Genomic DNA, 57,417 nt, shown 5'->3' with positions numbered 1-57,417 from the left:
CAGGGCATCGAGATCCAGGTGCGCTTTGAAAGTGGCGAAGGTATCCAGGCCAACAAAACGGAAGTGGTCTACAAAGGTATGTCCGTGGGCAAGGTCAAGACCTTGGCCCTGGACGACGAGGGCAGTAACCGCGGGGTGATTGCCACCATCGAGATGAACAAGGACGTCGACCAATATCTCAAGACCAATACGCGCTTCTGGCTGGTCAAGCCGAGTGTCAGCCTCGCCGGTATTACCGGCCTGGAAACCTTGGTGTCGGGTAATTACATCGCTGCCAGCCCGGGTGATGGTGAGCCCACGCGCAAATTCAAGGCGCTCTCCGAAGAGCCGCCGTTGTCAGACGCCAAGCCCGGCCTGCACCTGACCATCAAGGCCGATCGCCTTGGCTCGCTGAACCGTGGCAGTCCAGTGTTCTATAAACAGATCCAGGTTGGCCAGGTCAAAAGCTACCTGCTTTCCGAGGACCAGAGCACCGTAGAGATCAAGGTCTACATCGAGCCGACCTACGCGAGCCTGGTGCGCAAACACACACGTTTCTGGAACGCCAGCGGCATCAGCATCGACGCCAACCTTTCCGGCGTGAAAGTACGCAGTGAATCGCTCTCCAGTATCGTCGCCGGCGGTATTGCCTTCGCCACGCCGGAGAACCGCAAGGACAGCCCGCCGACTGATCCGAGCCTGCCGTTCCGCTTGTATGAAGACTTCGACGCCGCCGCTGCTGGCATCAAGGTCAAGGTCAAGCTCACCGACTTCGAAGGCCTGCAGGCTGGACGTACGCCCGTCATGTACAAAGGCATCCAGGTCGGCAGCCTGAAAACCTTGAAGATCGACCCTGACCTGTCCAGCGCCAATGCCGAGTTGACGCTCGACCCATTGGCCGAAGACTACCTGGTGCAGGACACCCAGTTCTGGGTGGTCAAACCCTCCATCTCCCTGGCGGGCATCACCGGGCTGGAAGCCCTGGTCAAGGGGAACTACATCGCCATTCGCCCTGGTGACAAAGGCAGCGCGCCGCAACGCGAATTCGTTGCGCGGGCCAAGGCACCGCCGCTGGACCTGCGCTCCCCAGGCCTGCACATGGTGCTGTTCACTGACAACCTCGGCTCCCTAGATGTCGGTAGCCCGATTCTCTATAAACAGGTCAAGGTCGGTTCGGTGCAGAGCTATCAGTTCTCGCGCAAGAACAAGCAACTGGTGATCGGCGTTCATATCGAGAAGGAATACGAAAACCTGGTCAACGGCTCGACGCGTTTCTGGAATGCCAGCGGCGTCACCCTGACCGGCGGGCTCACTGGCGGCATCCAGGTGAAAAGTGAATCCCTGGCCAGCTTGATGGCGGGCGGTATCGCCTTCGAAACCCCGGAATCCAATGTGCCGCTGAAAAAGCGCATCCCGCGCTTCCGTCTCTTTGCCGATCGCGAGGCCGCCAATCAACGCGGCACCCTGGTGACCATCAAGGTCGACCGCGCCGACGGCATGCGTCCTGGCACGCCGGTGCGTTTCAAAGGCCTGGATGTCGGCAAGATCGAGAGCGTCGACCTGAGCGCCGATATGCAGTCGGTGCTGCTCAGCGCGCGCATCACCCAAGTGGCGGATCGCATCGCGCGTGTCGGCAGCCAGTTCTGGGTGGTAAAGCCTGAGCTGGGCCTGATGAAAACCTCCAACCTGGAAACCCTGGTTACCGGGCAGTACATTGAGGTGCAGCCGGCGGCGAAAAATGCCGGTCCACAGAAGAGCTTTGTCGCGCTGGATCAGCCGCCTGAAGCGGTCCACCAAGAGGCAGGCCTGAGCCTGACACTCAGTGCCGCACGGCGTGGTTCGTTGAAGGAAGGCGTACCGGTTACTTACCGCGAAGTCACCGTGGGCAAAGTCACCGGCTACGAGTTGGGCCAGACCGCCGACCGCGTGCTGATCCACATCCTGATCGAGCCGAAGTACGCGCCGCTGGTACGCGGTGGCAGCCGCTTCTGGAACACCAGCGGTTTCGGTCTCGATTTTGGCCTGTTCAAAGGCGCAACGGTACGCACCGAGTCGTTGGAGACCCTGGTCTCCGGCGGTATCGCTTTCGCCACGCCGGACGGCGAGCGCATGGGCAACGCTGCACGGCCGCAGCAAACCTTCCCGCTGTTCGACAAGTTCGAAGAGGAATGGCTGACTTGGGCGCCTAAAATTCCGCTCGGCAAATAAACCGAGGCGAGGCTATCGCGGGCAAGCCCGGCTCCCACATTCGACTGCATTCCTATAGGAAAACCCGGTCAACTGTGGGAGCCGGGCTTGCCCGCGATGAGGCCCTCAGCAACACCAAAAAAAAGGCCGCGATCCATAAGATCGCGGCCTTTTTGCATTTCACTGCTGCCGATCAGACTTCATCCAGCTCCGGCTCGTCCGCCTGCACATTCACCGTCGCCTTCACCACATCGTGACGACGGATGTACTTCCAGTCCGCCTCATCAATGTAGATCCCATTCGGCCCGCTGCCGCCTTCCAGGTCGATCGCCACTTGCGCAGACACTTGCGGTTTCACACTGGCAAGGATCGGCACAAAGCCCAATTGCAGACTGGTTTCGAGCAGCGCCGCCTGGTTCTTTTCATCGATATCCGCGGCCTCGTCGAGGTAGTACGGCAAGCGCACGCGCCCGGCCTGGTCACGGTCCATCAAGTGCAGCAACAAGTACATGTTGGTCAGCGCCTTGATGGTCATGGTGGTGCCGTTGGATGCCGCGCCGTCGATGTCGGTGTGGATCACCGGCTGGCCATGCACCTTGGTGATCTCGAACGCCAGCTCGAACAGGTCCTTGAGGCCCAGCTGGTTATGGTTGGCGGCTACCAGGCGGGCCAGGTATTCCTTGGCCTCTTCGTTCTTATTGTCCTGCTCGGCGCTCTGGCTGAGGTCGAACACCGACAGGGTCTCGCCTTCTTCATACTGACCGGCACTGTGGATGATCTGGTCGATATGCTTGAGGGCTTCCTTGTTCGGCGCCAGCACGATGCGGAAGCTCTGCAGGTTGGAAACCTGGCGCTTGTTGATCTCGCGGTTGAACAGCGCCAGCTGGTGTTCCAGGCTGTCGTAGTCACTGCGGATATTGCGCAAGGTCCGCGCAATGTCGGTCACCGCCGCACGGCGGGCCTTGCCCAGGGTCAGGGCTTCGTCGGTGCGGTGGGCATAAGCGTTGATCAGCAGTTGCAGGCGACGCTCGACGTCATCCTCGCTGTCGAACTTGGCCACGCCCTTGAGGCGCACCTGGGCGTACAGCGCTTCGATCTGGCCATCAGCGCGCAGCAGGCCTTGCCAGCTGTCCTGATAGTCATTGAGCAGCGGCAGCAGGTTGTCCATGGAGTCGTCGACCGGGTCCATGAACGGCGTGCCGAATGGCAGGTCTGCTGGCAACAGCTGGCGGCGGCGCAGTGCGTCGTCGAGGGTGCGTTGCTTGGCTTCCATATCACCGATCTGCCGGCCGACCAGTTGCAGCTTGGCCGACAGTTGCTGGACACGCTCGGTGAAGGCATCACTGGAGCGCTTGAGCTCATCCTGCGCGGCTTCCATCTGCGCCAGGCTTTCCAGTTTCTCGTCTTCTTCGGCGCTCAGGGTTTGCGCGCGGCGGAAGTCTTCCAGCGCCTTTTGCGCGTCCAGCACCTGCTGATACAGCGCCTCGGTCTGAGTCTTGCTCGCGGCGCGGTCAGAGGCTACGGCCTGCTGGGTCTTGAGTTGCTTGAGTTCTTTTTCCAGGCGCTCTTTCTGGTCGCGCAATGCCGCGCGATCCGCCAGGGCCTGCAAGGCCGGTGGCTCGATGTGCGAGATGTCGATGGACAGGCCCGGCACTTCGAAGCGCTCGCCCTTGAAGCCATCGAGGATCAGCTCCAGGGATTTGACCCACTGCCCGTCCTCGTCCAGCGTGATCCCATGCTCACCCAATGGCAGGCTGAACAACGAACTGTTGAACAGGCGCATCAGGCGCTCGACATCCTGCTGTGAGAATTCTTCGCGCAGTTTGGCGTAGCTGTTGTTGTCCGCATGATCGAGCTGCTGCTTGACCGACTTCAGGCGTTTTTCCAGGTCGCGCAAGCGCTCGTCGAGGTCTTCGGCGCTGAACTGCCGCGACTGCGCCAGGGCGCCCGCCAGTTCGTCGTGAGCATCCTTGGCCGCCAGCAGTTGCTGCTCGAGCACCTTGACGTCATCCACCAGGGCGAAGCGATGCTTGAGCACCGACAGCTCACCCAGCCAGCGCTGGATGCCGCTGATCTCGCGCTCCAGGCGCATCAGCTCCTGGGTGCCGCCACGCTGGTCGTTCTGCAGCGCATCCTGCTCGTTGCGGTAGTGTTCGGCCTGGATCGTCAGCTCTTCCTTGCGCGCACTGGCGTAGTCCGACCAGGTGCCCAGCAGCGAGTCCAGCAGCGGCGACAGCCGATGCAGCTTGCCACGCAGGATGTCGCGCTGTTTCACGCCATTGGCGAGCGCCTCGACCAGCGGGCCGGCGGCCACCAGCGAGTGGTAGTCCTGTTCCATGCGTCGCACGTCGCGGAAGGCTTCTTCGCACGCTGCGATGTAGTCCACGCTGCCCGAACGCAAGCTGTGTTCGAATGCATCGAGGAACAGCTGCTTGAGCTTGGCCGCGGTGATTTCACGCATGTGCAGCAGGTTGATAAACAGCGCGCGGAAGGTCTTCAGGCTCTGCTCGCTGGTGGAGCGCAGCGGGATCAAGGTCAGGTCCAGCGGGATCGACGTATGTCCGCCGACCAGCAAACGGCGCAGTTCATCCGGCTTGAGTTCGTAGGCTTTCAGGCCTTCGCGCTCAAGGTTGGTGAACAGCTCTTTCTGGCGCAGGCAGGTATCGTTCTTCTGGTAATGCGCCAGGTCGAGCTTGCCGGCATAGGCAAAGAACTGGTGACCGAAACCGCCGCCCGGACCGCGCCCGACCACGCCGATCACGTGAGGGCCGTGGGGCAGCGACACTTCCACGAGGATGTAGCTGGTGTCGGTGGCGAAGTAAAAGCGCCGCGATTGTTCCAGGGTGTACTTGCCGAAACTCATGTCCGACATGCGCGCCAGGATCGGGAACTGCAGGGCGTTGATCGAGGCGGATTTACCCAGGTTGTTCGCGCCATACACCGACAGCGGCTCTTCCAGCGGGAACAGGCCCAAGCTGTAGCCGGCGGTGTTCAATAGGGCAAAGCGGCGGATGCCGTAGCGTTCCTTGCTCATGCGTCGGTCTCCTGTTCTTCGGCAATGGCGCGGGCCAGGGCGTCTTCTTCGCTTTCGTCGGCAAAGTCGCTGAGGTCCAGCGGGTCATCGGTCTTCAGCAGTTTTTCATCGCTGTCTTCGTCGATGATCACCGGTGCCGGCAGCGGCAACACGCTGTGCACGCTGGCGGCGAGATCGCGGTCCTGTTGCACCGACAGGCACACATCGAGGAAGCGGTGCATCGGCGGCAGGAAGCGATAGATACCGTTGTCTTCGCTGGCAAAACCCAACTGGGTCATGCGGCGCATGATTTTTTCTTCGAGCTCTTCCTGGGTCTGCACTTCGGCCTGGATAAACAGGTCGCGGTACTTCTCCAGCAGCGATGGCAGCTCATCGCGGCCGAGGCTGCCACCGTCGAGCACGGCGATCGGGTCACGGCCCTGGTCGGCCAGGTGCTCGACGATGATGAAAGTGAACAACGCCAGGCGCTGGGCAGTCTTGTTGACCTGTGCGCTGGCAATCGCCGAATCCGGCACGAAGTAGTAGAAACCACGGGTGTCACACACCAGCTCAAAGCCCAGGGCCTTGAACAGCGTGCGGTACTGGTCCTGGAAGTTCGACAGTTGCGCGTACAGTTCCGGGTCGCGGCGGCTGACGTGGTAACCCTTGAACAGCTCGCGAAAGATCGGCGCCAGCTGGGACAGTTCGGATAGATCAAGATGCATGCGAAGTCCTTACATTAGCGGTGCTCGCAGAGTTCTCGGCGGCGTCAGGCGTGGCCGGGAGCAGGGCGAATGAGCGCAGGCTGACCTGGTGCTCGTGCGTGTGGTAATCGCGGCGTTCCAGGCGTTCGCGCTTGAAGCGTTTTTCGCGGGACAGGCGTGAGAACCAGTACAGCAATTCGTCGGTGGCGCCGTCCGGTTCCTGCTCCAGCAGCCAGGTCATCAGGTCCGGCATCGGCAGCGCGTCTTCGCAGCGCTCGAGCATTTCCTTGACCGTGCGCGGTGCACGCTGGGCGTCGCCCTTGTGGGATTTGTGCGCCTTGGGGAAACGCGCCGGTTTCGGCTCGAAATTCGCCAGGGCATACACATAGGCCTCGACCTGGCTGGCGCTGCCGAGGAAGGTGCTTTGCGGCCGGGTAAACATTGGCATCGCCGCCTGCGGCACGGCGTCCAGGCCCTTGCGACGGATGGCCGACAAGGCCAGCGCCGCGCCACGGGTCACGGCGTTGTGCCGGCGCGCTTCTTCGCGCAGCGGCAGCAGCAGCTCGCGGGCATGGCGCAAGGTCAGCTGGGCGCTGGTCTGCATTTCGAGGATGCGCGCGTGGGTGCGCAGCAGCATGTCGTCGTCCACCAGGTGGCCGAGGCGCTGCTGCTCGGTGAGCATGCGCAACAGCACGTTCTCGACCTTGCGCACGCCTTGTTCGAAGGCGCCGTCGGCGTTCACCAGTTGGATCATCGGTTCGACGTATTCATCCCAGGTCGCCAGTACTTCGGCGTAGCGCTGGCGCAACGGGATCTGCCGGTCGCTGGTCTTGGCGCGGTCGGCCACGGCGGCGAGGGCCTGTTCGTCGTTGGCGAGTTTTTTCAGTACGTCGCGCACGCGCATATCCAGCAGGCGCAGTTGGCGGGCCAGATCATGGCCATCACGGATGTCGAAGGCGTCCTGGATGTAACCGGCCAGGCGCTCGAGGTGGCGCAGGTAGGCTTCGATTTCCAGGCACAGGCCAAGCCGGTGCTCCTTGCGAAGATAGGCGAGGAAGTCATGGATCTGGGCGTTGAGCTCGAAACGGTTCGGGCTCTTGGCGACAGGCACCAGGATATCCAGGCGAATCCACACGTCCAGCAGGCTGGTGATGTCCTGGGGCGTGCTGTCCAGTTGTTGGGCGGCCAGTTGAGCGCGCAGCTCGCCGAGGCTCAGGGTGCCTTGGTCGAAGTGTTCGCACAGTGGCTCGAGTAAGGCCCAGTGTTCGGCGAGGGCGCGCAGGACGCGCTTGGGTTCGATCATGGGAATGGCCGGCTGGTTGGCGATTAAAAGTCGCGATTGTACTGCATCGGACGCGGGATTTATCCACAGCCGGTCAGTGCGCAGTGGGCGATTGTTACCGAACAGCGGTAGAATCCCCGCTCTTAACTTATCCACAAGTGGCCGAGCTGTGCTTATCGAGTCCCGACGTCGCGCTTACTTGACCGCCATGCAGGTGGTCAATTGGCTGCCCCGCACCGAACTGCCGTTTGCCGCGCCGTCGCGGCCCGAGCTGCTGGAGGCGTTCGAGCCCTATGAGGCCTTGCAAGCGTCCGGCGAGGAGGCTGCCGCGCCGGTCGCGGTGGTAAAGCCCGCTCCCGAGGCGCGTCCGGCGGTCGAGCGGGCCAAGATCGAAGTGCCACGCCCGTCACCGGTGGCCAAGCCGGTGGTGGCTGAAGAAGCCGCGCCGGTGGTCAAGGCTGCGGTGGTTCCGCCGCCGCGTTTTGCCCTGCAATTGCTGCGCGCCGGGCGTTGCCTGCTGCTGGTGGAATTGCCCACCGGCGAGCGTTTCCAGACGCGCGATCCTGCCTACATGCTGCTCAAGGACATGCTGCGCGCCGCCGGCCTGCCCGACAGTCCGCAGATCGTCGGCGATCCGGTGCGCTGGCCGCTGTTGGTACGCGGCACCATGGACCAGGGCCCGGAAGCCGCGCGGGATTTTGTCCAGGGTTTTGTCTCGGCGCGCCTGGAGGATGAACCCTGCGTGTGCCTGTGGCTGATCGGCCTGCCCGCCGTACGATTTGCCGGCGAAGCGAATGCCGAGTCCTGGTACCGCGAGCTGCAGGTCGAAGGCCTGGGCTCCGTGTGGGCCCTGCCGGGCCTGGAATTATTAATGGAAGAGCCACAGCGTAAGGCTGATGTCTGGCAAGCCATGCGCCGGCTGATGGCGCGCTGGAAAACAACCGATGAGTGAGGCTTTATCCTTCCGCCCGATGACCGAGGCTGACCTCGACGCCGTGCTGAAAATCGAATACGCGGCGTTCAGCCATCCCTGGACCCGCGGGATCTTTCTTGACGGGCTGGGCAAGTACCAGATCTGGCTGATGTTCGAAGGCGAGCAGCAGGTGGGCCACGGCGTGGTGCAGATCATCCTCGATGAGGCGCATTTGCTGAACATCACCGTCAAGCCGGAAAACCAGGGGCGTGGCCTCGGCCTGGCGCTGCTGGAACACCTGATGTCCCGCGCCTATGCCGCCAATGCCCGCGAATGTTTCCTGGAAGTGCGCGACAGCAATACCGGCGCGTTTCGCCTGTATGAACGCTATGGCTTCAATGAAATCGGCCGTCGTCGGGACTATTACCCCGCCGTAGGTGGCCGTGAGGATGCGGTCGTGATGGCCTGCACCCTGGTCGATTGATGCAGGAGCCCGGCTTGCCGGCGATGGCGATCTCAACGACGCACTCGCCCGCAAGCCGGGCTCCTACAGGTTGACGGGGTATCAGCGGTTGCCGTCTACCGGGTCGATATCCGCCAGCTCAGCCTCATCCAGGCCATTGCCGCCGCCAATCTCGTCTTCATCGACGATACTCAGGTCCCAATCCGCCTGCTCACCTTCGCCGGCTTCCTGGGCATCCCGCGCGCCGTCTTCATGGATCAGCGTTTCCGGGCTCATATCATCATCCGTCGACTCATGATCATCGGTTGAAGCCCCGGTCAACCCGGCCTCGCGCACCCGCTCGTCGGGCATCAAGTGCTCACGCTCACGGCGGGGGATTTCCTCGCCGATCTCCGCCGTCGGCTCTTCCTGGTCAAAGTCCAGCTCGCGCATCTCGCCCATGCGGTCTTCGTTGTCATCAATCGGTTCCGGCTGCGTAGCGCCGTAGGGACGTCGTGATTCAGTCATGGCCAATCCTCATGCTGTGGGGCTTATAGTGTGTGGACAGGCGTCGTTCGCTAAAGATTCAAGCTAATTGGCAATCGGTATTCTTTCGCGGCGGCGTGACCCGGACGAGCGGTCGTCTGTCAAAGCTGCGCATCATTCCTGAGGCTTTCCCTGATGAACGAACTACAAGACCTGCTTGATAACAATGAACGCTGGGCGGATGCGATCAAACAGGAAGATCCCGAATTCTTCGCCAAGCTCGCCCGCCAGCAGACCCCGGAATACCTGTGGATCGGCTGCTCCGACGCCCGCGTACCGGCCAACGAGATCGTCGGCATGCTGCCGGGCGATCTGTTCGTACACCGCAACGTGGCCAACGTGGTGCTGCACACAGACCTCAATTGCCTGTCGGTGATCCAGTACGCGGTTGACGTACTCAAGGTCAAACACATCCTCGTCACTGGCCACTATGGCTGCGGCGGCGTGCGCGCCTCGATGCAGGACCGCCAGTTCGGCCTGATCGATGGCTGGTTGCGCACCATTCGCGACCTCTACTACGAAAATCGTGACGTGCTGGCGCAGTTACCCACCGAAGAGGAGCGCGTCGACCGTCTGTGCGAGCTCAACGTGATCCAGCAAGTCGCCAACGTCGGCCACACCAGCATTGTGCAAAATGCCTGGCACCGTGGGCAGAGCCTGTCGATCCATGGCTGCATCTATGGCATCAAGGACGGCCGCTGGAAGAGCCTGAACACCACCATCAGTGGTTTCGAGCAACTGCCGCCGCAGTATCGCCTGCGCCCCTTGGGCGAAGCCTAAGGCCGTTTGCGCTCGCGCCACTGCACCATGAACTGCTGGCCCTCGGCATTCAGGGGTTCGTCGCGACCGGTGATCCAGCGCCGGCAGTTCAGTTCGCCGCAATGGCACTTGAACTGCCGGAACAACGCATCCTCGGTGCTGGCGTAATCCAGGGTCAACGGGGTGCCGGCGCCTATGGGCTGTACGGTCCAGAGTTCCAGGTAGGTGGTGTCGAAAAACACATTCGGATTGCACGAGTGCCTGAGCAGGCCGCAGAACCAGCAGTCGTATAAATGGATGCGCGGCGACAGTTGCAACGTGTGCGGGCGCCGCTCGCTCACGGCGTAGCCGGAGACCTGGGCAATTCGCATGCGTCCGTCAAACGCGATGCGTGCCTTGACCCCGCTGCCGGTACTGTCGCTACCCTGCATGACCTGGAAATGCCGATACGACGGATAGCCTTGCTCAACGAGCAGTGTCTTGAAGGGGTACAGGCAGTCATTTGCAGCCGTTTTAGCCTTATCCATGGCCTGAGTTTTCATGACTCTCCTTGGTGGGCTGCATGGACCTGCGGATGGTGGCTGACTACCAGTCTTGCAGCAGATGGGGGCGGCACAAGATTCGCCGAAGATCGATCCGCTGGCTACTGTCAAACCTGACAGTAGCCAGCGGATTTTTTTTGTGCGCTTTATAGGGCGGGGACGCTGATTTCCGGGGCGGGGGCGGCATTCTTCAGCTGCCTGAGCTGGGCTTTGATCGCGGGCGTGGCGCATTTGGCATTCGCCTTTTCCGGCGACAGGTTGCGCACCGAGGTATAGAACAGCTCGCAGGTCTGCTCCTTACGCGTGACCTGCCACGTGTTCATGCAGGCCTTGAGCAGCACATTGGGATCACTCGCCGGTTTCTGGCCCATCCCGGCCTGCCAGCAGGCTGCGCTCAGGTCCTGGCCCATCACCGTCAGGCCGGCTTCATCGGCTTTTTGTTCATTGCCGTCATAGCTGGCGGGGTCCGCCGCATACCAGATGTAGCTCGGGTGATTGGCGCCCAGTACCGAGACACTCTTGCCTGCGGCCGGGCTGATCTGCACAAGGCCCAGTACCGCCACGGACGGCCCGTATTGTTGCTTGATCCAGGCGCGCACCGGCGAACCGAACGCCACCATCGGTAACGAGCCGTTGGCCGGCAGGCTCAGCTCCCGGACCATGCGCGTCTGGTAGTCGGTGAAGTAGTCGTAGACGTTTTCCAGGTCCTTGCCCGCCGTGGACGGGGCTGCAATGGGCGCGATATCGATGATGGTCTGGTAGGCCGGGGTTTCGCCGGCCGGCACGCCATTGTCAGTGAGCAACGTGGCCCAGCGGTCGGAGGTGGCCGATTCCAGGTAGTCCTGGGCCTGGGTCAGCGAGTAATCCGGAGGGAAATGCAGCAACTCGATGCTCTTGCGTTTTTCCAGGGCCATGCCCAGCGGCAGGAACAGGTACCAGTTGTAGGCCCACTTGCCGTCGCTGTTGAGCTTGCTGGCGCCCTGGTAGGCGAGGTCGGCGGTGTCGAGCAGCGCGGTGAGTGGCTTGCCATAGTCGTCGGGCACACCGCTGAAGGTGGCCGAGAGCTGGTCGTCATGGGTCTTCACACTGACCTTGGCTCGACTGTAACCGTCACGCTGCAGGCTCTGGTTCAGGTAATGCTCCACGGTCTGCTCCAGCGTCCATGGCCGAAAGCAGATCACGTTGCAATTGTTGGGGAAGGCGAACAACTGGGTGACGCGTTGCGTGCTGCCCAGTGGTACCTCGATATCAGCCTGTACGACCGCACTCGCCAGCAGTGCGGCCAGGGTGCAGGACAGCCTGGTCGGTTTAAACATGCTTGATTCCTTGTCAGCGAAGGCCCGTCTGCGCGGGATGAAAGCGCCACCCTTCAAACAGTAGCGGCTGACCAGGAAAATGCGTGCTAAATCGCCAGGCGTGTCGCTATTGGATAAGAAGCCTACACGTTGAACTGCAACGCATTGCTCAAGTCACCCATGGGTTTCTGGCCGCGGGCGATCATCGCGTCATCGCGCTGCTTGAGACCGTCGAGCGTCTCCAACTGGAAAACCCGCGTAATCAGCCGCAGGATCGACGCGGTGTCGTAGACCGTATGGTCGACCGTGCCTTTGCGTGCAAAGGGTGAGACCACCAGTGCCGGAATCCGCGTGCCCGGGCCCCAGCGGTCGCCTTTGGGCGGCGCCACGTGGTCCCACCAGCCGCCGTTTTCATCGACTGTCACCACCACCACCATGTTTTTCCACTGTGGGCTTTCCTGCAGCACCTTCAACGCACGGGCGATATGCCGGTCGCCGGAGGCCACGTCGGCATAGCCGGCGTGCATATTCAGGTTGCCCTGGGGCTTGTAGAAACTCACGGCCGGCAGCTTGCCCGCCTGGGCGTCGGCGAAGAACTTGTTGGTGCTGGACTCATCGCCCAAGCCGCCGTCACGCAGACGCTTGTCACGCTCTGCGCGGTGCTCGGGACCTTGCTGCTTGAAGTAGTTGAACGGCTGGTGGTGGTACTGGAAGTTGGGGATTTTCGGAATGCCGCCCGAATCCTTGAACTGCTCCAGCGTGGCCTGCCAGGCGCCGGCGTACCAGGCCCAGTCGATGTTCTTTTTCGACAGCTTGTCGCCGATGTGCTCGTGGGTTTGCGGCACCAGCACGTTGGGCAGGTCGGGTTTGGAATAGTCCGGGTTTTCCGGGTCGCGGATCCAGGTTGGCCAGTAGGGCGGAGCCAGGGTGTTTACGCCGTAGCCGTCCGGCGTCAGCGCACTGGGGCCGAACTGCGGCGGGCCGGTCATGGCGCTGGCCGGGGACTTGTCCAGCGGCTTGAGGCGCGGGTCGGTGGGATCCTCGCTTTGCAGCGTGGCAATCTGCGCCTTGGCCACCGATTGCGCGGCATTCGGATAAAACGGCGCAGTGGCGCTGATCAGGTATTGGTGGTTGAGGAACGAGCCGCCGAACGCGCCCTGGAAGAAGTTATCGCAGAGCACGAACTCCTTGGCCACGTCCCACAGGCGCAGGGAATAGCGGCTCTGCGCGTAATGGCCCATCACCAGGCCGCCGGAGTCGCCCCAGGCGACGAAACCGTCATTCTTGCCGCCGTTGATCTGCATCTGGTTCTGGTAGAACACGTGCCACAAGTCGCGGGTGACCAGGCTCAGGGGCAGGTCCTCGGCGTTCGGACCCTTGAGGGCAAACGGCGCGTTGGGCAGGTTTTCCTGGAACTGCACCTCGTTGGGATAAGTCACCCCGTCCACGCTTTGCGGGCCGACTTGCAGCACGCCGCCCCAAGCTGGGGGCAGGGTGGTCAACAGGCTGCCATCGCGATCGCGCTGCTGGTATTGGCCGGCGGAAAGGGCCGACAGCGGCTTCTCCAGGCCGGGGAAATCCGCAAACAGGTTGTTGAAGCTGCGGTTCTCGGCGTAGATTACCACCACGGTTTTCACCTGGTCGCGCAACGCCTTATCCAACTCCTGCGGGGTCAGTGGCCGCGTCACCGGTTTACCCGGGGCTTCGCCGGTATTGCCACAAGCACTCAAGGTCGCGCCGACCCCCAATACCGCCGCGCCCCCTAGGAAGCGCCGGCGGCTGGTGTCTACCGGCGGTTGGGCTGCGGAATCTGGGGCAGGGCGGTCTTCGTGCTCGTCACTCATTGCGGGGAGTCCTTGCGGGAGATTGTTGCAAGATATTTCGCAGGACGGTAGCAACGCAATGTGACGGAATTAAGGCAGCTGCAAGCTACAAGCTACAAGCTACAAGCTACCAGCTTGAGGCTTGCGGCTTGAGGCTTGAGGCTTGAAGCTTGAAGCTGTGACCTACGGCATGACGGGGGGGAGATATTTCAGTGTCGTCCCGAGTGCCCACAGCAGGAACAACACCAGCGGCGTGTGTACCAGCAGTTGCACGAACGAAAAGCCGATCAAGTCTCGCGCTTTCAGCCCCAATACCCCGAGCAGCGGCAGCATGTAGAACGGGTTGATCAGGTTCGGCAGCGCCTCGGCCGCGTTGTAGATCTGCACCGACCAGCCGAGGTGGTATTGCAAGTCATTGGCCACTTGCATCACGTAGGGCGCTTCGATGATCCACTTGCCGCCGCCCGACGGGATGAAGAAGCCCAGCACCGCCGAGTACACGCCCATCAGCAGGGCGTAGGTGTCGTGGGAGGCGATGGAGGTGAAGAAGGTCGAGATATGGTGCGCCAGGGTCTGGCCGTCGCCGCCCTTGACCACCGTCATCAGGGCGGCGATCGAGCCGTACAGCGGGAATTGGATCAGCACTCCAGTGGTGGTTGGCACGGCGCGGGCCACTGCGTCGAGGAAGCTGCGCGGGCGCCAGTGCAGCAGGGCGCCGACCATGATGAACAGGAAGTTGTAGGTGTTCAGACCCGAAATCGCGCTGATTGCCGGTTTGGTCGAGAACTCATGGAACAGCCAACCGGCCGCCAGCAGCGCCAGCAGGACGGTCAGGAGTGGGCTGTGTTCGAGCCATTCGCCCGGGCGAGTGGGAGGCTGCGGCTTGGGCAGGTTGAAAGCCGGGTCGACGCCGCAGGCCTTGGCGTCACGCGCGCTGTTCGGGCCCGGGGCGGTGGCATAGGCGATGATCAGCGAGACCACGATCAGCGCCAGCAGCAACACGCCGGATTGCCACAGGAAGATGGTCTCGGTGAACGGGATCATCCCGGTGATCGACAGGATCGACGGCGGCAAGCTGGCCGGGTTGGCCTGCAGTTGCGCGGCCGACGACGACAGCCCCAGCGCCCACACCGCGCCCAGGCCCAGATAGGCCGCCGCACCGGCTGCGCGGTAGTCCATGCGCAAGTCCGTACGACGCGCCAGTGCGCGCACCAGCAAACCGCCGAACACCAGGGACAGGCCCCAGTTGAGCAGCGACGCCACCATCGAAATCAACGCCACCCAGGCCACGGCGGAGCGGCCGCTCTTCGGGATGCGCGCCAGGCGGTCGATCAGCTTGACCGCCGGCGGCGAGCTGGCAACCACGTAGCCGCCGATCACCACGAAGGCCATCTGCATGGTGAACGGAATCAGGCTCCAGAACCCATCACCAAAGGCCTTGGCGGCCTCGGTCGGCGCGGCGCCCATGCCCAGGGTCGCCACGGCGACGATGATCACGGCGAGGGCGGCGAACACCCAGGAGTCGGGGAACCAGCGTTCGGCGAAATTGGAACAACGCAGGGCAAATCGGGCATAGCGGCTTTCTTCGATAGCATCGGCCACGAGTCTTTCCTCTTGTATTTATTATGGTGTTGGCAGTTTTACGGCATGTTCCGCTACGGCCATTCATATGGGAATGCAGTTATCTTCATCGATCCATGAGGAAAACAAATATATCTGCCGCGATTGCCATCATCCGGCCCAGCTCATAACCTGCACGCCATTTTGTTTGTCTGCCGAGCCATCACATGACTGCCACCTTTTCTCCACAGGCGCAGCGTTTTTCCCGCTCCGACTACAAAACCCTGGGCCTGGCCGCCCTCGGTGGCGCGCTGGAAATCTACGACTTCATCATCTTCGTATTCTTCGCGCTGACCCTGAGCCAGCTGTTTTTCCCGCCGGAAATGCCCGAGTGGCTGCGCCTGCTGCAAAGCTTCGGGATCTTCGTCACCGGCTACCTGGCACGCCCGCTGGGCGGCATCCTGATGGCGCACTTTGCCGATCACCTGGGGCGCAAGCGCGTGTTCAGCCTGAGCATCCTGATGATGGCGTTGCCCTGCCTGCTGATGGGGATCATGCCCACCTACGCGCAAATCGGTTATTTCGCACCGCTGATCCTGCTGGTGCTGCGGGTGCTGCAAGGTGCCGCGGTCGGCGGTGAAGTCCCCAGCGCCTGGACGTTCGTCGCCGAGCACGCGCCGCCGCATCATCGCGGCTACGCCCTGGGCTTCCTGCAGGCCGGCCTGACCTTTGGCTACCTGCTCGGTGCGCTGACCGCTACGCTGCTGGCACAAGTCTTCACCCCGGTCGAAATCCTCGACTACGCCTGGCGTTTTCCCTTCCTGCTCGGCGGTGTGTTCGGCGTGATCGGCGTGTGGCTGCGCCGCTGGCTGAGTGAAACCCCGGTATTCCTCGAAATGCAGGCCCGCCGCCACGCGGCTGCCGAACTGCCGCTGCGCACGGTATTGCGCGACCATCGCGCCGTGCTGCTGCCGGCGATGGTCCTCACCTGCGTGCTCACCTCGGCCGTGGTCGTGCTGGTGGTCATCACCCCGACCATGATGCAGAAAACCTTTGGCATGAGCCCCAGCCACACCTTCGCCTTGAGCGCACTGGGCATCGTCTTCCTGAACATCGGCTGCATCCTCGCCGGCCTGCTGGTGGACCGCATCGGCGCCTGGCGCGCGGTGCGGGTCTACAGCGTGTTGCTGCCGTTGGGGGTCGCGCTGCTCTACGCCAGCCTGATCAACGGGGGCGTGTGGCTCGGCGCGGCCTACGCCGTGGCGGGCTTGAGTTGCGGGGTGGTGGGCGCGGTGCCCTCGGTGATGGTCGGGCTGTTTCCGGCGCCGGTGCGGGTGTCGGGAATTTCCTTCACCTACAACATCGCCTATGCACTGTGGGCGAGCACTACGCCTCTGCTGCTGATTGCGCTGATGCCGACCAGCCCGTGGATTTGCGTGGGGTATTGCGTGGTGATGGGCGCGGTGGGGGTGGGAAGTGTGGCGCTGTTTGGCAAGCGCCACACCCTGGTTGGCTGAAACTCAGGTCAAAAAGTGCCAGAGCAGCAGGGTACCGATCAGGCCGACGACCGACACAATCGTCTGCAACACCGACCACACCCAGATCGTCTGCTTCAACTGCAGGCCAAAGTACTCACGCACCATCCAGAACCCGGCGTCGTTGACGTGGCAGAAGAACACCGAGCCGGCGCCAATCGCCAGTGCCACCAATGAACTCTGGGTGGCGGCCAACCCGGCCATCATCGGCGCGAGGATACCGGCCGTGGTGGTCGTGGCGACCGTCGCCGAGCCGGTGGCCTGGCGCAACGCCACGGCAATCAACCAGGCCAGCAACAGATACGGCATGTGGGCGCCTTCGGCGACTTTGCTGATGGTCTGGCTGACGCCGGCGTCGAGCAGGGTTTGCTTGAGGCCGCCGCCGGCGCCGATGGTCAGCAGCAGCACGGCGATGGGCGCGAGGGCTTTGCGCAGGGTGTTGCCGACTTCGGCGCGCGGCATGCCGGCGGCCCAGCCCAGGCAGATCACGGCGGCTATCACCGCGAGGCCGAGGGCGATCAGCGGTTCACCGAGGAATTTCAGGGTCAGGCCCACGGTGCTTTCCGCCGGCAGGGCGACTTTGGCCAAGGTGCTGCCGAGCATCAGAATCACCGGCAACAGGATGATCAACAGCGACACGCCAAAACTCGGCTGGCGCGGCGCCTTGGGCGGTGCACTGAACAGTGCGCCGATGTCGGCCGGCTCATCCACGTGCAGGCGCTTGGACAGCCAGTTGCCGTAGAGCGGGCCGGCGAGGATCACCGCCGGCACCGCCAGGCAGAAGCCCAGCAGCATGGTCAGGCCGAGGTCGGCGTGCAACGCGCTCACTGCAATCAGCGGCCCGGGGTGCGGTGGCATCAAGGCGTGCAGGGTGGTCATGCCCGCCAGCGCCGGAATGGCGATTTTCAGCAGCGGCTGGTTCGAACGCTTGGCCATCACAAAGATGATCGGCACCATCATCACCAGGCCCACTTCGAAGAACAGCGGCAGGCCGATCACCATCGCCACCAGCGCCATCACCCATGGCAGCGACTTGCCCTTGCCCAACCCCAGCAGGGTGGTGGCGATGCGGTCGGCGGCGCCGGATTCCGCCATCAGTGCGCCGAGCATCGAGCCCAGGGCAATGATGATCCCGGCTTCACCGAGGATCGCCCCGGCGCCTTTGCTGAAGGCCTTGGCCACTTCTTCCGGCGGCAGTCCGGCACCGACCCCGGCGATAAAGGTGCCGATCAGGATCGACAGAAACGGTGGCAACTTGGTCGCGCTGATCAGCACGATGATGCTGGCGATGGCCAACAGGACGCAGAACATAAGGCGGGTGTCGTGAACCATCCACGCGGCAGTCGATAACTCCAAAACGGGACTCCTTATCGAACAGGTTGGGGAAATTGTTTCTTTTTGTTTCCTGCTCGAAAAGCATACCTGATACAACGGTTCCAGAGCGTACCTGTGCGATTTTGGTGCGCTCGACAATAACGTGCCAATGGCCCGCCGATGACAATTGTGCAACCTATGGCAATGAGTCAGGCCTATAGCTCTATGCTCACCCACACACCTGTGGGAGCCGGCACGCCAGCGCCTGCCGCCACCAACATCACGAGGGTTGCTCATGAGTGCAGGACACAGCCACGCCCAAGTCCGCGCGGGCCACGAGCGCAAGTTATGGTTCGCCCTGGGGCTGACCACCAGCTTCATGATTGCCGAAGTCATCGGCGCCTTTGTCACCGGTAGCCTGGCGCTGCTGTCCGACGCCGCCCACATGATGACCGACGCCCTGGCCCTGGCGATTTCCCTGGTGGCCATTCAGGTCGCCAAGCGCGCCGCCGACCGCAAGCGCACCTTTGGGTATGCGCGGTTTGAAATCCTGGCAGCCGCTTTCAATGCACTGCTGCTTTTCGCCGTGGCGTTTTACATTCTGTATGAGGCCTATCAACGCCTACAGGCGCCTGCGCAAATCCAGTCCACCGGCATGCTGGTGATTGCGGTGCTGGGGCTGATCGTCAACCTGATCGCCATGCGCCTGCTCAGCGCTGCCAGCGGCGAGAGCTTGAACGTCAAGGGTGCCTACCTGGAAGTCTGGAGCGACATGCTCGGCTCCATCGGCGTGATGATCGCGGCGGTGGTGATCATGTTGACGGGCTGGGGTTGGGTCGACTCGCTGGTGGCGGCAGCCATCGGCTTCTGGGTACTGCCGCGCACCTGGAGCTTGCTCAAGGAAAGCATGAACGTACTGCTGCAAGGCGTGCCGGACGGTATCGATATCGACCAGGTGGAGCAGGCCATTCGCGCCATTCCCGGGGTCAAGGATGTGCATGACCTGCACATCTGGGCACTGACCAGCGGCAAAAACGTGCTGAGCACACATCTGGTGACCGATTCGGCGCTGGACACTGAGCACAAGATCCTCAGCCAGGTGACGGAAATGCTGCATGAACAATTCGATATTTCCCACGCTACCGTCCAAGTCGAAGGCGACGGTTTTGTGCACGACGAACATGACGAGGTGCACGCCTGATCCTGGCTAACGGATTTGTAATGTTCTGCCCACCGCCCTGATAAGTACCGAAAGCTACATTGCCCCCCGCTGGGAAACCTCAGCGACTTCATGGGCGTGGAACTTTCGTTATGGCAATTTCTGTTAGAACACTGTTGGGAGCGGTGGCGTTGTGGGGCGTCGCTGCGGTGGCCCAGGCGCAGACCCTCACCCTCGATGCAGCCCTGCAAACCGCCTTCGCCAACAACCCCGACCTTGCCGCCGCGCAGTGGGATATCGACATCGCCGAAGGCGGTCGCCAGCAGGCGGGCTTGATCCCCAACCCGGTGGCGTCCTGGGATGCCGAAGACACGCGGCGCGATACGCGCACCACCACGATCAAACTGAGCCAGACCCTCGAGTTGGGCGGCAAGCGCGGTGCGCGCATTGACGTGGCCACGCGTGCCCAGGATGCCGCAGCGCTGACCCTGGAGCAGCGGCGCAACACGCTGCGCGCCGAGGTGATCGACAGCTATTACGGCGCCCTTCGCGCCCAGGAACGCCTCGACCTGGCGCAACGTTCCATGGCATTGGCCGAGCGTGGCCTGGTGGTCGCCAACGGGCGCGTCAGCGCTGGCAAGTCGTCGCCGGTGGAGGCCACGCGCGCCCAGGTGCAGCTGTCAGAGATTCGCCTCGAACTCAACCGCGCGCAGATGGGCCTCACCGACGCCTACCGCCGTCTGGCCGCGAGTACCGGCAGCGCGTCGACCGACTTCCAGGCCGTCGCCACACAGCCTCAGTCCACCCCTTCATTACCGCCGGCGAGTCAATTGCTCGCACGCCTGGAACAGACCGCCGAGTTGCGCCTGGCCGAACTGCAGATCCTGCAGAACGAAGCCAGCGTGGGCCTGGAAAAAGCCCAGCGTATTCCCGACCTGGATGTGTCCATCGGCAGCCAGTACGACGCCAGCGTGCGCGAGCGGGTCAACCTGGTGGGCGTGTCGATGCCGATCCCGCTGTTCAATCGCAACCAGGGCAATGTCCTCGCCGCCAGCCGCCGCGCCGACCAGGCCCGCGACCTGCGTAACGCCGCCGAACTGCGCTTGCGCACCGAAATCCGCCAGGCCCTGGACCTGTGGCACACCGCCAATACCGAAGTGCGCGCGTTCAACCAGCAGATCCTGCCGGCTGCGCAAAGCGCGGTGGACAGTGCCACGCGGGGCTTTGAAATGGGCAAGTTCAACTTCCTCGAGGTGCTGGACGCCCAGCGCACGCTGATTGCGGCCCGCACCCAATACCTCACGGCAACCGCCCAGGCCACCGAGGCCTGGGTGCGTATCGAACGGATTTACGGCGACCTCGCCCGGTTTTGATTTTTTCTGGAGTGGCTTATGAACAAACGACACGGCGTGGCGCTTGCCGTCGCCCTGGGCCTGATGCTGTCTGGCGTAGCCGGCGCCGAGGAAGAGGAAGGCAAACTTGAACTCACCGAGCAGCAGATCGAAGCAGCCGGCATTCAGCTCGCCCAGGCCCAGCCCCGGCAGATCAGCACGTTGCTGACGCTGCCGGGAGAGGTGCGTTTCGACGAGGACCGCACCTCGCATATCGTGCCGCGTGCGGCCGGGGTGGTGGAGTCGGTGCGGGTCAATCTCGGGCAATCGGTGAAGAAAGGCGAGCTGCTGGCGGTGATCGCCAGCCAGCAGATTTCCGATCAGCGCAGTGAGCTGGCCGCCAGTGAGCGGCGGGTCGAACTGGCGCGCACGACCTTCCAGCGCGAGCGGCAATTGTGGCAGGACAAGATTTCCGCCGAGCAGGACTACCTGCTGGCGCGCCAGACCCTGCAAGAGGCCGAAATTGCCCTGAACAATGCCCGCCAAAAGATGACGGCCCTCAGCGGCAGCGCCGTGCTGGTGGGCGGCAACCGCTATGAATTGCGGGCGCCTTTCGCCGGGGTGGTGGTGGAAAAACACCTGGGTGTCGGCGAGGTGGTCAGCGAAACCAGCAACGCGTTCACCCTCTCGGACCTGTCCCAGGTGTGGGTCACCTTCGGCGTGTTTCCCAAGGATCTGAACAAGGTCCGGCTCGGCAAGCCGGTGAAAGTCAGCTCCACCGAAATGGGCACCGAGGTACTCGGCAGCGTGGCTTATGTCGGCAATTTACTCGGCGAGCAGACGCGCACCGCCACCGTGCGTGTGACGGTGCCCAACCCCGACGACGCCTGGCGCCCAGGGCTGTTCGTGACGGTGCAACTGGCCACCGACACCTACCAGGCCAAGGTCGCCGTGCCGCAAACGGCGATCCAGACCGTCGAGGACAAACCGTCGGTATTCGTGCGTACCCCGGACGGTTTTATCACGCGCCATCTCGAACTCGGCCTGAGTGAAAACGGCTACGTCGAAGTGCGTCAAGGCCTCGATGCCGGGGCGCAAGTGGCCACGGTTGGCAGCTTCATCCTCAAGTCCGAACTGGGCAAGGGCTCGGCCGAGCACGCCCATTGATCCCGCGAGTGATTTCTCATGTTTGAGCGCCTTATCCAATTCGCCATCGAGCAGCGCATCATCGTGCTGCTGGCGGTGCTGTTGATGGCCGGTGTCGGCATCGCCAGCTATCAGAAACTGCCGATCGACGCGGTGCCCGACATCACCAACGTGCAGGTGCAGATCAACTCGGCGGCGGCGGGTTTTTCGCCGCTGGAAACCGAGCAGCGCATCACCTTTCCCATCGAGACCGCCATGGCCGGGTTGCCCGGCATGCAGCAGACCCGCTCGCTGTCGCGCTCGGGCCTGTCGCAGGTGACGGTGATTTTCAAGGACGGCACCGACCTGTTCTTCGCCCGCCAGTTGGTCAATGAGCGCCTGCAAACCGCTCGCGAACAATTGCCGGCCGGCATCGAGACCGCGATGGGGCCGATCTCCACCGGCCTCGGCGAAATTTTCCTGTGGACCGTCGAGGCCGAAGACGGCGCACTCAAGGAAGACGGCACGCCGTACACACCGACAGACCTGCGGGTGATCCAGGACTGGATCATCAAGCCGCAACTGCGCAACGTGCCCGGTGTGGCCGAAATCAACACCATCGGCGGCTTTGCCAAGGAATACCAGATCGCCCCCGACCCCAAGCGCCTGGCGGCCTACAACCTGACCTTGAGCGACCTGGTCACGGCGCTTGAACGCAACAATGCCAACGTCGGCGCCGGTTATATCGAGCGCAGCGGCGAGCAGTTGTTGATCCGGGCGCCGGGACAAGTGGCGTCCATCGACGACATCGCCAATATCGTCATCACGAGCGTGGAGGGCACGCCGATCCGGGTGCGCAATGTCGCCCAGGTCGAGATCGGCCGTGAATTGCGCACCGGCGCGGCCACCGAAAACGGCCGTGAAGTGGTGCTGGGCACGGTGTTCATGTTGATCGGCGAAAACAGTCGCAGCGTGTCCCAGGCGGTGGCGAAAAAACTCGAGAGCATCAATCGCTCGCTGCCCGCAGGGGTGGTAGCCGTCACCGTGTATGACCGCACCAACCTGGTCGAAAAAGCCATCGCCACCGTCAAGAAAAACCTCTTCGAAGGTGCGCTGCTGGTGGTGGCGGTGTTGTTCCTGTTTCTGGGCAATATCCGTGCGGCGCTGATCACCGCGATGGTGATTCCCCTGGCGATGCTGTTCACCTTTACCGGGATGTTCACCAACCGGGTCAGCGCCAACCTGATGAGTCTCGGTGCGCTGGATTTCGGCATTATTGTCGACGGCGCGGTGGTGATCGTCGAAAACGCCATCCGCCGCCTGGCCCATGCGCAGCAGCGTCACGGCCGCCTGCTGACCCGCAGCGAGCGCCTGCATGAAGTGTTTGCCGCTGCCAAGGAAGCCCGCCGCGCGTTGATCTTCGGGCAACTGATCATCATGGTCGTGTACCTGCCGATCTTCGCCCTCACCGGCGTGGCCGGGAAGATGTTCCACCCCATGGCCTTCACCGTGGTGATTGCCTTGCTGGGTGCGATGATTCTGTCGGTGACCTTTGTGCCGGCCGCGATTGCCCTGTTCGTCACCGGCAAGGTCAAGGAGGAAGAAAACCTGGTGATGCGCACCGCGCGCCGGGCGTATGCGCCGGTCCTGGATTGGGTGATGGGGCGTCGTCCGCTGGTGTTCGGCCTGGCCGTGTTGACCATCCTCGCCTCGAGCTGGGTAGCCAGCCGCATGGGCAGCGAATTTATCCCCAGCCTCAGCGAAGGCGACTTTGCCCAGCAGGCCTTGCGCGTGCCCGGCACCAGCCTGACGCAATCGGTGCAGATGCAGCAGCAACTGGAAAAAACCCTGATGGCCCAGGTGCCGGAAATCCTGCGGGTATTTGCGCGTACCGGCACCGCCGAAATTGCCTCGGACCCGATGCCGCCGAACATTTCCGACAGCTATGTGATGCTCAAGCCGAAGGACCAATGGCCGGACCCGAACAAGTCCCGCGAAACCCTGATCGCCGATATCCAGCGCGCCAGTGCGATTGTGCCGGGCAGTGCGTATGAACTGTCGCAACCGATCCAGCTGCGTTTCAATGAGCTGATATCCGGGGTGCGCAGCGACGTGGCGGTGAAGGTCTTCGGCGATGACATGGCGGTGTTGAACGCGACGGCCGGGGAAATCGCCGAGACCCTGCAAAAGCTCGAGGGCGCCTCGGAGGTGAAGGTGGAACAGACCTCCGGCCTGCCGGTGCTGACCATCAATATCGACCGTGACAAGGCCGCGCGCTTTGGCCTGAATGTCGGCGACGTGCAGGACACCATTGCGGTTGCCGTGGGAGGGCGCCAGGCCGGTACGTTGTACGAAGGTGACCGACGTTTTGACATGGTCGTGCGTTTGTCCGACGCACTGCGCACCGATATCGACGGCCTGTCGCGGCTGTTGATTCCGGTGCCGGCGCTGGCGGGTAACGCGGCCGGGCAGTTGGGGTTTATCGCCTTGTCCCAGGTTGCCAGCCTGGACCTGGTCCTCGGCCCGAACCAGATCAGCCGCGAAAATGGCAAGCGCCTGGTGATCGTCAGCGCCAACGTGCGTGGGCGTGATATTGGCTCGTTCGTGGCAGAGGCCGAAACGGCGATCAGCGCGCAGGTGAAAGTGCCGGCGGGTTACTGGACCACCTGGGGCGGCCAGTTCGAGCAGTTGAAGGAAGCCTCCGAGCGCTTGCGCATCGTGGTGCCGGTCGCCCTGCTGCTGGTGTTCGGGTTGCTGTTCATGATGTTCAACAACCTCAAGGACGGGCTGCTGGTGTTCACCGGGATTCCGTTCGCCTTGACCGGTGGGATCATGGCGCTGTGGCTGCGGGATATTCCGCTGTCGATCTCGGCGGGGGTGGGCTTTATTGCCTTGTCCGGCGTGGCGGTGCTCAACGGGTTGGTGATGATTGCCTTCATCCGCAACCTGCGCGAGGAGGGGCGTTCGTTGTCGGTGGCGATCCACGAAGGCGCGTTGACCCGTTTGCGCCCGGTGTTGATGACTGCGCTGGTGGCCTCTCTCGGGTTCATCCCCATGGCCCTGGCCACCGGCACCGGCGCCGAAGTGCAGCGCCCGTTGGCGACGGTGGTGATCGGCGGGATTATCTCTTCTACGCTACTGACCTTGCTGGTGCTGCCGGCGCTGTACCAGTGGGCGCATCGCAAGGAAGAGGAAACACCAGGTCGAAGCGCGTAAAGCGCCCGGGCTGGCTGCTGACGTCGGCGTGCCCCTGATGCAGGCGCATGATCGACTGCACGATGGCCAGCCCCAGCCCGGTGCCGCCCTCGGCGCGGGTACGGCTGCTGTCGGCGCGGTAAAAGCGTTCGAACAGGTGTGGCAGGTGGTGAGCTTCGATACCACGGCCGGGGTTGCCCACCGACAGCGAGACGCTGTGGTCGTAGCTTTCCACCAGCAGCAAGACCGTGGAGCCCTCGGGCGTATGGCGAATCGCGTTGGACAGCAGGTTGGAAATCGCCCGCTGGATCATCAGGCGATCGCCCTTGATCCAGGCGTCGCCGCGCAGGCTCAGGCTCACGCGTTTGTCTTCGGCGCTCAGGGCGAACAGCGCCATGACCCGCTGCGCTTCGGCACCCAGCGACACCGCGTCGAAACCCGCCCGTGCAGCGGGGTGGCTGACCTGGGCGAGAAACAGCATGTCGGAGACGATGCGCGACAGGCGTTCCATTTCCTCGGCGCAGGATTCCAGCCCGGCCTTGTAGGCCTCGCCGGGACGCTCGCGGGACAGGGTCACCTGGGCCTTGCCCATCAGGTTGGTCAGTGGCGCGCGCAGTTCGTGGGCGAGGTCATCGGAGAATTGCGACAGCTGCTGCACACCGGCGTCGAGGCGATGCAGCATGAAGTTGATGCCTTCGGCCAGCTCGCCCAATTCCTTGGGCAGGTTGTCCAGCGACAAACGGTGTGTCAGGTCCTGGGTACTGACCTTGGCTGCCACGCGGCTGAACTGCTGCAGCGGCGCGAGCCCACGTTGCACCAGCCACCAGGCGCCCATGCCGATCAGGAGCAGCAGCATCGGCAGCGCGATTACCGTGGAGCGCAGGTAGGCACTGAGCAGGGCCTCATCATCGGAGCGGTCCAGCGACAGCAGCACGCGCACATTTTCGCCGCTGCGCAACGGCATCAGCCGCGTGGCACTGAGGATGCGATTGCCGCGCCCATCCACCCAGTTGAGGTAAGCCAGGGTCTTGCCGGCGGGCACGTCGAGCAACAGCGGTTGCTGGGGCTTGGCACCGACGCTGAGCAGCACCGGTGCATCGGGGGCGCCGCCGATGATGGTCAGGTAGATGTTGTCGTGGCCCATCACCAGGTCGAGCAGCGAATGGGGGCGGGCGGCAATATCGTGCGGCTTGAGGTCCTGGCCGAGGCTGTGTTCCAGTTGCTCCAGTTTGTTTTCCAGGCCCTTGCGCGCGAGCTTGTCCAGCTCGTGGGTCAGCGCCAGGTAAGCCAGGGTCGCCAACAGCACGACCAGGCCCGCGCCCATCAGGCTGACCGTCAGCCCCAGGCGCATCGACAGGCTGCTGGTCCTCATGGGCGTGCCTCCAGCACGTAGCCGACGCCGCGAATGGTGTGGATCAGCTTGACCTCGCTCTGGTCATCGACCTTGCCGCGCAGGCGACTGATGGAGACTTCCACCACGTTGGTGTCGCAGTCGAAGTTCATGTCCCATACCAGGGAGATGATCTGCGTGCGGGTCATTACTTCGCCGGCCTGGCGCATCAACACGTGCAGCAAGGCGAACTCCTTGGTGGTCAGGTCGATCCGCCGGTTGCCGCGATAGGCGCGATGGCGGCGCGGGTCCAGCTCCAGGTCCGCGACACGCAGCACGTCCGGCAGCGGGATGTGCTCGCTGCGCCGCAGCAACGTGCGCACACGGGCCAGCAGTTCGGGAAACTCGAAGGGCTTGACCAGGTAATCATCGGCGCCCATGTCCAGGCCCTTGATCTTGTCGGCCAGCCGGCCGCGTGCCGTCAGCATCATCACGCGTTGATTGCCGTCGCGGCGCAGCTGTTCCAGCACCTCCCAACCGTCGGTGTTGGGCAGGTTCACGTCGAGAATCACCAGTTCATAAGTGTGCTGCCTGGCCAGGTGCAGGCCATCGATGCCGCTGGCAGCGCAATCGACGACATAGCCACTTTCGGTCAGGCCCTGTTGCAAGTAGTCAGCGGTTTTCTGCTCGTCCTCAACCACAAGGATACGCATGGGGGGTTTACCTTTTTTTACGAGAGGGGAGGTCCATGTCCTTATGGAATGACGTGTTCGGGGTAGGGGAAAATTCTCAACCGTGAAGTCGCTTCAGGGTCAACTGCGACCATCGGCCGCATAAGGGCGTGCGCAAAAAAAACGCCCCGACCGGGGCGTTAAAAATCCATCTCTTTCCAAAGGAGCTACACAAAAGCTTCAGAGATGAATGTGCTCGGTGTATGACGCGTTGAGTCCACTATAAGAAGTTCAACTTAACGGGAAGGTGGGCCCAATATTACAGTTCTGATACCTGGCTATTTGTGAACAGATGTTAGTTAACCGCGAACGACTGTAACGACTCACAGCGCCACCAGCGGGTATTCGGCAATCAGGCGAACTTCCTCCAGGTCGGATTCGAACGCACTGGAGCGCACCGTGGCCTGGCGCAGGCGCAGCGACAAGTCCTTCAGCGTGCCACTTTGCACCACGTACTTGGCCTCGACATCCCGCTCCCAGCGACGTTGGTCGGTGAGTGGATTGCCGGCCGCGTCGCGGCGCATATACACCGCGTTGGCGTCGCTGTAGTCGGCGCCGGTGCCCTTGCCGTAGCGGGTCATGAACGACAGGCCGGGAATGCCGAAGGGCTGCATGTCCAGGTCGTAGCGCAGCATCCACGAGCGCTCCTTGGGGGAGTTGAAGTCGCTGTACTGGATCGAGTTGTTGAGGAAGATCGAATCCGACTGGCGCAGGTAATCGAAGTCGTCATCACCGTTGTTGCGCTGGTGCGACACGGCCAGGCTGTGGGCGCCAACCTTGACGCCGAGCCTGGCGCTCCAGATGGTGTTGTCGAATTCGCCAAGCAGCTTTTTGCCTTCATCCACCGCCTTGTAAAGGTTGACGTCGCCGAACAGCGAGACGTCGTCGGTCAGTGGGTAGCTGGCGGCGCTGCCCGCGTAATACTGGTCCCAGGCGTCTTTCAGGCGGCTGCTGTAGAGGCTGAAGCTGAGGTGCTGGTTGAGGCTGTAGTCGCCGCCGAAATAGCTGATCCAGGGCGAGTCGACCTTGCCTGCATAAAACGTTGCAAAGCCTTTATCCATGCCGCTTTCGCTGGGCTGGCTCATGCCGCTCAAACGCCCGCCCTGCAGGCTCAGGCCTTCCAGGCTGGTGTTTTGCACGGTCACGCCACGAAAGCTTTCCGGCAGCAGGCGCGAATCGCCATAGGCCACCACCGGGTTCAGCGGGAATACGTCGCCGGCCTTGATTACCGTGTCCAGCACGCGCAATTTCGCCGCGCCGCCGACCTTGCTGTAGCTGTCTTCGGGATGGTTGTCGCTGTCCACCGGCAGCACGCCGAACGAGCCTTTGCCACCGCTGCGGCCGGTGCCCGAGTCGAGCTTCAGGCCGACCATGGCAAACGCATCCAGGCCAAACCCCACCGTGCCTTGGGTGAACCCGGATTCGAATTTACCGATGAACCCCTGGGCCCAGGCTTCGGAGTAGCTGTTGCCGGTGGGGCTGGACTGGCCCTTGCGGTCATCGCGATTGAAATAGAAATTGCGCGCCAGCACGTTCACGCTGCTGCCTTCGATAAACCCTTCGGGTTTTTCTTCGGCCGCCACGGCGGCCAGCGGCAACGTGGCGACCAGTGACAGGGGAAGGGTGTAATAACGGATCCGCATGTTTCGCTCCTCGGTATTGGCAGTGATCAGCTTCTTATGGAGGCGGGCGTTCTTATTGATCTGGCCCGGGCTGATAGTTGCAAACCGTGGATAACGACTGGGTGGCGGCAACATTACAATTCTGGAAACTGGTGGCCACCTAACAAATAAGTAATGTTCTGGTGAACATCGCGTCAGGGTTCGCTGGTTAGTCTCGGCACTGAACTTTCAGTCGAGGAACCTGTGATGAACTTTTATGCAATCGCCCTGGGTGTATTTACCGCAAGCCTGTCATTGGGCGCATTGGCCGAAGGCGGCGGTGATCGCACTTTTGCGTTGATGATGGAGCGCAATGAAAAAGCCATGGCCGACTACGCGGTGAAAAACGGCAAGCCGGCGCCCGAGGTGCAGGCGTATCGCTACGGCATGAAACTGGACATTGCCAAGGTGATCAACGTGACGCCGCCGATCCGCGCGTGCAATCCCGTGCCCTCGCGCATGACCTATGAAGACTCCCGCGGCAATCTCAATACCCTGGAATATCAAGTGATGGGTGTGTGCCGAAATAACGGCAGTTGATGGATCCAAAAAAACAGTGGGGCCCACGCAAAAAAGCGCTTCAGAAAACGCCGCCAGCGCCGATGCAGGTCAGATCACTCTCCCCAAATGACCATCGGTGCCCCATGTTCAACACCCGTTTGAAGCAGGAGCTGTCGGCTCTTCGCGAAGAATTGTCCAGCTTGCAACAGGTCAAGGAGAGCCTGGAAAGCGAAATGCTGTGCCTGACGCTGGACGCCGAAGGCCGGGTGGAGTGGGCCAACGCCAACTTCCTGCAGGAACTGGTGTACGCGTCGAGCAACATTCTCGGTCGTCCGATCGAAGACCTGGTGCCCGATCACGTGCGCAATGATGAATTCCATCGCCGCTTCAAGAACGCCCTGGTGCGCGGTGAGCATTTCGCCGGTACCGTGCGCCTGATGCGCGGCAATGGCCAGGAGGCGTGGCTGCGCTCGATCTTGCAGCCGGTGCGCAGTTCGGAAGGGCGCATCAAGCATTTTTCGATCTACTCCAGCGACCTCACCCGCACGATCGAGGCCTCTCGCGAGCATGAAAACCTGATCACCGCGTTGGTGCGGTCCACCGCCGTGATCGAGTTCGACCTGGGCGGGCACGTGCTCACTGCCAACGATCGTTTTCTCGGCGGCATGGGTTACAGCCTCGCGCAGATCCAGGGCAAACATCACCGTATGTTCTGCGCGCCGGAAGAGTACAACAGCGCCGAATACCAGCACTTCTGGAAGCGCTTGAACGCCGGCGAGTTCGTCGCGGCGCGCTTCAAGCGTGTGGACAGCCATGGCCGCACCGTTTGGCTGGAAGCCACCTACAACCCGGTGCTGGATGCCAACGACCGGCTGTACAAAGTGGTCAAGTTCGCCACGGTGATCACCGACCAGGTCAATCAGGAGCAGGCCGTCGCTGAAGCAGCGAACATTGCCTACAGCACGTCGTTGCACACCGACAGCAGTGCCCAGCGCGGTACCACGGTGGTGACCCAGGCGGTGGACGTGATGCGCGATCTGGCCAAGCACATGCAACAGGCCGGCGAGGGCATCGAGGCGCTCAACGCCCAGTCCCAAGTGATCGGCACCATCGTCAAGACCATCAGCGGCATCGCCGAGCAGACCAACTTGCTGGCGCTGAACGCCGCCATTGAAGCGGCACGCGCCGGTGAACAAGGGCGTGGTTTCGCGGTGGTGGCCGATGAGGTGCGCCAGCTGGCGTCACGTACCAGCAAAGCCACCGAGGAGATTGTCGGCGTGGTGCGCCAGAACCAGGACATGGCCCGCGATGCGGTGACCCTGATGACTGATGGCCGTCTGCAAGCCGAGCAGGGCCTGGCCCTCGCAGCGGAGGCGGGCACGGTCATCGTCGAAATCCAGGACGGTGCGCAAAAAGTGGTCAGTGCAGTGGGACAATTCGCAAACCAGTTGTCGAGCTGAGCCGTGGGGCTTGTGCTTGAGGTATCGTAGGTTTTTTCCGCTTGAAGAGCCGATCCTCCATGAGCCCTACTCACCGCCGCCCCGTTCCGCTGTCCAAGGCCTACCGCCTGCTCAACCATGGGCCTACCGTGCTGGTCAGCGCGGCCCACAACGGCCAGCGCAATATCATGGCCGCCGCCTGGGCGATGCCGCTGGATTTCGAACCGCCGAAAGTCGCGGTTGTATTGGACAAAGCCACCTGGACCCGCCAACTGCTGGAAGGCGCCGGCACTTTCGTGCTGCAGGTGCCTTGCGTGGCCCAGGTCGATCTGGTCCAGACCGTTGGCAACACCACCGGCTCTGAGACGGACAAATTTGCCGCCTACGGCCTGCACACCTTCAGTGGTGAACACACAGAAGCGCCGTTGCTGGAAGGCTGCGTGGCCTGGCTGGAATGCCGCCTGCTGCCCGAACCGCACAACCAGCAGGCCTACGACCTGTTCCTGGGTGAAGTGGTGGCGGCCTATGCCGACGAGCGCGTGTTCAGCGACGGCCGCTGGCATTTCGACGGGCATGATCCGCTGCGCACCTTGCACCATGTGGCGGGTGGGCATTTCCTCACCATCGGCGCGCCGATTGACGGTAAAACCTTGCCTTGAGACAGCCCCCGCAGGCGCCGGCGTGCCTGCGCCTGCAGGGTTACCATTGCGCCTGGCCGAGGGCTTCGGCAAACGCCATCAGTTTTGGCGAGTACTGTCGGGACGGCGGGTAAACCAGCGAGATCGCCCGGCGGCGGCCCGCGAAGTTTTCCAGCAGCGGCACCAGGCGCCCAGCGGCCAAGTCGTCGCGCACGGCAAAGTCCATGACCTGGGCGATGCCGAAGCCACCGACGGCGCCGTCGACCAGTGCATCACCGATATCAAAGATCAGCCGCCCTTCGACACTCACGTCCTGCACCTTGCCATCGAGCATGAACTGCCAATCGACCATGCGCCCGTTGCGCAGATTGCGCACGGTCAGGCAGTTGTGGTCCTTGAGTTCGTCGACGCTCTGCGGCGTACCGAAGCGCGCCAGGTAAGCCGGCGAGGCGACCGTGATCCAGCGCAGCGGCGCCAGCGGGCGGGCGATCAGGCGTTGGTCCTGGATCTCGCCGGTGCGCAGGAGCGCGTCGAAGCCTTCATCGACGATGTCCACCAGGCGGTCGGTCATCACTGCTTCGATGCGCAACGCGGGGTAACGCAAGGTCAGCTCGCCGATCACCGGCATGACCACCTTGCGCCCGAACAGCGAGGGCGTGCTGATCTTCAACAGGCCGGAAGGGGTGCTGCGGCGGTCGAGCATCAGCTTTTCGGCCTCGGCCAATTCTGCCAACAGCGGCGCGCTGCGCTCATAGAGCATCTGCCCGTCGGGCGTCAGGCTGACGCTGCGGGTGTTGCGTTGCAGCAGGCGTACGCCCAGTTCCTGTTCGAGGCGCGAAATGGCGCGAGACAGGCCCGACTGGGTCAGCCCCAGGTCTGCGGCCGCGCGCGTGAAACTGCGGGTTTCGGCCACGCGGACTAACAAGCGAACTGCGTTCAGATCCATGATTAAAGTCATTACTGAAAGAGTGATTGCGCTATTTATCATCTGTTTCGCATAAAAGACACTGGCGGCTTCTCATTTTCGGACAGGACGCTGTGATGTCTCCCTCTCGACCCTCAGGCTGGATGCTGATGCTGCTGGCCACGGCGCAACTGATTATTGCGCTGGATGCGACCATCGTGTTCGTGGCGCTGCCGCAGATTGGCGCGCATCTGAACTTCTCCGCCGCGCAATTGCAGTGGGTGGTGAGTGCCTACAGCGTGGCGTTTGGCGGTTTCCTGCTACTCGGCGGGCGCGCTACCGATCTGCTTGGCAAGCGCCGTCTGTATCGGGTCGGCCAGTCGTTATATGCGCTGGCCTCCCTGGCTGCGGTGCTCGGTGGCAGCGCCGTGTTGCTGGTGCTGGCGCGGGCCGTGCAGGGGGTGGGCGGGGCATTGTTGTTCCCGGCGACCTTGGCGCTGATCAACACCCACTACGCCGAAGGGCCGGCGCGCAACCGTGCGTTTGCCGTGTGGAGCGCGGCGTCGGCGGCAGGCCTGGCGCTCGGCGCGCTGCTGGGTGGCGTGCTGACCCAGGCCTGGGGGTGGGAGGCGGTATTTTTGGTCAACGTGCCGCTGGCGGGCGGTTGCGCCTGGGCGGCGCGCTACTGGATCCCCGCCGATGGCGAGCGTGCACGCGGGCGCAACTTTGATGTGAGTGGCGCGTTGACCGTGACCGTTGGCGGCACCTTGCTGGTGTTTTCGCTGGTGCAGGGGCCTGAATGGGGCTGGACGGCGCCGTCTACGCTGGGTTGCCTGGGCGTGGCGTTGGCGCTGCTCGGCCTGTTCGCCTGGATTGAACATCGCGGCCGCGACCCACTGATGCCACTGCGTTTGTTTGCCTATCGCGAGTTGCGCATGGCGATGGTGCTGACGGCGGTGTTCATGAGCAGCTTTGGCGTGCAGTACTACTTTCTCGCGCTGTATTACCAGCAGGTCTACGGCTACAGCGTGCTGCAGGCAGGGTTGGCGTTTTTACCCGCGACCCTGGTGTGCACGTTCGGGATCTGGCTGGCGGAGCGTTCGCTCGCCCGGTTGGGGTTACGCAACACGTTGGTCTGCGGGCAGCTGGCCGGTGCCGTGGGGATTGCGCTGGTGTGCTGGGCGTTGCCGACAGGGGTGGGGTTCTGGTCGCTGCTGCCGGGGATTTTCATCCTGAGCATCGGCCAGGGCATGACCTGGACCGCGATGTGGGTCGCTGCGGGGCTGGGCATCCGACCAGGAGAGCAAGGCGTGGCGGCGGGAATGGCGTCTACCAGCCAGCAGATCGGCGGGGCGCTGGGCCTGGCGGTGCTGGTGTCGGTGGCAAATGCCGGGTCGAGCCAGGCGGCGGGGATCGAAGCGGCGATGGGCTGGAGTGCAGCGATTGCCTTGACCGGGGCGCTGCTGGCACTGGGGCTCAGAGCGCGCGCACCGAAGCCGGACGCGTTGCTGGAAACCACGTAGATCAACGGTAGGCGTGGGTGTATTCCAGGCCAGGCCAGGCCCTCAGCGCCCGAGCATCTTCACCCAGCGCGAGGGCGGCATGCCGTAGGTGCTGCGAAATTGTCGGGTCATATGGCTCTGGTCGGTGAACCCGGCGGTCAACGCCGCGTCCACCAATGACTGGCCCTGGGCCAACAGGCTGCGCACCAGGTCCAGGCGGCGCATGGTCAGGTAGCGATACGGGCTGGTGGCGAACAACAGGCGAAAATCCCGCGATAACGCCCAGCGGTCGCGACCGGCGTGCTCGGCGATTTCATCCAGGGTGATGCTGCGGCCCAGCGCGCTGTGGATAAATTCCCGCGCGCGCTCGGCGGCCACGTAATCGAACGTCTTGCGACTGGCAATCGCGCCTGAGGCATTGCTCAGGGCCTGCGCCAGGTCGAACATCGCGTCCTGTTCCTGCAGCGGGTCGATCGGGCAATCCAGGCTTTGCAGCAGCACTTCACTGGCACGGTGCAGCCACGGGTCGCTGGACAATCCGCCAGGAATGAACGGCAACGGCTTGCCGCCGATGATCTGCTGGATCAGCGCCGGTTCCACATAGATCATCCGATACTTGAAGCCTTCCTCGCTGCCGGCGCGCCCGTCGTGGGTTTCATCGGGGTGAATCACCATGGTCGTGCCAGGCATGCTGTGGGTCATGCCGCCGCGGTAATGAAAGCTCTGTACACCGAACAGCGTGCGCCCGATGGCGTAGGTGTCATGGCGATGCGGGTCGAAGGCGAAGCCGGCAAAGTACGCCTCGATACGGTCCAGGCCGCTGGCGTGCGGCGCGCGGTGCAGCCAGTCGAGGATAGGAGTCGGTTTGCCCATGGTGGCTTGTCACAAAAAAGGGATGGAAACACGTTAACCCAGTCTGCATTCCTTGTCTGCCGGGGTCTTGTACGATTGTGCAGGTGCCGGGCGAGGCCTATGATCCTGGCTCGTGCCTTGCACTGATGGAGCTGCCCCGATGGATTTTTTCGACCCCGCCTACGTGGCGCCGCTGGTCTCGCTGGCCCTGCTGTGGACCGTGGCGGTGGTGACGCCCGGCCCCAACTTCTTCAACACCGCGCAGCTGGCCGCCAGCTGTTCGCGTCGTCATGGCGTGGTGGCATCGGCGGGCGTGGCCACCGGCACGATCATGTGGGGCCTGGCGGGTGGCCTGGGCATCAAGTCATTGTTCACCGCCGCGCCGATGCTGTACCTGGCGTTCAAGATCATCGGCGGCTGCTACCTGATCTACCTGGGGCTGAAGCTGTTCAAGCGCTCGGCACCGGCCATGGGTCACAACCTGCTGGCAGACGAACCCCGGCGCTCGCTGTTTTCCGCCTGGCGCCTGGGCCTGCTGGGCAACCTGTCCAACCCCAAGGCCGCGCTGTTCGTCGCCACCATCTTCGCGTCGACCATGCCGCCTTCGCCCTCGCCGATGCTGTTGACCCTGGCGGTGATCACCATGGCCACGTTGTCATTCAGCTGGTACAGCAGCGTGGCCCTGGTGTTTTCCAGCGAGCGCATGGCCAACCTCTACAGCCGTTCGCGCAAATGGCTGGATCGTTTTGCCGGCGGTTGCTACGTGTTGTTCGGTGCACATCTGGTAGCGAATCGCTGACCGCCCGTGGTAAGAAGCCTTACTTTCAACAGTGAGGCCGGTTCATGAGCAAGGTGCGCGTAGGTATTATTTTCGGGGGGCGTTCGGCCGAGCACGAGGTCTCGTTGCAGTCGGCGCGCAACATCGTCGATGCGCTCGACCGCACGCGTTTCGAGCCGGTCCTGATCGGCATCGACAAGGCCGGCCACTGGCACCTCAACGACACCTCGAACTTCCTGATCAACCAGGAAAACCCGGCCCTCATCGCGCTCAACCAGTCCAACCGCGAACTGGCGGTGGTGCCCGGCAAGGCCAGCCAGCAAGTGGTGGAAACCTCCGGCAGCAGCCTGCTCGAACACATTGATGTGATCTTCCCCATCGTCCACGGCACCCTCGGCGAAGACGGTTGCCTGCAAGGTTTGCTGCGCATGGCCGACCTGCCTTTTGTTGGGTCCGACGTGCTCGGCTCGGCGGTGTGCATGGACAAGGACATCAGCAAGCGCCTGCTGCGCGACGCCGGCATTGCCGTCACCCCGTTCATTACCCTGACCCGACGCAACGCCGCGCACACTGCATTTGATGCCGCCGTGCGCAAGCTCGGCCTGCCGATGTTCGTCAAGCCTGCCAACCAGGGTTCCTCGGTGGGCGTGAGCAAGGTCGGCAATGAAGCCGAGTACCACGCCGCCGTCGAGCTGGCGTTGGGGTTTGACGAGAAAGTCCTGGTGGAGTCGGCCGTCCAGGGGCGCGAGATCGAATGCGCCGTGCTCGGCAACGACAACCCCATCGCCAGCGGCTGCGGCGAGATTGTGGTGAGCAACGGTTTCTATTCCTACGACAGCAAATACATCGACGCCCAGGCCGCCCAAGTGGTGGTGCCGGCGGATATCAGCCACGACGCCAGCGAGCGTATCCGCCGCCTGGCCATCGACGCCTTCGAAGTGTTGGGATGCGCCGGGTTGGCCCGCGTCGACGTGTTCCTCACTGAGGACGGTGAGGTGCTGATCAACGAAATCAACTCGCTGCCGGGTTTCACCCGCATCAGCATGTACCCCAAGCTGTGGCAGGCGGCGGGGATGAGCTACAGCGAGTTGGTGAGCCGGTTGATCGAGCTGGCGCTGGAGCGGCATGCAGCGCGCAAGGGGCTGAAGATCAATCGTTGAGCGCCGCGGGCTATCAGGTGGTCAGGGGCGGCGCGCGATCCACGAATAGATCAAGGTCTTCGCCTCCTCCGGGTGATGTGTCCTTCTGCGGTAGCTGGCAAACGTCGGCGACGTGCAGTACGTGCACACCTCGCTGACCTCGATCTGCTCGCGCTCGACCCCCGCCGCCTGCAGCAACATCAGCGCATACCTGCTCAAGTCAAACCACGCGCTGTCGCTTTGCCTTGCTGCAGGCGGGGCAATTTCGGGTGTCTGCCGCGGTGCCGGTTGCACGCTGCTCCACGGTGCCTGGCGGTGCTGCCACAGGTGCCCTTGCTCCGCCTGGAACTGGGCGATAAACCCTTCGCTCACTTCATAACAACACGGCTTGATCGACGGCCCGATTGCCACCTGCAGTTGATCGGCCGCGATCCCCTCGGCGGCAAAGCGCTGCACCGCGTTGGCGATAATCCCGCGTTGCAGGCCCTTCCAGCCGCCATGCACTGCCGCTACCTGCTGAGCGTCTTTGGAGGCGAACAGAATGGGCAGGCAGTCGGCGGTGATCACCGCGATGGGCTGGTGCGTGTGGGTAAACACAGCGTCAGCCTCGATGGTATTGGCCACCTGGCCCGGCTGCCACTCAATCACCGAGGCGCTGTGCACCTGCTTGCAGATGAACACCTCGTCCGGGCGCGCCGGGTCATTGATCGCACAGAAACCGTGGTCGACGCCGGCAATGGCGCCGAGATTGTTTGCCTGTTGCAAGGGCTGTTCTCCGCTCAATAAATCAGTCGCCGACCGCTTCGCCTTCGCGCCGAGGGTCGGCGCCGCCGCTCAGCGACACCTTACCCTGGGCGTCGCGCGTGCGGACGATGGCCTGGATGCCGCTGGTCATGTCGATCTCGCTCAATGCATGGCCCTTGTCCTTCAGCGCTTGTTTCAACGCCGGGCTGAACAGTCCTTGTTCGAGTTCGGTGGCGCCATTGCGACTGCCGAAATTCGGCAGGCTGATGGCCGCCTGCGGGTCGAGTTTCCAGTCGAGCATCGCCACCAGGGATTTACTCACGTACTCAATGATCTGTGAGCCGCCGGGCGAGCCGACGGCGGCCAGCAACTCGCCGCTCCTGCGATCAAATACCAGCGTCGGGGCCATGGCCGAGCGTGGGCGTTTGCCCGGCTCGACACGGTTGGCCACCGGCTGGCCGTGTTCTTCGGGGATAAACGAGAAATCGGTCATCTGGTTGTTGAGCAAAAAGCCCTGGACCATCAGATGGGAACCGAACGCCGCCTCGACGGTGGTCGTCATCGACACGGCGCCACCCAGGTCATCCACCGCCACCACTTGCGACGTGGAGATGCGCAGCGGCGAGCGGTCCGGCGCGTAGGCGACCTGGATGCCGGCAGGCGTGCCGGGTTTGGCGATGCCCATGCTGCGTTCGCCGATCAATGCTGCGCGTTTGGCCAGGTAGTCCGGTGCGACCAGACCGGCCACCGGCACCGGTACAAAGTCGGCGTCGGCGACGTACAAACCACGGTCTGCGAAGGCCAGGCGACCCGCCTCGGCAATCAGGTGCACGGCTTCGGGCGTTGGCTCGAGGCCTGCGGGGGAGGTGCTTTTCACCGGCGTCATGGGTGCGATGGCCAGGCCCGGATCGCGGGCTTCGAGTGCCTGCAATGTACCGAGGATTTGCGCGATGGCGATCCCGCCCGATGACGGTGGTGGCATGCCACACACGGTCCACTGTTTGTAGTCGCTGCACAGGGGCGTGCGCTCCTTGGCGGTATAGCCCTCAAGGTCTGCCACCGACAGGCTGCCGGCATTGCGATTGCCCTGGACCTTGCGCGCGATCTCATCGGCAATCGGCCCGTGGTACAGCGCGTCCGGGCCCTCCTTGGCGATGCGCTTGAAGACGTTGGCCAGCGCCGGGTTTTTCAACAGCGTACCGGTGGCCTTGGGCGTGCCATCGGCATTCAGAAAGTACGCGGCCATTTCCGGCGACCGGGGAATATGGCGGTCGGCCGCGATCAACGCGTGCAAGCGCGGGGAAATCGCGAAGCCCTGTTCCGACAAGCGGATCGCCGGCTCGAACAGCGTGGCCCACGGCAGGTGCCCGGTCTTTTTGTGCGCCATCTCCAATGCCCGCAGTACCCCCGGCGTGCCCACCGAACGTCCGCCGATTTGCGCCGCGGTGAAGGTCATCGGCGTACCGTCCGCTTTCAGGAACAGCCGCTCGGTCGCCCCGGCCGGTGCCGTTTCACGACCGTCATACGCGTGCACCTTATCTCCGTCCCACACCATGATGAACGCCCCGCCGCCAATACCAGAGGACTGCGGCTCCACCAGCGTCAGCACTGCCTGCATCGCAATGGCCGCATCGATGGCCGAACCACCCTGGCGCAACATCTCCCGCCCGGCTTCGGCCGCCAGCGGGTTGGCGGCTGCCGCCATATGGCGTTCGGCGTGTTGGGGGGTGAGGTCGGTGCGGTAGCCCGAGCCCAACTCCGGTGCCGGCGGTTGCTCGCTGACGGGGGTGTGACAGGCCGCCAGGACGAGAGCGGCGGCAATCACTGACAGTTGACGGCGGGAAATCAAAAACACGCGCTGAACTCCGTTCATTTTGAGAATGATCTGGTTTTCCTGTGGGGGGACTTTACCGCAGCGGTGAATTGGAGGCGTGCTGGATTGACTGAAAATTCTGAAGAGCCCGCTCGTTGCCGGTGTGTCACCGGATGTCTTTATCTCGGCCTGCACGAAAGTTGAATCTGTTCCTCATGAGGGTGCTGCTGTCGTTGGAACCAATGGTTGAAGGTGTCCACTAGGTAGTTGTCACTCATCCGCTTGAGGCACTCGTTATGCATCGTGGGTTAGACGGTCTGCTCAGGCTGCACCAGAGCATTGTCGAGCGCTCAGTAAGGTCGATTGGAGAAGCGCCGCCAGGCCCGAGCCCGACCTCACTGCCGGAAATGCAGGGGGCTCATTATCAAACGCTGAACCCGGCCTCGATGGTGTTCGACGTCAGCATCAAAGGCGGGCAACTCCAGGCTGACAGTACAGCCACAGGCCGCGATGTCGCCCGTCATCTCAACGCGCCAGGCAAACGCTATACCGCCGATGGCTACTCTGCTGAGCGCGGCAATACGGTGCGTTTCAAAGATGAGCGACAGTACCTGTTTCATATTCAGTCCACGCCGGCTGTCGCAGCGGTATTCAAGAGCAGTCTTGCCAATCCGGCCGGCGGTGCAGGCTCGGTAGCGTCCTTGAGTAACCCCGGCCGAGCGCATCTGGCAAGCGTCAGCGGGATCCACACGACTGTCGAGGGCAAGCAGTTTCGCCTGGATAACGAGCGTCTTTATCGCTTTGAACCGATCACGCTGTCCTGGCTGCCCGACGCCGATGCACGTGCATACAGCCGCATTGGTTTGACCCGGGAAGGGCAGTTGCTGAAAACACCTCAGGGCTCTCTGGACAGCAGTGCGCAGCGCCAGGGTTCGGTGGTATTGAGCCAGGTCCAGGGCGTCTCTGCCCTGCACATTCAGGGCACCGGCGCGCCGGCTGTGCGTCCGTTGGATGAGGCCGGCGTGCCTGTGCCGCTCGCGCGGATCGGGCTGGCCGGTAGTACCCTGTATGGCGCGACGACTGACGGCGAACTGCTGCGCGCAGATGTGCGTCAGGCCAGGGGCGGCGTGCTGCCGATGGCGCGTCAATCGGTCGAAGCACTGGAGCAGGCGCTGAAGGGCAGTGTCAGAGTCGAAGGTTTCTTTCATGATGATGCAGGGCAACTCAATGCCCAGGTTCGCGATGCCCGCGAGCAACTGCATAGTTCGCCCTTGAATGAATCAAGCGTATTGCGCCCGCACTGGAACCTCAGTGACGTGTTGGTCAAGGGCATCGAGAAAGGTCTGCCCTTGCCCAGCCGGCAGGCACTTGCGGCCTCGATCGATCTCGGGCTGCGGGGCAAGGTCGCACTTGATTCAGGCCGGCTGTTGAGCTGGAACGCGGGTGCACAGCAATGGGATAACGCCCGGCAGCCGGGCGTCGAGCGTCTGGAGCGTGGCCTGGATGGACGTGCCTATGTGCTGCAAGAGGGGCAACTGAAAGCGGTGGCGATCCAGAAAGTGCGTGATCCGGTTTTCGAGGGCGCCAGCCATGACTTGGCCGCTCTGCCCAAGCCCCGTCCTCACGTGTCGCTGGTTGAGGTACTCGCTGGAAAAAGTCAGAGCCCCATCGCCCACTTTGCAGTCGCCGATGGCCGTCATTTCGTAACGGCCAATCAAGACAACGAACTCCAGGTTCATCAGGAGGGTGTCGTCACCCCATTACGGCTGTCACCGCCGCTTGCGATAAAGGCACTGGCGCTGGATCACGAAGGGCATCTCTACGCACACAGCCAGGGTGACGAGTTGTTCAGGGTTGATCGCGAGGTTTGGCAAGGCAGCGCCAGGGGGCCGCATCGCTGGGCCAGGGTTGAACTGCCCGAGGGCCGCCCCTTGGAATCCTTGCGGATGGGGGCTGACAAACACTTGGTTGCCGGCTGGGATAAGCAGTTCCATCGATTGGATCGCTCGGGCCCAGAGTCAATGAAGGCGGGGCCCTTGCAACCGGTGGCGGCGGTACCGTTGCTGTGCGATACATTGGCGAGTGCTCAAATGCGCGCGCAGTTTCCAGGCGGGGCATTGACGGCCAGCAGTCATGTGATGGGGCAAACCCGTGAGGGGATTTCGCACAAGCGCAGTTTTTTTCAAGGGATCAAGGCGCACTTTCACCCTTTGGAGTCCCTCAGCCAGACAGGCAAGGATATTCAGCACCGTGTCAGCGGCCGTCGCGGGCTGGAGGCCGTCTACGCTGACGATAAGCAACTGCACGAGCGGCTCAAGCCCCTGTCGAAGAGCAAGCCGGTTGCGGCTGACCTGAGTGCGCGCCTCGTCGCGCTCAGCGTACCCGGCCCGCGCCAGGCGTTGGCCAACCAGATCAGCCAGGCGTTGGCCCGTGTGGACGCGAGCAGCCAGGCCCGCGCACGCCTTTTAGGCGATGTGCATGGGCTGGCGTTTGACTCGCGGCCCACACTGAGCCGGACAGTGGTCAACCCGGAATCGACGCTGCATCAACTGCATCAGGCGTTCATACGGGTCTCACCCTCATCGGAAAAAACCACCGCTGCGCTACTGGCCAATCTCGAGGGGCAAGACTTGACGTTGCCCCAATGGAAACCGGAGCGTAAGCGAGACCTCACTCACCCTGGCGCCCTCGTCGAAGGCGACCTGATTCATCACGCCAACACGCTGAGGAAACTGACTGATCTGGCGGAGAAACTCGACAGCGTTTCCGGATACAGCCCAAGCGCCCTGAAGCGCATAGAAGGCTCCGTGAGCGCGGTCATCAAGGATTTTGACCAGAGCCCGTTGCATCAATTGTCACGTCAGAACGTCGTCAGTTACGCGCAGGCAGAGACCCTCTACGACAACTTCAAATTATTGGCCAAGGACCTGGGTACACCGGGATCCGCTTTGCATTGGCACCTCTCGACGCTGCTCGGATTGCCCGTCGATGCTTCCCTCAAGGACGCACTGACGCAGCAAGTGCAACGACTGGAGAGTGGTCAAACCCTTGGCTCCAGCCGCACCCAGGGCAAAAGCCTGGGCTTGATGGTGACGGGGATAAAACCCGTCGCCCCCGTGGAATTTTTCCTGGGCGCCTCCAAGTCCCATACCAACGGCGTCAGCATCAGTCGCACGGATAAAGGCGCGAGGGTCGAGATCTCGATGGACGACACACGGCGGTTGGCCGCTTCGGTGGCTTCAGGGGTGACGGTGGGGCGGGGCACCCAAGCGTACGGGCCGGGTTTGAGAGTCGCGGGGGAATTGACGGCAGCGGTTGCGAAAAACACCGGTTCGAGCATCAGTTTTGACGTGAAGGAGGCGGACTTCGGCAAGTTGATGTCGATCCTCACCCACCCATCGGGTGGTCTCCACGATTTGCTGGCGCTGGGAGAGCAGCACGCTGCCGGGCACAGCTCCAAGCTGAGTGGTGACGTTAACCTGGATGGACTTGCGCAGTTGCGTGTGCTCTACAACCCCCAGGAGAATATTGCCGAGCTGGACTCAGTGATACGCGCAGGTATCGGCGGGCTGGCGAACCTCAATCTTGCGCATGCGGACAAGAGTCAGTCCACTACGCGCACGGCGGCGGGCACCAGTCACGCCGAGGGACGCAGCGCACAATGGCTGAGGCAGGGTGGCGTGGGTTTCAACGTTGCGCCTTTGAACGCGCTGGCGTTGGGCAGGGTTGAAACTGGCGGGCCAGCTGCTGCCGTTTTTGCGTTGCCGGAAATATCGGTCATGGTGAAATTTGATCGGAGCCAATCACAGGCATTCAGTTTCTCTTTCAAGCCGCCACACGCGGTGACTCAATCGCAGATCAATGACCTGCGACGCAGCCTTTCGCTGTATTCGCCGCAATTCAGACAGGACTTGGCCGCTACGGAACGGCCGGGGGCCACGACGGATGAACAGTTGGCCAGCTTGCAGGGGTTTCTGGCGACTCATCCGCCCCTGGCGACCAAGGCGGACGCCTACCACGCGATTGGCCAGTCGTTGGATAAATTAATGACCCAACGGGACCTGATGAAAAGCGGGCTTCGCCAGCTGGCATCGGTGGAGTCTTCCGTCACACGTGTGGGCTTGCGGGACAACGGGCAGCATGCCTGGTTGGATGATGTCGCGCCTGCCAACAAAGTGGCCATCGAACAATGGGCCAGGGACGACCCGCACTTTGCCCAAGTGCTCGATCAGCTGCAGCATGGGGAGGGCACTTCAGTGCGACTCGGCATGGAGCTGAAGCCGCAGGTGCTGCGCGCGATCGAGCACAGCCACCTTGCGGGTAAAGGCACCGAGGCGTTGATCAAGCACGCACTCAATGACCGCAACAACCTACGCGTAAAAAGTATGAGCATGAGCTACACCGCCACCCAGTCCCATAGCATGTTGCTACCGGCGATGACGAACCTCAGCTTTTCCAGCAGCGCTGCGCTCAGCCACACGCAAAAACACGTCAACGTCGATCTGGAGTACGGCGTGAATGCGGATAAACCCTTGAAGATGAACCTCAACGATACGTTGAGCCGTTTGCCCCGGCACGATCTGACCCTTGATTTGGCCAGCCAGCGCATCAGGACGCCGCAGGCCGTTAGGTAAACGAGGCGCAAGCCGTCAAGCAATGCCGGCTTGCGCCATGCCCCGTGCTTTTCTACAGGTAAAGAGTGCCCTGCATATACAGCGCGGCCTTGCCGGAAATAATCACTCGGTCGCCCTTGAGTTCGCAACGCAATTGGCCGCGACGCTTGCCCCCCTGTTCGGCGGTGAGTTGCTGTTTGCCCAGGCGCTCGGCCCAGAGTGGCGCCAGCGAGGTGTGCGCGGAGCCGGTGACCGGGTCTTCATTGATGCCCACGTTCGGGCCGAACCAGCGCGAGACAAAGTCAAACCGGGTGCTTCGGGCCGTCACCGCGATGCCGCGTTTGGGCAGGCCCTTGAGGCGTGCGAAGTCTGGTGTGAGCGCGGCGACCTGGGCCTCATCGTCGACCACGACGAGGTAGTCATCGGTGCCGAATACGTGCGCGTTCTCGATCCCCAATGCACTCAACATCCCGCTGGGCGGTTCGCAGCGCTGCGGCTGCTTGGCCGGGAAGTCCATCGCCAGTTCGTCGCCATCGCGCGTTACCCGAAGCTCGCCGCTGCGGGTGGCAAAGCGCAGCACGTCAGGCGCATTCCCCACTTGATGGATCAGCACCCACGCCGCCGCCAGCGTGGCATGACCGCAGAGGTCGACTTCGACTTCCGGGGTCAGCCAGCGCAACTCGTAGAACTCGCCACGGGGCACGAAGAACGCCGTCTCGGACAGGTTGTTTTCGGCAGCGATGTTGTGCAGTTGCTCATCGGGCAGCCATTCGGTGAGCGGGCAGACGGCCGCCGGGTTGCCGCCGAAGACGTGCTGGCTGAAGGCGTCGACTTGGTAGATATCCAGTTTCATCCGGGGCACTCCGTGTATGGGGAGGCTGGACACTAACAGTGGCTGAGGGGAGCGTCAAAATACAGATGCGCAGTTTTTTTGCGCGCATGCCCCCGTTCAGCCCAGGCGCAAGACCATTGCGCCGGCGGCAATGATGCACGCGGCGACGATGCGCACTCGCGTGAGATGTTCCTTGAGCACCCACGCCGAGATCACCACGCCAAACAGGATCGAGGTTTCCCGCAGCGCCGATACAGTGGCGATGGGGGCTTGCGTCATCGCCCACAGGGCCAGCCCGTAGGACGCCAGCGTGCCGGCTCCGCCGACGAGGCCGAGTCGCCCATTGCGCAGGACGTAGCGGCAAAACTCCACCCGCCGGGTGACTAACGCCCAGGCGGCAAGCGGGAGGCCGGTGAGCAGGAAAATCCACAGTGTGTAGGCCGCTGGCGCACCGGACTGACGCACACCCCAGCCATCGATGAGCGTGTAGCCGGCGATCACGCCGGCGTTGACCAGTGCCAGGATCAGCCCTTTTCTCTGCCCGGCCGAAGGGCCGGCAGCCATGCTCAAAATGCCGAGGGAAATCACCGCAATCCCGAGCCAGGCAGACGCCGATAATGGCTCGGCCAACACCAACACGCTGACCACCGCCACCAGCAACGGCGCGGTGCCACGCATGATCGGGTAGGTCTGGCTCATGTCGGCGATGCGATAAGTCGAGGCGACCAGTACGAAATACACCACCTGCAAAACCACCGAGGCACCAATGAACGGCCAACTCTCCTTCGCCGGCAGCGCCAGGAAGGGGACGACAGCCAACGCAATCAACGACGCGACGGACGCGATCATGCAGGTGGTCATCAGTTTGTCTGTGCCGCCTTTGACCACCGCATTCCAGGTAGCGTGGAGCGCCGCGCCGAGCATGATGATCGCGAAGACGTCGAGGCTCATGAGTTGCGGCTTGTGTTATCAAGCATTGCCATCGCCATGTGGGCTCTCCCATTTGCTTGTCAGTAGGCTTTTTTCTAGCGTTCGGCGCCTGGTGGGTGACCAAAGTAGGCCTTGTATGCATGGTTGAAGTTTGCGGGATTGGCGTAGCCCAGACGGTAGGCAATTTGCGCCACCTGCCACCTGCGCTGGCGAAGCAAGTCGCGAGCAAGTTCCATGCGTTGCTGACGCACATAATCCAGCATCGACTGGCCGTAGATTTGACTGAACGCCCGACGCAACGTGGTTTCTCCCACCCCCAGGCTTCGGGCCAGCGCTTGAGTACCGGGAGGGTCAATGAGGTTTGCATCAAGTTGAAAACGCGCTTCATGGGCCAAGTCTGACTGACCGCGCACGGCAGGCAGCGGCTTGGCCGAATGGGGAGCAAGGTGCGTGGCCAACTCTATCAGTGCTGCCAGACTCAGGCTTTCCTGATTGAGGCGCTCCAGAGCCCCGCGGTACGGAGAGTAGTAAATGCGCTCCAGCAAACGCCCCAACGCAGGACAGCCGCGAAGCGTCGAAAACTGAATGCCGTCGTTAAGTAGACTGAGTAAGGGCTGGAGTGATGAGTCTTCCTCGGACAGCTCGCGCAAATAATCGCCGGCGATCCGCAGTCCGGCCATACGCGCATGACTGCCGGCGGGCAGTTGATCGACGGTCTCCATACTTTCACTCAGCCCCAGCGCATGGACTGCACCGGTGGTGTATTCATTGAGCACACCGTCGACCCGATGCTGCCACTGTCCGCCGAGCACATGCACGATGCACACACTGTCGGGCAATATCTTGTGGATAGTCAGCGGCTCGGGGAACTGCAAATCACAGTCGAAATACTGCAGATCTGCCCGCACTGTTCGTGCCCGGTAGTGGCCGACGGCAGAGCCAACAATCTGACGAGCGCTGTCGTCGAATACGCCGGCTTGATCTAGAGCGCCCGGGTGATCGAAAGAAAAGTGCGTATCAAGATAAGGATTCTGGCGTTTCATCGAGAAGGGCTTGATCACTTCCTTGCATGTCCGCCGCATTGTACCCCGTCAGGTGTCGTTGTGAACCGCAGCCTTATAGTTGTGCGCAACGGCCTGCACGGTTGGCAGATCGCTGAGGGTGAATTTCAATGGTTGGCCATGAAATTCAAGGAATCTGAGTATGCTGATTTTTCGCAAATGGGCTGCCGTGCTAAGCATGGTGTTGGCCGTCATGACGGGCAATACCTTCGCTCAAGATCGCCCAGACGTAGCAGATAAGGTCGCTGCGTATTCGGGTGAGGCCGGTGTGAAAGTCTGGACGCTGCGTATCGGGGCGCGTGAAGAAAATCAGGCACTGGTGCAAGTGGAAGGGGCTGACCACGACTGGAATCTGAAAATTCAAAAGATGTCTGTCGAGAAGACCAGCAAGGACACGCGCTATTACACCACGGTAGACGGTCAGAAGTTCGTCGTACTGATTCTGCAAAATGGCTGGGGAGAACTGTACTTGCCAGGCGAAGCAAAAGCGCTGGCCGTCGCCTATAACGAAGCCCTGGCGAGTCAGGGCAATGCGCAAGCGTTTCTCACTGACTATCTCCAGGCGAACTGAGCCATGAGTCTGTTGAGACGATGGTCATGGGGCCTGGCGATGTTGTTGCTGCCGCTGGTACTGATGGGTTGGAGCAGCATTCAAAGCTGGCGGGCCGGCAGCACGCTGGAAGAAGCGCAAGTGATGCGCCAATGGCTCGCCAGCCCGAGCGATGAATTGAGGCAGAAACTGCCGCAACAATGGCGCACAACGCCGGCGCTCTCGGACGACAGTCTGCGCGGCTACCTGCAGCGTGAGGTCGCTCGGGCCGATGCTGACCAGGGTTCGGTGCACATGCGTCAGGTCTTGGCGTTTCTTGGCTACTGGCTGGCAGTCGCGGCCGTGCTGGCAGGCTCCGCTACCTGGGTAAAACTGCGCCTGGATGCCTGGCGCGCACTGCGCTCGCGGGACTTTCTTTATGATCGCCTGGTCTTGAGTTGGCGTGCGCTGGGACGGTGGCTGGTGGTCTACACCGGGTTGATTGTGGGGTCGTTGGCAATGGCCCTGCTGTATGAAGTCAGCTGGGGCTGGAGCAACCGCCAGAACAGCGGCATGGTGATACTGCTGGTCGTTGTGCCCTTGCTGGTGATGCTGTACCTGGGCGTGCTATTGATCGGGCGCCTGCGTCGGCAATGGCAGGATATGGAAACGCCGCAATCCGGGTTTCTGGGGCGTTCAATCAGCCGGGCCAGCGCCCCGGCCTTATGGGCATGGATCGAAAAACTGGCAGCCGTCACCCGCGCGCCTGTGCCAGACCACATCGTGATTGGGGTCGACCAATCGTTTTTCGTCACCAGCGTCCAGGTGGCCCTGCAACCGTCGGGACAACTGTTGACGGGCCGTACGATGTACCTGCCACTGACTTTCCTGTCGACCTTGAGCCAGGAAGAAGCAGCCTCGATTATCGGCCATGAGCTTGGCCACTTCAGCAGCCGCGACACTGAGCGTGGCAGTGAAGCTGGGGCGCGGTTCAGCCTGATGTACATGCATTTCCTGAACATCAGTGCGGTGGATGACATGCCGTCCTGGATCGAACGTCCGGCGATCTGGATGACGTGGCGCTTTTTGCATCACTTCCAGATTGCCGTGCACCACTGGAGCCGTGCGCAAGAACTGGTGGCGGATAAGGTCGGCGCGCAAATTGCCGGTGAGCGACTCTTTTGCCAGGCGCTGCTGCGCGTCATCGCCCTTGATGCCGAAGTCAACAAACTGCTTGGCCAGCGTACCCACACAAACTTAATCCAGGCGTTAGCAGAACACCTTCGCCAGGCTCCGGTGATCTTGAACGAGGCGGTGATGGATCACGCGATCGCTCATCCGTTCGATACCCATCCACCCACTGCCGTGCGCCTGCAGCAACTGGGTGTGGTTCTCGACGACCAGTTGCTGGCCCAGGCAACACGGACGCCCACCGCGCACGACCGGCAGTGGTTCAGTCAACTCACTCATGATCCGCAGTCGGCTGAAGATGCCAACAAGAATGGAGTACCGGTATGAACCACCCTGATGATCCACTGGCCAGCCTGGCCCAATCCCTCACTGAGGATTTTAATCAGCACACTGGCGATCAGTTGCAGGCAGCCATCCAGGAACGCGAGGAGTGGTTGGCCGAGGTTCCCGCAGTCACCGAACTGGCCTACCCACGCAAGGTGCGCCGCACCCTGTTGCTCTTTTCAGTGTTCGCTTTCGTGATGGCTGGCGGGAGTGCATGGGATGGTAAAAACGCGTTCATGGGAGGCATTTTTGCAATCGTGGCGTTGGTCTTGCTCAGTGGGGTGTGGCTGCACCGTCGGGCCGGCGAAGAAATCCTGATGCGCCTGACCCATAGCCACTTGTGGTTTCGCAACCTTGATGCAGACATCGATCTGCTGGATATCGGCGATATCCACATCAAAGAGGGCCGAGTAAAGCTATGGATCACGCTGACATTGCGCGAGGGCGCCCCGCTGCCCGCCTGCAAAAACGCCGCGGGCCCACTGATGCCTCACGTCAAGATCAAGCGCTCCCGGGAGCCACAGATATGCCTGACGCTGTTCGGCCTGCAACTGAACGGTAAAGTCCTCACTGGCGAACAAGTGCTGGAGATGCTGGACACCTACTGCAACGCGGCGCGTGTAGAAGGTGAGTTGCGGGCGTTGAAGGCTTCCTGAAGGGGGAAGGGGCTACACCTGTGTGTGACGAGGGAGCTCGCTTCCTCGCCACACACATTGATGTATTCGACAGTTTCAGCGGCTTGCCTCGGTACGCCACAGCACAGGCCAATAAATCTGCTCCAGCCCCATGCAGGTGTTCATTTCAGCCGCATGCGTCAGCGTGAAACCGTTACCGTCGTAGCGCCAGCGCAGCGAAGTACCACAACCGCCCATGCCCATCGCCATTGCCTGGCTGCTCAGTTCACCCGTGGCCGGATCAAAATCGACGAGGCCGTTGGGCTCTCTTTCCGACAGATTTGGCACTTCGGCGACCCGTGCTGGGCGCGCCTGCTCAGGGTGGTCCAGGGGCGCCTGGTAGATATTGTAGAAACAGTTGTATGCCCCACAGCCGGTCTCGATGATCACCAGCGCTTGATCTGCACTCAAGGCATAGGCGTTTGCTTTTGGCGCAACGCCTTCATTCAGATCCTCCTGCCACTCCTTGCGCGTGGCAGCCACCACTGCATCCGCGACCTCTTTTGCCCTGTCCGGGGTAAGCGCAACGGGTGCCTGCCAACTCGGCACCGGCGGTGCAGCAGGTGCTTGCGGCACGCTGCTGGCGGGCGCCTGTCCCTTGGAAATCAGTGCGTCCTGTGTGCCAACCCGCCCCTGAACCGAGTCGATCAGCAAAAGCGCCGCGCTCATCCCGTTTAGCGAGGCGACGGAGGTACCGCCCTCAATGGGCAAAATCAACTCCCGCCCGTTGCGCAACTCTGCAATCAAGGCGTCGGCATTTGATCCGGTCAGAGCAAACACCTCAGATACCTCACCTTCTTTGCGTTCGCCAGGCTCGAATCGATTTTTCAGCGGTTTGCCATCGAGTGTGGGTTGACCACGGGTGGCGTTGTAGCTGAACACGCCTACCCGCAAGTTTCCCTGCGGGCCGGCTTCACGCGTTACACGCAGGCTGAACGTCGAGATGCCGATATCGTCGCGCTCCGGGACGGCACCGATAGCCGTGCAGGTACGCGTGTTATCACAGCCGATAACCCAGTCCTTGATAGAACGCTCCAAAGGGACATCATCGGCGGCGTTCGCACTGGTAACTGCAGCAGCCATCAGGAATATGAGAGGGAGTCGGGTCATCAAACAGGTGCCTGTAGACTGGAAAAACTCTATTAGGGCAGGGTTCTTCGCGAATACCTATTGCATGGCCGTTACACACAACAGAAATATCGCCTGGAACAATCGGCACGGTCTTCCAGCCAGCGGATAGGCACGCTGCGACGCTCTGTCCCGACGGTTCCGGTTGCAGAAGCTGTGCTCGCATCGCGACCGGGATCTCTTAGAGGGTGAGCGATGGCTTTTGGCTGCCGTTCGACAATGAGCGCTGCCGGCCAAAAGCAGTTCCTTGAGAGGTTGGCCACCCGATAACCCTGTTAACAATTATCAAGATTGGCGGGCGCCGGGCGACTCGGTGACGGAGATCACTGTGATAGATGGCAACCAGGTGGGTATCAAGTCACGAGTTAAGCGGTAATACGCCGTTTACACCCCAGTCATCAAACTATGCGGGCAACAATATCGCTGCGGATGAGGCCTCCTGCGGCCAAGCCCTGAAGCTTTTTCACCAGCAATCCTCGCTCAATTTTCGGCGTTACCGGGTCGACAATCTGATATTGACGATCGCACCATTGCTCAACTTGACGAAGCCAGAAAACGTTCACAACGGGCTCTGTGTCGAGCCGTTCCAACAGATATGCCACCTGTTGCCATCCCGGCTTTAATTGAAGTATCGCTTGGCGGCGGGCTGTCGACAGTTCATGCCAGTCTTGATCTAACTTTGCGCCCACTCCTGCACTCACGGAACTCCATGGTTGTTTGTCTAGTGCCGTCACCGCAGCGCGAAACACTTTGTCCGACGGATCATCAAGCGCCTCAAACAGTTCGGGCAATTGGTCATCCCCGAGCAGGCGCACAGCCGCATGCCGTACGGTGGAATAACTGGAACGTAGCGCTTGTGTCAGCCATCGTTCGTCGAGGTCGGCGTTAAGCTCTGCTGCCAGGCCAAGAACACCGAGCCAATCACGTTTCCCTGTGGGCAGATCCTGGTTCATCCGTTCTGATAGTACCGCCAGTGTGTCGACGTTATTACGGGGTGCCTCAAAGCGTGCCAGGCTACGGATCGAGGGCGATGCATCCAGCAAGGCCTGGCGTAAAAGCTGCCTTGGATTGTCGAGCAATGGGAGCAGCGCGCGTAGTACGCAGACCCGTACTTTGGCTCCTGGCTGCGACAAGGCTTCAAGCAGCAATGGCGAAGCTTGCGCAACTGGCAGCTCCTGGCATGCAGGCACGGCTGCTAGCCTTACGGTCAGCTCACGATGAGCCAGGGCGCTACGGAGAAGGGCTTCTGGAGCGGTATTTTTTTCCAGCAAAAGCGCAAACAGATAGCGCGCAGCTTTTCCTTGCCGGGTAAGGAAATTTACGTAGACCTCATCTTGGATTTCGGGCGACTGTAGTACATCGCGTACGGATTTTAACGTGGGGCCATGATCGGCTCTCTGCCGCGCTGCCAGCGCCATAAGAGGCTCCAGCGCAAATAACAACGCTTGAGTCTGCGAGGTCGACAGATAGTGATTCATGCTGACTAACGCCAAATCGCGAATCTGCGGAACCCAATCATTCAGCCGATTTATCAAAGCCACTAACGCTTCCGGAGACGGGTGGCTGCACAATTCCCTGACTGCGACTTCTCGAATGAAACCGTTGTAGTGGGTGCTGAGTTCTACCCAGGTCTCTTTGCTCTTGGCATTTTTGAGTAGTTCCAAGGCTTCGTTGCGTCGATGTTCAGACCATGAGGAAGCAGGTACTGGTTTGTTCCTCAGTCTATCTAGCCACTTCTCTATGGAGGTCATGCTTCAACCTTTTCTATACGCTTACGCGGGCGTTTTGACAGATGGTAACCGTACGAGGTGGTGGACTTGTCCCCTCGGTTTAATTATTTGTGGGGGATACACCGGGGGATGGTATAGGGGGGATGCAAGGAGAGATAGCCAGACACAAGAAAGCCCGCACGAGGCGGGCTTCTTGAGGTGGTTTAGAGACTCATGTAGACATCTGTAAACCGGTACTTGGTGGCTACACAGGGACTTGAACCCCGGACCCCAGCATTATGAATGCTATGCTCTAACCAACTGAGCTATGTAGCCAAGTGGCGCGCATTATTCGCGTAGAACGACAATGCGTCAAGCGTTTATTTTGAATTTTTATCTACGCTTTCAACTGTTTAACCTGAATGGGCGGATCTGGCGACGAGTGGTGCGCCAATTCGCGGTGGCGTGCAGTGCATCCGTCGCGCTGACGACTGTCAGGGGGCGCGCAGTCGTTAGCGTGCTAACGGGATAGCCTTCCCACCGGCAAAAGTGGCACATTGTCGCACCTGCACCTGTGCACTTCCCCCTGCGGTACGGAAACCTTCCCATGGCTTTGAACACTCCCACGACCACCGGACAGACCAGCCCGCTGGTGATGCGCATCATCGGCGCGGTGGCGCTGGCCCATTTGATCAACGACCTGATCCAGTCGGTGCTGCCGTCTATTTATCCGATGCTCAAGGCCAGCTACGGCCTGACATTCACTCAGGTCGGGCTGATTACCCTGACCTTCCAGCTCACCGCGTCGTTGTTGCAACCGTGGGTGGGGTATTACACCGACCGGCATCCGCAGCCGTTTCTATTGCCATGCGGGATGATCTGCACCCTGGTGGGCATTCTGATGATGTCCCAGGTGGGCAGTTTCCCGCTGATATTGCTGGCGGCCGGCCTGATCGGTATCGGCTCCTCGACCTTTCACCCGGAAGCCTCCCGTGTGGCGCGGTTGGCTTCGGGCGGGCGCTATGGCCTGGCGCAGTCGACGTTCCAGGTTGGCGGGAATGCCGGTTCTGCATTCGGCCCGTTGCTGGCGGCAGCGATCATTATTCCTTTCGGGCAAGGCAATGTGGCGTGGTTCGGCCTGTTCGCAATTTTTGCGCTGGTGGTGCTGTATGCCATCAGCCGTTGGTACCGCAACCACCTCAATCTGTTCAAGCTCAAGGCCGGCCAGGCGGCCACTCATGGCCTGTCGAAAAAGCGCGTCATGAGCGCGTTGGTGGTGCTGGGCCTGCTGGTGTTTTCCAAGTATTTCTACATGGCCAGCATCACCAGTTACTTCACCTTTTACCTGATCGAAAAGTTCGACCTGTCGGTCGCCAGCTCGCAGTTGCATCTGTTCCTGTTTCTCGGTGCAGTGGCGGCGGGGACGTTCTTTGGCGGGCCGATTGGCGACAAGATCGGCCGTAAGGCGGTGATCTGGTTTTCGATCCTTGGCGCGGCGCCCTTTACCTTGTTGATGCCTCACGTGGACTTGTTCTGGACCAGCGTGCTCAGCGTGATCATCGGCTTCGTGCTGGCCTCGGCATTCTCGGCCATCGTGGTCTATGCGCAGGAGTTGGTGCCGGGCAATGTGGGGATGATTGCGGGGGTGTTCTTCGGGCTGATGTTCGGCTTCGGTGGGATCGGCGCGGCGCTGCTCGGGCACTTGGCAGACATTCATGGTATCGAGTACGTGTACACGCTGTGCTCGTTCTTGCCGTTGTTCGGGCTGCTGGCGATCTTCCTGCCGCGTACCCGCAAGTCCTGAGGGCGTTGGGCAGATATCCCTGCCGCCCAACACCAGGCTTGTGCTACGGGTAGGTCGAATTGCGGGTGACGCGTTTGAGTTGTTCGCGTGCCCGCGACAGGCGTGAGCGAACGGTACCGATCGGAATGTCCAGCACGTCGGCAGTGTCCTGGTAGCTGCCGTCGGTTTCCAGCGAGGCGTACAGCGTTTTACGCATTTCGGGCGGCAGGTGGTCAATCGCGCTCAGGGTATTTTCCAGGCGGCGGTTGACCTCGAACTCCCAATCCAGACTGTTGTTTTCTTCCTGGCCATGCCACAGCGACTCATCGAATTCGCAATGCACAGGCTTGGCATACATGCGCCGAAAGTGATTGCGGATCAGGTTCTGCGCGATGCCGCACATCCAGGTGCTGAGGGTTGCCGTGCCGCTGAACCGTTCGCGATTGCGCCAGGCCTCAAGGTAGGTCAATTGCAGAAGGTCGTCCGCATCTTCCGGATTGAGCACACGCTTGTGAATGAAACGCCGAAGTTTTTTTTGCTGGTCGTCGGTCAGGTGGAGCATGAATTGAGGCGAGCTGCCAACGAGATGAGCTAAAGCATCAATAGGGATATTCATGATGTTTTCCTTTGGGTAGACGCAGTCGAAAGGATGTCGACAGGAACCCATTAGCACTGCCTGTGCCAATCATGAAAAACCTAATAAAGCATTGATTTATATATAGAAATATCTTGAATTGAGTCAATTTTGAGCAAGTTCTTGCACTTCTCGACGAGGCTTTGTGCAAGTCTTTTCAAGTGCGCGTTGATGTGGAATGCAATGGAACCGTATGCATCTGTTTCGCCACACAGGGAAACACTCTTCCTGTGCCGGTCTGAACACTATGTCCATAGACGTCAATTCAAAAAGCGATGTGCACGCCATCCCGCGCCTTGACTCACCCGTCATCAGTAAGACCTCCGTGCCGGTGCCCGACAAAGGGGTGGATGAGCTCGCGTATCTGTTCAGTCAGGAAGTGGAAGTCAATCAGCGCTTGTTGGGCGAGCGGAAGATAGGCACGCGTGTGCCCCCGATCCAACAGATCATTCAGCTTTACGAACAACTGGGGCACCCGGCGCAGGCGACCCTGGCATCTATTTCGCTTCGCCTCAGGCTGCAATTGCAACAACAGCCTGCGGTGACCAAGCTGCTCGCGCTCACGGGCGGAGACCCTGCACGCGCGTTCGTGGTCCTCAAGCATGTGGCGGCCCAGGCGGACGCTGAAGCGCGCCCGACCGAGGCGGCCCTGGCGCGCGAGGCCATTGCCAGGCTGGAGGTCGGGTTCAAAGGCGAAATCCAGGCGGGCCTGAACACCGCCTTGTCATTGCAGGCGGCCGGTCTCGATCCGCAGGCGCGTCAGGAGCTGCGCATGCTCTACTACGCCAGCGTGGTCGTGCGTCAATCCCCGACCCTGATGATGAAGGAACTGCTCAGGCTCTACGGTGGCGAGCGGTTTCATGTTGGCCTCCAGGCGATGCGCAGGGCCTTGGCGGATGATATTGCGGCATTGGTGTCGTCGAGGCCGCTGCCGTTGTTGCGCACCTTGTTGCTGAGTCTCAACAGCTGCGGGCAGTTGAATGGCGTGTGGGCCGGTTGTCGGGCATTGATCGAGCGCCTGGCCATCGCGCATGACCCGGTGGAGCTGTTGCAGCGCATGCTGACTTACGCCGGCAGCGGCATCGACTCCACTGAACTCCTGACCTTCGGCCATGACCTGGGCGGTGGTCCGGCCTTGCGTCAACTGGTCGCCCTTCACGCGCTTCATCCGCTGTTCAAGCAGTTGCCCTTGGCCTTGTGGCCTGACAGGCAAGTACGCCAGGACACCCTGCAACGGTTCGTGGCCGTGATGGACGAGTTGGACCTGCACCTGCGCGGGCGCACACGGTTTACCGTGGTGCCGAGGTCCCTGGCGTGACCGTGCTACTGGCCATCAACCGTGTATTGCTTAAAGTTGCCCAGCGCGCCGAAGTGCTGGGCGCTGTCGTGGTCCTGGCCATCGTCTTCATCTTTATCGTGCCGCTGCCTACCTGGCTGGTGGACATTCTGATCGCGCTGAATATCTGCATTTCCTGCCTGTTGATCGTATTGGCGCTGTACCTGCCGGGGCCCCTGGCGTTCTCCTCGTTTCCGTCGATCCTGCTGTTGACCACCATGTTTCGCCTGGCGCTGTCGATTGCGACCACGCGCCTGATCCTGCTGGAACAGGACGCTGGAGACATCGTCGAGGCCTTCGGCAATTTCGTGGTGGGGGGCAACCTGGCCGTGGGGATGGTGATCTTCCTGATCCTGACCCTGGTCAACTTCCTCGTGATCACCAAGGGCTCGGAGCGGGTCGCCGAGGTCGCCGCGCGGTTCAGCCTGGATGCAATGCCCGGCAAGCAGATGTCGATCGACAGTGACTTGCGCGCGGGCCTGATCGACGGAGCACAGGCACGCGACAAGCGTGAGCAGCTATCCCGCGAGAGCCAACTGTTCGGGGCCATGGATGGCGCCATGAAGTTCGTCAAGGGTGACGCCGTCGCCGGTTTGATCATCGTGGTCGTCAACCTGTTGGGCGGCTTCTCCACGGGTATGTTCCAGCACGGCTTGAGTGCTGCTGATTCGATGGCGTTGTACTCGGTGTTGACCATCGGCGATGGCCTGATTGCACAGATCCCGGCACTGCTGATCTCCCTGACCGCCGGCATGATCATTACCCGCGTGGCACCGGATGCACGCAGGGGGGTGAGTAACATGGGCGCCGAAATCGCCCGGCAAATGACCAGTGAGCCCAAGAGTTGGATGATTGCGTCGGTGGGCATGCTCGCGTTTGCAATTGTCCCCGGTATGCCGACCGGGGTATTTATCTTCATTGCGCTGATCACCGGCGGCCTGGGTTATTACCTGATGCGCAAGCGTCAGCAAGAGGCTAAGCCCGCCGCTGAGGCGGCTCCCGCGGTTCGTCCCGAAGAAAATGGCCAGGAGGATCTTCGCGGGTTCGATCCTTCGCGACCCTACCTGCTGCAATTTCCCGCGGCGCTGCGCGGGACGCCCGAAGTCACCGAGCTTATCCATGGCATCCGCCAGTCTCGAAATTCATTGGTCGCCAACATCGGCCTGACGTTGCCGCCGTTTGAAGTCGAACTCGATGACACCCTGGCCAACGATGAAATGCGGTTTTGTGTGCATGAAGTGCCGATGGTCAAGGCTTCGGTCGTCAGTCGCCTGGCGGTCGACAGCCAGGCGCTGACGGTTGAGCCGGCTGATGGGATACCGGGGCTGGTCGATCGCGATGAACAGGGCTGGGTCTGGCTGGCGCCCGATGATCCGTTGCTGGATGACCCGCAATTGGAGCGCTTCACGTCGACGGAGCTGATCCTCGAGCGCATGAAAAAAGCCATGATGCTCAGCGGGCCGCAGTTCCTGGGGATCCAGGAGAGCAAGTCGATCCTCGGCTGGCTGGAGCATAACCAGCCGGAGCTGGTGCAGGAGCTGCAGCGCATCATGCCGCTGTCGCGTTTCTCGGCGGTGTTGCAACGCCTGGCCGGCGAAGGCGTACCACTGCGGGCTGTGCGGCTGATTGTCGAGTCACTGATTGAGTACGGCCAGCATGAGCGTGAACCGGAAGCCCTGGCCGACTATGCGCGCATCGCCCTCAAGGCGCAGATCTTCCATCAGTACCGAGAGGCCGACGGGCTGCATGCCTGGCTGCTGTCGCCACATTCGGAAAACATCCTGCGCGAGGCACTTCGCCAAACCCAGACCGGCGTGTTCTTCGCCCTTGAGGACGAATACAGCGCGGCGTTGATCAACCTGCTCAATCAGGCCTTTGCGATAAGGGCAAAAAGCAAGAGTGTGATGCTGGTCGCGCAGGACCTGCGCAGCCCTTTG

General features: G+C 61.9%; 44 protein-coding genes, 1 tRNA gene and 1 pseudogene (2 of these 46 cut by a window edge). 23 read left to right on the top strand and 23 right to left on the bottom strand.

Translation table 11 applies throughout. The features are described from left to right. On the top strand, positions 1 to 2,187 hold the 3' portion of the coding sequence (locus tag AC07SI_RS02910) for a PqiB family protein (RefSeq protein WP_495005042.1). 117 nt of this gene lie to the left of the window's left edge; the window shows 2,187 of its 2,304 coding nt (coding positions 118-2,304); its start codon lies beyond the left edge, outside the window; its stop codon occupies positions 2,185 to 2,187. 172 nt (positions 2,188 to 2,359) lie between these two features. Here the strand turns inward: AC07SI_RS02910 and mksF are convergent, their stop codons facing one another. The 3 genes from mksF to mksB are packed head-to-tail and all read right to left on the bottom strand — an operon-like array spanning position 2,360 to position 7,186. After that, positions 2,360 to 5,200, bottom strand: coding sequence for an Mks condensin complex protein MksF (gene mksF / locus AC07SI_RS02905; protein ID WP_106805248.1), 2,841 nt, complete (start codon positions 5,198 to 5,200; stop codon positions 2,360 to 2,362). Further along, positions 5,197 to 5,904, bottom strand: a complete 708-nt coding sequence (mksE, locus tag AC07SI_RS02900; RefSeq protein WP_012722059.1) for an Mks condensin complex protein MksE — start codon at positions 5,902 to 5,904, stop codon at positions 5,197 to 5,199. Before mksE ends, mksF begins: the two co-directional genes overlap by 4 nt. Continuing rightward, positions 5,894 to 7,186, bottom strand: a complete 1,293-nt coding sequence (mksB, locus tag AC07SI_RS02895) for an Mks condensin complex protein MksB (RefSeq protein ID WP_065900405.1) — start codon at positions 7,184 to 7,186, stop codon at positions 5,894 to 5,896. Before mksB ends, mksE begins: the two co-directional genes overlap by 11 nt. Positions 7,187 to 7,373: 187 nt before the next feature. Between mksB and AC07SI_RS02890 the strand changes: the two genes are divergently transcribed. Further along, on the top strand, positions 7,374 to 8,117 hold the full coding sequence (locus tag AC07SI_RS02890; protein WP_065900407.1) for an energy transducer TonB: 744 nt from the start codon (positions 7,374 to 7,376) through the stop codon (positions 8,115 to 8,117). Further along, positions 8,110 to 8,562: a ribosomal protein S18-alanine N-acetyltransferase gene (gene rimI / locus AC07SI_RS02885; protein ID WP_003188286.1), complete on the top strand. Its 453-nt coding sequence runs from the start codon at positions 8,110 to 8,112 to the stop codon at positions 8,560 to 8,562. Before AC07SI_RS02890 ends, rimI begins: the two co-directional genes overlap by 8 nt. Positions 8,563 to 8,643: 81 nt before the next feature. Here rimI and AC07SI_RS02880 read toward each other — a convergent pair whose 3' ends face one another. Further along, positions 8,644 to 9,048 carry a serine kinase/phosphatase gene (locus AC07SI_RS02880; protein WP_106805246.1) on the bottom strand — a complete coding sequence of 135 codons (405 nt, stop codon included), beginning with the start codon at positions 9,046 to 9,048 and terminating at the stop codon, positions 8,644 to 8,646. A 153-nt stretch (positions 9,049 to 9,201) separates the two neighbouring features. On the opposite strand from AC07SI_RS02880, the gene can reads away from it, so the two are divergent. Next, a complete protein-coding gene (can, locus tag AC07SI_RS02875) occupies positions 9,202 to 9,846 on the top strand; it encodes a carbonate dehydratase (protein WP_025856499.1) in 645 nt (214 codons plus the stop codon). Here the strand turns inward: can and AC07SI_RS02870 are convergent. From AC07SI_RS02870 to AC07SI_RS02855, 4 genes are all read right to left on the bottom strand, one after another. Next, the gene (locus AC07SI_RS02870; protein WP_495005041.1) at positions 9,843 to 10,367 is read right to left on the bottom strand and encodes an SET domain-containing protein-lysine N-methyltransferase; all 525 of its coding nucleotides are present in this window, start codon (positions 10,365 to 10,367) and stop codon (positions 9,843 to 9,845) included. The genes can and AC07SI_RS02870 overlap by 4 nt on opposite strands. A 146-nt stretch (positions 10,368 to 10,513) precedes the next feature. After that, entirely contained in the window at positions 10,514 to 11,683 is a 1,170-nt protein-coding gene (locus AC07SI_RS02865) for a hypothetical protein (protein WP_495005040.1), read from the bottom strand. A gap of 122 nt (positions 11,684 to 11,805) precedes the next feature. Beyond that, the gene (locus AC07SI_RS02860; protein ID WP_201143483.1) at positions 11,806 to 13,506 is read right to left on the bottom strand and encodes an acid phosphatase; all 1,701 of its coding nucleotides are present in this window, start codon (positions 13,504 to 13,506) and stop codon (positions 11,806 to 11,808) included. A gap of 162 nt (positions 13,507 to 13,668) precedes the next feature. Continuing rightward, positions 13,669 to 15,087 (bottom strand): short-chain fatty acid transporter, encoded by a 1,419-nt coding sequence (locus AC07SI_RS02855; RefSeq protein WP_495005039.1) that lies wholly within the window; start codon positions 15,085 to 15,087, stop codon positions 13,669 to 13,671. A gap of 185 nt (positions 15,088 to 15,272) precedes the next feature. On the opposite strand from AC07SI_RS02855, the gene AC07SI_RS02850 reads away from it, so the two are divergent. Beyond that, positions 15,273 to 16,562: an MFS transporter gene (locus AC07SI_RS02850; protein WP_495005038.1), complete on the top strand. Its 1,290-nt coding sequence runs from the start codon at positions 15,273 to 15,275 to the stop codon at positions 16,560 to 16,562. A gap of 3 nt (positions 16,563 to 16,565) precedes the next feature. On the opposite strand, the gene AC07SI_RS02845 is transcribed toward AC07SI_RS02850, so the two are convergent. Further along, positions 16,566 to 17,936: a GntT/GntP/DsdX family permease gene (locus AC07SI_RS02845; RefSeq protein ID WP_106805243.1), complete on the bottom strand. Its 1,371-nt coding sequence runs from the start codon at positions 17,934 to 17,936 to the stop codon at positions 16,566 to 16,568. A gap of 253 nt (positions 17,937 to 18,189) precedes the next feature. Here AC07SI_RS02845 and AC07SI_RS02840 point away from each other — a divergent pair, with 253 nt between their 5' ends. From AC07SI_RS02840 to AC07SI_RS02825, 4 genes are all read left to right on the top strand, one after another. Next, positions 18,190 to 19,095: a cation diffusion facilitator family transporter gene (locus tag AC07SI_RS02840; RefSeq protein ID WP_213554146.1), complete on the top strand. Its 906-nt coding sequence runs from the start codon at positions 18,190 to 18,192 to the stop codon at positions 19,093 to 19,095. 110 nt (positions 19,096 to 19,205) lie between these two features. Beyond that, positions 19,206 to 20,426 carry a TolC family protein gene (locus AC07SI_RS02835; RefSeq protein ID WP_495005037.1) on the top strand — a complete coding sequence of 407 codons (1,221 nt, stop codon included), beginning with the start codon at positions 19,206 to 19,208 and terminating at the stop codon, positions 20,424 to 20,426. An 18-nt stretch (positions 20,427 to 20,444) separates the two neighbouring features. After that, positions 20,445 to 21,551, top strand: coding sequence for an efflux RND transporter periplasmic adaptor subunit (locus AC07SI_RS02830; protein WP_495005036.1), 1,107 nt, complete (start codon positions 20,445 to 20,447; stop codon positions 21,549 to 21,551). An 18-nt stretch (positions 21,552 to 21,569) separates the two neighbouring features. Then, complete coding sequence (locus AC07SI_RS02825) at positions 21,570 to 24,725, top strand: CusA/CzcA family heavy metal efflux RND transporter (RefSeq protein WP_495005035.1); 3,156 nt, start codon at positions 21,570 to 21,572, stop codon at positions 24,723 to 24,725. On the opposite strand, the gene AC07SI_RS02820 is transcribed toward AC07SI_RS02825, so the two are convergent. From AC07SI_RS02820 to AC07SI_RS02810, 3 genes are all read right to left on the bottom strand, one after another. Further along, the gene (locus AC07SI_RS02820) at positions 24,640 to 26,076 is read right to left on the bottom strand and encodes a heavy metal sensor histidine kinase (protein WP_495005034.1); all 1,437 of its coding nucleotides are present in this window, start codon (positions 26,074 to 26,076) and stop codon (positions 24,640 to 24,642) included. The two genes, AC07SI_RS02825 and AC07SI_RS02820, sit on opposite strands and share 86 nt — an antisense overlap. Then, the gene (locus AC07SI_RS02815; RefSeq protein WP_065900428.1) at positions 26,073 to 26,747 is read right to left on the bottom strand and encodes a heavy metal response regulator transcription factor; all 675 of its coding nucleotides are present in this window, start codon (positions 26,745 to 26,747) and stop codon (positions 26,073 to 26,075) included. The genes AC07SI_RS02820 and AC07SI_RS02815 overlap by 4 nt, the downstream gene beginning before the upstream one ends. A 341-nt stretch (positions 26,748 to 27,088) precedes the next feature. Continuing rightward, positions 27,089 to 28,408 (bottom strand): OprD family porin, encoded by a 1,320-nt coding sequence (locus AC07SI_RS02810; RefSeq protein ID WP_495005033.1) that lies wholly within the window; start codon positions 28,406 to 28,408, stop codon positions 27,089 to 27,091. A gap of 225 nt (positions 28,409 to 28,633) precedes the next feature. Here AC07SI_RS02810 and AC07SI_RS02805 point away from each other — a divergent pair, with 225 nt between their 5' ends. The 4 genes and pseudogenes from AC07SI_RS02805 to AC07SI_RS02790 all read left to right on the top strand — a co-directional run bounded on the left by AC07SI_RS02805 (position 28,634) and on the right by AC07SI_RS02790 (position 31,025). Beyond that, positions 28,634 to 28,966, top strand: a complete 333-nt coding sequence (locus tag AC07SI_RS02805; RefSeq protein ID WP_065900430.1) for a DUF2790 domain-containing protein — start codon at positions 28,634 to 28,636, stop codon at positions 28,964 to 28,966. Continuing rightward, positions 28,966 to 29,847 (top strand): annotated as a pseudogene (locus AC07SI_RS02800) (PAS domain-containing protein); the annotation flags it as partial. The gene AC07SI_RS02805 and the pseudogene AC07SI_RS02800, both read left to right, overlap by 1 nt. A gap of 108 nt (positions 29,848 to 29,955) precedes the next feature. Then, positions 29,956 to 30,387, top strand: coding sequence for a methyl-accepting chemotaxis protein (locus AC07SI_RS02795; RefSeq protein WP_371920712.1), 432 nt, complete (start codon positions 29,956 to 29,958; stop codon positions 30,385 to 30,387). A 59-nt stretch (positions 30,388 to 30,446) separates the two neighbouring features. Continuing rightward, the gene (locus AC07SI_RS02790; protein WP_495005032.1) at positions 30,447 to 31,025 is read left to right on the top strand and encodes a flavin reductase family protein; all 579 of its coding nucleotides are present in this window, start codon (positions 30,447 to 30,449) and stop codon (positions 31,023 to 31,025) included. Between the two features lie 40 nt (positions 31,026 to 31,065). Here the strand turns inward: AC07SI_RS02790 and AC07SI_RS02785 are convergent, their stop codons facing one another. Further along, a complete protein-coding gene (locus tag AC07SI_RS02785) occupies positions 31,066 to 31,950 on the bottom strand; it encodes a LysR family transcriptional regulator (RefSeq protein WP_106805236.1) in 885 nt (294 codons plus the stop codon). Between the two features lie 122 nt (positions 31,951 to 32,072). Between AC07SI_RS02785 and AC07SI_RS02780 the strand changes: the two genes are divergently transcribed. Continuing rightward, positions 32,073 to 33,431, top strand: a complete 1,359-nt coding sequence (locus AC07SI_RS02780) for an MFS transporter (RefSeq protein WP_495005051.1) — start codon at positions 32,073 to 32,075, stop codon at positions 33,429 to 33,431. Positions 33,432 to 33,473: 42 nt separating this feature from the next. Here the strand turns inward: AC07SI_RS02780 and AC07SI_RS02775 are convergent, their stop codons facing one another. Then, positions 33,474 to 34,283 carry an AraC family transcriptional regulator gene (locus AC07SI_RS02775; protein ID WP_065900440.1) on the bottom strand — a complete coding sequence of 270 codons (810 nt, stop codon included), beginning with the start codon at positions 34,281 to 34,283 and terminating at the stop codon, positions 33,474 to 33,476. A gap of 139 nt (positions 34,284 to 34,422) precedes the next feature. On the opposite strand from AC07SI_RS02775, the gene AC07SI_RS02770 reads away from it, so the two are divergent. Both AC07SI_RS02770 and ddlA read left to right on the top strand, forming a co-directional pair. After that, positions 34,423 to 35,061, top strand: coding sequence for a LysE family transporter (locus AC07SI_RS02770; protein ID WP_065900441.1), 639 nt, complete (start codon positions 34,423 to 34,425; stop codon positions 35,059 to 35,061). 44 nt (positions 35,062 to 35,105) lie between these two features. Continuing rightward, a complete protein-coding gene (gene ddlA, locus AC07SI_RS02765; protein ID WP_106805232.1) occupies positions 35,106 to 36,200 on the top strand; it encodes a D-alanine--D-alanine ligase in 1,095 nt (364 codons plus the stop codon). A 21-nt stretch (positions 36,201 to 36,221) separates the two neighbouring features. On the opposite strand, the gene pgeF is transcribed toward ddlA, so the two are convergent. Together pgeF and ggt are read right to left on the bottom strand one after the other, a co-directional pair. Further along, the gene (gene pgeF, locus AC07SI_RS02760; protein WP_495005031.1) at positions 36,222 to 36,944 is read right to left on the bottom strand and encodes a peptidoglycan editing factor PgeF; all 723 of its coding nucleotides are present in this window, start codon (positions 36,942 to 36,944) and stop codon (positions 36,222 to 36,224) included. A 22-nt stretch (positions 36,945 to 36,966) separates the two neighbouring features. After that, on the bottom strand, positions 36,967 to 38,796 hold the full coding sequence (ggt, locus tag AC07SI_RS02755) for a gamma-glutamyltransferase (protein ID WP_495005030.1): 1,830 nt from the start codon (positions 38,794 to 38,796) through the stop codon (positions 36,967 to 36,969). A 236-nt stretch (positions 38,797 to 39,032) separates the two neighbouring features. Between ggt and AC07SI_RS02750 the strand changes: the two genes are divergently transcribed. Continuing rightward, entirely contained in the window at positions 39,033 to 43,370 is a 4,338-nt protein-coding gene (locus tag AC07SI_RS02750; protein ID WP_495005029.1) for an AvrE-family type 3 secretion system effector, read from the top strand. 52 nt (positions 43,371 to 43,422) lie between these two features. On the opposite strand, the gene AC07SI_RS02745 is transcribed toward AC07SI_RS02750, so the two are convergent. From AC07SI_RS02745 to AC07SI_RS02735, 3 genes are all read right to left on the bottom strand, one after another. Next, positions 43,423 to 44,202, bottom strand: coding sequence for a PhzF family phenazine biosynthesis protein (locus AC07SI_RS02745; protein ID WP_495005028.1), 780 nt, complete (start codon positions 44,200 to 44,202; stop codon positions 43,423 to 43,425). A 96-nt stretch (positions 44,203 to 44,298) separates the two neighbouring features. Further along, on the bottom strand, positions 44,299 to 45,132 hold the full coding sequence (locus AC07SI_RS02740) for an EamA family transporter (protein ID WP_495005027.1): 834 nt from the start codon (positions 45,130 to 45,132) through the stop codon (positions 44,299 to 44,301). Between the two features lie 74 nt (positions 45,133 to 45,206). Next, positions 45,207 to 46,154 carry a helix-turn-helix transcriptional regulator gene (locus AC07SI_RS02735; RefSeq protein ID WP_495005050.1) on the bottom strand — a complete coding sequence of 316 codons (948 nt, stop codon included), beginning with the start codon at positions 46,152 to 46,154 and terminating at the stop codon, positions 45,207 to 45,209. A gap of 160 nt (positions 46,155 to 46,314) precedes the next feature. On the opposite strand from AC07SI_RS02735, the gene AC07SI_RS02730 reads away from it, so the two are divergent. The 3 genes from AC07SI_RS02730 to AC07SI_RS02720 are packed head-to-tail and all read left to right on the top strand — an operon-like array spanning position 46,315 to position 48,872. Next, on the top strand, positions 46,315 to 46,743 hold the full coding sequence (locus AC07SI_RS02730) for a hypothetical protein (RefSeq protein WP_106805225.1): 429 nt from the start codon (positions 46,315 to 46,317) through the stop codon (positions 46,741 to 46,743). 3 nt (positions 46,744 to 46,746) lie between these two features. Next, positions 46,747 to 48,219 carry a M48 family metallopeptidase gene (locus AC07SI_RS02725; protein ID WP_495005026.1) on the top strand — a complete coding sequence of 491 codons (1,473 nt, stop codon included), beginning with the start codon at positions 46,747 to 46,749 and terminating at the stop codon, positions 48,217 to 48,219. Further along, entirely contained in the window at positions 48,216 to 48,872 is a 657-nt protein-coding gene (locus tag AC07SI_RS02720; RefSeq protein WP_495005025.1) for a hypothetical protein, read from the top strand. Before AC07SI_RS02725 ends, AC07SI_RS02720 begins: the two co-directional genes overlap by 4 nt. Before the next feature lie 75 nt (positions 48,873 to 48,947). Here AC07SI_RS02720 and AC07SI_RS02715 read toward each other — a convergent pair whose 3' ends face one another. The 3 genes from AC07SI_RS02715 to AC07SI_RS02705 form a co-directional block, all read right to left on the bottom strand. Beyond that, positions 48,948 to 50,000: a DUF1176 domain-containing protein gene (locus tag AC07SI_RS02715; protein ID WP_495005024.1), complete on the bottom strand. Its 1,053-nt coding sequence runs from the start codon at positions 49,998 to 50,000 to the stop codon at positions 48,948 to 48,950. A gap of 416 nt (positions 50,001 to 50,416) precedes the next feature. Continuing rightward, positions 50,417 to 51,769, bottom strand: a complete 1,353-nt coding sequence (locus AC07SI_RS02710) for a PBS lyase (RefSeq protein ID WP_495005023.1) — start codon at positions 51,767 to 51,769, stop codon at positions 50,417 to 50,419. A 217-nt stretch (positions 51,770 to 51,986) separates the two neighbouring features. Further along, positions 51,987 to 52,063: transfer RNA gene (locus tag AC07SI_RS02705), tRNA-Met, on the bottom strand. Between the two features lie 271 nt (positions 52,064 to 52,334). Between AC07SI_RS02705 and AC07SI_RS02700 the strand changes: the two genes are divergently transcribed. Next, positions 52,335 to 53,531, top strand: coding sequence for an MFS transporter (locus AC07SI_RS02700; protein ID WP_065900456.1), 1,197 nt, complete (start codon positions 52,335 to 52,337; stop codon positions 53,529 to 53,531). A gap of 43 nt (positions 53,532 to 53,574) precedes the next feature. On the opposite strand, the gene AC07SI_RS02695 is transcribed toward AC07SI_RS02700, so the two are convergent. Continuing rightward, positions 53,575 to 54,126 (bottom strand): RNA polymerase sigma factor, encoded by a 552-nt coding sequence (locus tag AC07SI_RS02695; RefSeq protein WP_065900458.1) that lies wholly within the window; start codon positions 54,124 to 54,126, stop codon positions 53,575 to 53,577. A 271-nt stretch (positions 54,127 to 54,397) separates the two neighbouring features. On the opposite strand from AC07SI_RS02695, the gene AC07SI_RS02690 reads away from it, so the two are divergent. After that, positions 54,398 to 55,462: a TyeA family type III secretion system gatekeeper subunit gene (locus AC07SI_RS02690; protein ID WP_495005049.1), complete on the top strand. Its 1,065-nt coding sequence runs from the start codon at positions 54,398 to 54,400 to the stop codon at positions 55,460 to 55,462. Beyond that, positions 55,459 to 57,417: the 5' portion of a type III secretion system export apparatus subunit SctV gene (sctV, locus tag AC07SI_RS02685; protein ID WP_495005022.1), read on the top strand. 135 nt of this gene lie beyond the right edge of the window; only the first 1,959 of its 2,094 coding nucleotides appear in the window; its start codon is at positions 55,459 to 55,461; its stop codon lies off the right edge, out of view. The genes AC07SI_RS02690 and sctV overlap by 4 nt, the downstream gene beginning before the upstream one ends.

The sequence above is a fragment of the Pseudomonas sp. GW821-FHT05D12 genome (genome assembly GCF_059419825.1).
The sequence above is the reverse complement of the archived record's forward strand: the minus strand, read 5'-3'. Positions and strand labels throughout refer to the sequence as shown.

What these genes read in the sequence shown, in the direction of transcription:
- mksF (WP_106805248.1), bottom strand. Translation starts at nt 5,200, where the DNA reads ATGAGCAAGGAACGCTACGGCATCCGCCGCTTTGCCCTATTGAACACC.
- mksE (WP_012722059.1), bottom strand. Translation starts at nt 5,904, where the DNA reads ATGCATCTTGATCTATCCGAACTGTCCCAGCTGGCGCCGATCTTTCGC.
- mksB (WP_065900405.1), bottom strand. Translation starts at nt 7,186, where the DNA reads ATGATCGAACCCAAGCGCGTCCTGCGCGCCCTCGCCGAACACTGGGCC.
- AC07SI_RS02890 (WP_065900407.1), top strand. Translation starts at nt 7,374, where the DNA reads ATGCAGGTGGTCAATTGGCTGCCCCGCACCGAACTGCCGTTTGCCGCG.
- rimI (WP_003188286.1), top strand. Translation starts at nt 8,110, where the DNA reads ATGAGTGAGGCTTTATCCTTCCGCCCGATGACCGAGGCTGACCTCGAC.
- AC07SI_RS02880 (WP_106805246.1), bottom strand. Translation starts at nt 9,048, where the DNA reads ATGACTGAATCACGACGTCCCTACGGCGCTACGCAGCCGGAACCGATT.
- can (WP_025856499.1), top strand. Translation starts at nt 9,202, where the DNA reads ATGAACGAACTACAAGACCTGCTTGATAACAATGAACGCTGGGCGGAT.
- AC07SI_RS02870 (WP_495005041.1), bottom strand. Translation starts at nt 10,367, where the DNA reads ATGAAAACTCAGGCCATGGATAAGGCTAAAACGGCTGCAAATGACTGC.
- AC07SI_RS02865 (WP_495005040.1), bottom strand. Translation starts at nt 11,683, where the DNA reads ATGTTTAAACCGACCAGGCTGTCCTGCACCCTGGCCGCACTGCTGGCG.
- AC07SI_RS02860 (WP_201143483.1), bottom strand. Translation starts at nt 13,506, where the DNA reads ATGAGTGACGAGCACGAAGACCGCCCTGCCCCAGATTCCGCAGCCCAA.
- AC07SI_RS02850 (WP_495005038.1), top strand. Translation starts at nt 15,273, where the DNA reads ATGACTGCCACCTTTTCTCCACAGGCGCAGCGTTTTTCCCGCTCCGAC.
- AC07SI_RS02840 (WP_213554146.1), top strand. Translation starts at nt 18,190, where the DNA reads ATGAGTGCAGGACACAGCCACGCCCAAGTCCGCGCGGGCCACGAGCGC.
- AC07SI_RS02835 (WP_495005037.1), top strand. Translation starts at nt 19,206, where the DNA reads ATGGCAATTTCTGTTAGAACACTGTTGGGAGCGGTGGCGTTGTGGGGC.
- AC07SI_RS02830 (WP_495005036.1), top strand. Translation starts at nt 20,445, where the DNA reads ATGAACAAACGACACGGCGTGGCGCTTGCCGTCGCCCTGGGCCTGATG.
- AC07SI_RS02825 (WP_495005035.1), top strand. Translation starts at nt 21,570, where the DNA reads ATGTTTGAGCGCCTTATCCAATTCGCCATCGAGCAGCGCATCATCGTG.
- AC07SI_RS02820 (WP_495005034.1), bottom strand. Translation starts at nt 26,076, where the DNA reads ATGAGGACCAGCAGCCTGTCGATGCGCCTGGGGCTGACGGTCAGCCTG.
- AC07SI_RS02815 (WP_065900428.1), bottom strand. Translation starts at nt 26,747, where the DNA reads ATGCGTATCCTTGTGGTTGAGGACGAGCAGAAAACCGCTGACTACTTG.
- AC07SI_RS02810 (WP_495005033.1), bottom strand. Translation starts at nt 28,408, where the DNA reads ATGCGGATCCGTTATTACACCCTTCCCCTGTCACTGGTCGCCACGTTG.
- AC07SI_RS02805 (WP_065900430.1), top strand. Translation starts at nt 28,634, where the DNA reads ATGAACTTTTATGCAATCGCCCTGGGTGTATTTACCGCAAGCCTGTCA.
- AC07SI_RS02795 (WP_371920712.1), top strand. Translation starts at nt 29,956, where the DNA reads ATGCGCGATCTGGCCAAGCACATGCAACAGGCCGGCGAGGGCATCGAG.
- AC07SI_RS02790 (WP_495005032.1), top strand. Translation starts at nt 30,447, where the DNA reads ATGAGCCCTACTCACCGCCGCCCCGTTCCGCTGTCCAAGGCCTACCGC.
- AC07SI_RS02785 (WP_106805236.1), bottom strand. Translation starts at nt 31,950, where the DNA reads ATGGATCTGAACGCAGTTCGCTTGTTAGTCCGCGTGGCCGAAACCCGC.
- AC07SI_RS02780 (WP_495005051.1), top strand. Translation starts at nt 32,073, where the DNA reads ATGCTGATGCTGCTGGCCACGGCGCAACTGATTATTGCGCTGGATGCG.
- AC07SI_RS02775 (WP_065900440.1), bottom strand. Translation starts at nt 34,283, where the DNA reads ATGGGCAAACCGACTCCTATCCTCGACTGGCTGCACCGCGCGCCGCAC.
- AC07SI_RS02770 (WP_065900441.1), top strand. Translation starts at nt 34,423, where the DNA reads ATGGATTTTTTCGACCCCGCCTACGTGGCGCCGCTGGTCTCGCTGGCC.
- ddlA (WP_106805232.1), top strand. Translation starts at nt 35,106, where the DNA reads ATGAGCAAGGTGCGCGTAGGTATTATTTTCGGGGGGCGTTCGGCCGAG.
- ggt (WP_495005030.1), bottom strand. Translation starts at nt 38,796, where the DNA reads ATGAACGGAGTTCAGCGCGTGTTTTTGATTTCCCGCCGTCAACTGTCA.
- AC07SI_RS02750 (WP_495005029.1), top strand. Translation starts at nt 39,033, where the DNA reads ATGCATCGTGGGTTAGACGGTCTGCTCAGGCTGCACCAGAGCATTGTC.
- AC07SI_RS02745 (WP_495005028.1), bottom strand. Translation starts at nt 44,202, where the DNA reads ATGAAACTGGATATCTACCAAGTCGACGCCTTCAGCCAGCACGTCTTC.
- AC07SI_RS02740 (WP_495005027.1), bottom strand. Translation starts at nt 45,132, where the DNA reads ATGAGCCTCGACGTCTTCGCGATCATCATGCTCGGCGCGGCGCTCCAC.
- AC07SI_RS02735 (WP_495005050.1), bottom strand. Translation starts at nt 46,154, where the DNA reads ATGAAACGCCAGAATCCTTATCTTGATACGCACTTTTCTTTCGATCAC.
- AC07SI_RS02730 (WP_106805225.1), top strand. Translation starts at nt 46,315, where the DNA reads ATGCTGATTTTTCGCAAATGGGCTGCCGTGCTAAGCATGGTGTTGGCC.
- AC07SI_RS02725 (WP_495005026.1), top strand. Translation starts at nt 46,747, where the DNA reads ATGAGTCTGTTGAGACGATGGTCATGGGGCCTGGCGATGTTGTTGCTG.
- AC07SI_RS02720 (WP_495005025.1), top strand. Translation starts at nt 48,216, where the DNA reads ATGAACCACCCTGATGATCCACTGGCCAGCCTGGCCCAATCCCTCACT.
- AC07SI_RS02715 (WP_495005024.1), bottom strand. Translation starts at nt 50,000, where the DNA reads ATGACCCGACTCCCTCTCATATTCCTGATGGCTGCTGCAGTTACCAGT.
- AC07SI_RS02710 (WP_495005023.1), bottom strand. Translation starts at nt 51,769, where the DNA reads ATGACCTCCATAGAGAAGTGGCTAGATAGACTGAGGAACAAACCAGTA.
- AC07SI_RS02700 (WP_065900456.1), top strand. Translation starts at nt 52,335, where the DNA reads ATGGCTTTGAACACTCCCACGACCACCGGACAGACCAGCCCGCTGGTG.
- AC07SI_RS02695 (WP_065900458.1), bottom strand. Translation starts at nt 54,126, where the DNA reads ATGAATATCCCTATTGATGCTTTAGCTCATCTCGTTGGCAGCTCGCCT.